Annotated in this window: 59 protein-coding genes, 1 tRNA gene and 1 other RNA gene; 26 read left to right on the top strand and 35 right to left on the bottom strand. The window is 51.6% G+C overall.

The window, feature by feature from the left end; genetic code table 11:
- Positions 1–165: 165 nt before the first annotated feature.
- Positions 166–654 carry a hypothetical protein gene (locus GDA54_06180; GenBank protein MBC6497886.1) on the top strand — a complete coding sequence of 163 codons (489 nt, stop codon included), beginning with the start codon at positions 166–168 and terminating at the stop codon, positions 652–654.
- Between the two features lie 15 nt (positions 655–669).
- On the opposite strand, the gene GDA54_06175 is transcribed toward GDA54_06180, so the two are convergent.
- Positions 670–1,176 (bottom strand): hypothetical protein, encoded by a 507-nt coding sequence (locus GDA54_06175; GenBank protein MBC6497885.1) that lies wholly within the window; start codon positions 1,174–1,176, stop codon positions 670–672.
- A 130-nt stretch (positions 1,177–1,306) separates the two neighbouring features.
- Here GDA54_06175 and GDA54_06170 point away from each other — a divergent pair, with 130 nt between their 5' ends.
- The 3 genes from GDA54_06170 (at position 1,307) to GDA54_06160 (ending at position 2,781) form a co-directional block, all read left to right on the top strand.
- On the top strand, positions 1,307–1,552 hold the full coding sequence (locus tag GDA54_06170) for a hypothetical protein (GenBank protein MBC6497884.1): 246 nt from the start codon (positions 1,307–1,309) through the stop codon (positions 1,550–1,552).
- Positions 1,553–1,556: 4 nt separating this feature from the next.
- A complete protein-coding gene (locus GDA54_06165; protein MBC6497883.1) occupies positions 1,557–2,033 on the top strand; it encodes a hypothetical protein in 477 nt (158 codons plus the stop codon).
- Positions 2,034–2,169: 136 nt separating this feature from the next.
- Positions 2,170–2,781 (top strand): sel1 repeat family protein, encoded by a 612-nt coding sequence (locus GDA54_06160; GenBank protein MBC6497882.1) that lies wholly within the window; start codon positions 2,170–2,172, stop codon positions 2,779–2,781.
- Between the two features lie 4 nt (positions 2,782–2,785).
- Here GDA54_06160 and GDA54_06155 read toward each other — a convergent pair whose 3' ends face one another.
- From GDA54_06155 to GDA54_06145, 3 genes are read right to left on the bottom strand one after another with little or no spacing between them, the layout of a single operon-like run.
- A complete protein-coding gene (locus tag GDA54_06155) occupies positions 2,786–3,586 on the bottom strand; it encodes a hypothetical protein (GenBank protein MBC6497881.1) in 801 nt (266 codons plus the stop codon).
- A gap of 11 nt (positions 3,587–3,597) precedes the next feature.
- Positions 3,598–4,440: a hypothetical protein gene (locus GDA54_06150; GenBank protein MBC6497880.1), complete on the bottom strand. Its 843-nt coding sequence runs from the start codon at positions 4,438–4,440 to the stop codon at positions 3,598–3,600.
- Positions 4,437–6,644, bottom strand: coding sequence for a hypothetical protein (locus tag GDA54_06145; GenBank protein MBC6497879.1), 2,208 nt, complete (start codon positions 6,642–6,644; stop codon positions 4,437–4,439). Before GDA54_06145 ends, GDA54_06150 begins: the two co-directional genes overlap by 4 nt.
- A gap of 123 nt (positions 6,645–6,767) precedes the next feature.
- Between GDA54_06145 and GDA54_06140 the strand changes: the two genes are divergently transcribed.
- Entirely contained in the window at positions 6,768–7,493 is a 726-nt protein-coding gene (locus GDA54_06140; protein MBC6497878.1) for a lipid-binding SYLF domain-containing protein, read from the top strand.
- Here GDA54_06140 and GDA54_06135 read toward each other — a convergent pair.
- The 11 genes from GDA54_06135 to GDA54_06085 all read right to left on the bottom strand — a co-directional run bounded on the left by GDA54_06135 (position 7,490) and on the right by GDA54_06085 (position 22,615).
- Positions 7,490–8,278 carry a cobalamin biosynthesis protein gene (locus tag GDA54_06135; protein MBC6497877.1) on the bottom strand — a complete coding sequence of 263 codons (789 nt, stop codon included), beginning with the start codon at positions 8,276–8,278 and terminating at the stop codon, positions 7,490–7,492. The two genes, GDA54_06140 and GDA54_06135, sit on opposite strands and share 4 nt — an antisense overlap.
- Positions 8,194–8,496: a hypothetical protein gene (locus GDA54_06130; GenBank protein MBC6497876.1), complete on the bottom strand. Its 303-nt coding sequence runs from the start codon at positions 8,494–8,496 to the stop codon at positions 8,194–8,196. Before GDA54_06130 ends, GDA54_06135 begins: the two co-directional genes overlap by 85 nt.
- A gap of 40 nt (positions 8,497–8,536) precedes the next feature.
- Positions 8,537–9,400, bottom strand: coding sequence for a hypothetical protein (locus tag GDA54_06125; protein MBC6497875.1), 864 nt, complete (start codon positions 9,398–9,400; stop codon positions 8,537–8,539).
- Between the two features lie 80 nt (positions 9,401–9,480).
- A complete protein-coding gene (gene efp / locus GDA54_06120) occupies positions 9,481–10,047 on the bottom strand; it encodes an elongation factor P (GenBank protein ID MBC6497874.1) in 567 nt (188 codons plus the stop codon).
- 79 nt (positions 10,048–10,126) lie between these two features.
- On the bottom strand, positions 10,127–10,543 hold the full coding sequence (locus GDA54_06115; GenBank protein ID MBC6497873.1) for a DUF2335 domain-containing protein: 417 nt from the start codon (positions 10,541–10,543) through the stop codon (positions 10,127–10,129).
- Positions 10,521–10,859: a hypothetical protein gene (locus GDA54_06110; protein ID MBC6497872.1), complete on the bottom strand. Its 339-nt coding sequence runs from the start codon at positions 10,857–10,859 to the stop codon at positions 10,521–10,523. Before GDA54_06110 ends, GDA54_06115 begins: the two co-directional genes overlap by 23 nt.
- 136 nt (positions 10,860–10,995) lie before the next feature.
- The gene (locus GDA54_06105; protein ID MBC6497871.1) at positions 10,996–12,456 is read right to left on the bottom strand and encodes a site-specific DNA-methyltransferase; all 1,461 of its coding nucleotides are present in this window, start codon (positions 12,454–12,456) and stop codon (positions 10,996–10,998) included.
- 377 nt (positions 12,457–12,833) lie between these two features.
- Positions 12,834–15,863 carry a DEAD/DEAH box helicase family protein gene (locus GDA54_06100; GenBank protein ID MBC6497870.1) on the bottom strand — a complete coding sequence of 1,010 codons (3,030 nt, stop codon included), beginning with the start codon at positions 15,861–15,863 and terminating at the stop codon, positions 12,834–12,836.
- 9 nt (positions 15,864–15,872) lie between these two features.
- Complete coding sequence (locus tag GDA54_06095) at positions 15,873–18,923, bottom strand: DEAD/DEAH box helicase family protein (GenBank protein ID MBC6497869.1); 3,051 nt, start codon at positions 18,921–18,923, stop codon at positions 15,873–15,875.
- The gene (locus tag GDA54_06090) at positions 18,902–21,415 is read right to left on the bottom strand and encodes a site-specific DNA-methyltransferase (protein ID MBC6497868.1); all 2,514 of its coding nucleotides are present in this window, start codon (positions 21,413–21,415) and stop codon (positions 18,902–18,904) included. Before GDA54_06090 ends, GDA54_06095 begins: the two co-directional genes overlap by 22 nt.
- A gap of 54 nt (positions 21,416–21,469) precedes the next feature.
- Complete coding sequence (locus GDA54_06085) at positions 21,470–22,615, bottom strand: type III PLP-dependent enzyme (GenBank protein ID MBC6497867.1); 1,146 nt, start codon at positions 22,613–22,615, stop codon at positions 21,470–21,472.
- 213 nt (positions 22,616–22,828) lie between these two features.
- Here GDA54_06085 and GDA54_06080 point away from each other — a divergent pair, with 213 nt between their 5' ends.
- The 4 genes from GDA54_06080 to GDA54_06065 all read left to right on the top strand — a co-directional run bounded on the left by GDA54_06080 (position 22,829) and on the right by GDA54_06065 (position 25,959).
- Positions 22,829–23,275, top strand: coding sequence for a 3-dehydroquinate dehydratase (locus GDA54_06080; GenBank protein MBC6497866.1), 447 nt, complete (start codon positions 22,829–22,831; stop codon positions 23,273–23,275).
- A 7-nt stretch (positions 23,276–23,282) separates the two neighbouring features.
- Complete coding sequence (locus tag GDA54_06075) at positions 23,283–23,756, top strand: acetyl-CoA carboxylase, biotin carboxyl carrier protein (protein MBC6497865.1); 474 nt, start codon at positions 23,283–23,285, stop codon at positions 23,754–23,756.
- 6 nt (positions 23,757–23,762) lie between these two features.
- A complete protein-coding gene (gene accC, locus GDA54_06070; protein MBC6497864.1) occupies positions 23,763–25,256 on the top strand; it encodes an acetyl-CoA carboxylase biotin carboxylase subunit in 1,494 nt (497 codons plus the stop codon).
- A gap of 73 nt (positions 25,257–25,329) precedes the next feature.
- Complete coding sequence (locus GDA54_06065; GenBank protein MBC6497863.1) at positions 25,330–25,959, top strand: leucyl/phenylalanyl-tRNA--protein transferase; 630 nt, start codon at positions 25,330–25,332, stop codon at positions 25,957–25,959.
- Positions 25,960–25,973: 14 nt separating this feature from the next.
- Here the strand turns inward: GDA54_06065 and GDA54_06060 are convergent, their stop codons facing one another.
- The 5 genes from GDA54_06060 to GDA54_06040 form a co-directional block, all read right to left on the bottom strand.
- Positions 25,974–26,351: a DUF2155 domain-containing protein gene (locus GDA54_06060; protein MBC6497862.1), complete on the bottom strand. Its 378-nt coding sequence runs from the start codon at positions 26,349–26,351 to the stop codon at positions 25,974–25,976.
- 5 nt (positions 26,352–26,356) lie between these two features.
- The gene (locus GDA54_06055) at positions 26,357–26,632 is read right to left on the bottom strand and encodes a hypothetical protein (GenBank protein MBC6497861.1); all 276 of its coding nucleotides are present in this window, start codon (positions 26,630–26,632) and stop codon (positions 26,357–26,359) included.
- A 13-nt stretch (positions 26,633–26,645) separates the two neighbouring features.
- Positions 26,646–27,101 carry an MCE family protein gene (locus GDA54_06050; GenBank protein ID MBC6497860.1) on the bottom strand — a complete coding sequence of 152 codons (456 nt, stop codon included), beginning with the start codon at positions 27,099–27,101 and terminating at the stop codon, positions 26,646–26,648.
- 31 nt (positions 27,102–27,132) lie between these two features.
- A complete protein-coding gene (locus GDA54_06045) occupies positions 27,133–27,723 on the bottom strand; it encodes an MCE family protein (protein MBC6497859.1) in 591 nt (196 codons plus the stop codon).
- Positions 27,724–27,798: 75 nt separating this feature from the next.
- The gene (locus tag GDA54_06040) at positions 27,799–28,017 is read right to left on the bottom strand and encodes a hypothetical protein (protein MBC6497858.1); all 219 of its coding nucleotides are present in this window, start codon (positions 28,015–28,017) and stop codon (positions 27,799–27,801) included.
- 207 nt (positions 28,018–28,224) lie between these two features.
- On the opposite strand from GDA54_06040, the gene ccmA reads away from it, so the two are divergent.
- From ccmA to GDA54_05990, 10 genes are all read left to right on the top strand, one after another.
- Positions 28,225–28,875, top strand: a complete 651-nt coding sequence (ccmA, locus tag GDA54_06035; protein ID MBC6497857.1) for a heme ABC exporter ATP-binding protein CcmA — start codon at positions 28,225–28,227, stop codon at positions 28,873–28,875.
- 1 nt (position 28,876) lies between these two features.
- Positions 28,877–29,587: a heme exporter protein CcmB gene (locus GDA54_06030; protein ID MBC6497856.1), complete on the top strand. Its 711-nt coding sequence runs from the start codon at positions 28,877–28,879 to the stop codon at positions 29,585–29,587.
- A 116-nt stretch (positions 29,588–29,703) separates the two neighbouring features.
- The gene (gene ccsA / locus GDA54_06025) at positions 29,704–30,447 is read left to right on the top strand and encodes a cytochrome c biogenesis protein CcsA (protein ID MBC6497855.1); all 744 of its coding nucleotides are present in this window, start codon (positions 29,704–29,706) and stop codon (positions 30,445–30,447) included.
- A gap of 49 nt (positions 30,448–30,496) precedes the next feature.
- On the top strand, positions 30,497–30,673 hold the full coding sequence (gene ccmD, locus GDA54_06020) for a heme exporter protein CcmD (GenBank protein ID MBC6497854.1): 177 nt from the start codon (positions 30,497–30,499) through the stop codon (positions 30,671–30,673).
- Positions 30,670–31,110, top strand: a complete 441-nt coding sequence (ccmE, locus tag GDA54_06015) for a cytochrome c maturation protein CcmE (protein MBC6497853.1) — start codon at positions 30,670–30,672, stop codon at positions 31,108–31,110. The genes ccmD and ccmE overlap by 4 nt, the downstream gene beginning before the upstream one ends.
- Positions 31,111–31,118: 8 nt before the next feature.
- Positions 31,119–33,110: a heme lyase CcmF/NrfE family subunit gene (locus GDA54_06010; protein MBC6497852.1), complete on the top strand. Its 1,992-nt coding sequence runs from the start codon at positions 31,119–31,121 to the stop codon at positions 33,108–33,110.
- A gap of 32 nt (positions 33,111–33,142) precedes the next feature.
- Positions 33,143–33,706, top strand: coding sequence for a DsbE family thiol:disulfide interchange protein (locus tag GDA54_06005; GenBank protein MBC6497851.1), 564 nt, complete (start codon positions 33,143–33,145; stop codon positions 33,704–33,706).
- Positions 33,707–33,737: 31 nt separating this feature from the next.
- On the top strand, positions 33,738–33,914 hold the full coding sequence (locus tag GDA54_06000) for a cytochrome c-type biogenesis protein CcmH (protein MBC6497850.1): 177 nt from the start codon (positions 33,738–33,740) through the stop codon (positions 33,912–33,914).
- A 35-nt stretch (positions 33,915–33,949) separates the two neighbouring features.
- Complete coding sequence (locus GDA54_05995) at positions 33,950–34,153, top strand: cytochrome c-type biogenesis protein CcmH (protein ID MBC6497849.1); 204 nt, start codon at positions 33,950–33,952, stop codon at positions 34,151–34,153.
- Positions 34,150–34,851: a hypothetical protein gene (locus tag GDA54_05990; GenBank protein ID MBC6497848.1), complete on the top strand. Its 702-nt coding sequence runs from the start codon at positions 34,150–34,152 to the stop codon at positions 34,849–34,851. Before GDA54_05995 ends, GDA54_05990 begins: the two co-directional genes overlap by 4 nt.
- An 18-nt stretch (positions 34,852–34,869) precedes the next feature.
- Here GDA54_05990 and GDA54_05985 read toward each other — a convergent pair whose 3' ends face one another.
- Positions 34,870–35,961, bottom strand: coding sequence for a KamA family radical SAM protein (locus GDA54_05985; protein MBC6497847.1), 1,092 nt, complete (start codon positions 35,959–35,961; stop codon positions 34,870–34,872).
- On the opposite strand from GDA54_05985, the gene GDA54_05980 reads away from it, so the two are divergent.
- The gene (locus GDA54_05980; GenBank protein MBC6497846.1) at positions 35,950–36,978 is read left to right on the top strand and encodes a hypothetical protein; all 1,029 of its coding nucleotides are present in this window, start codon (positions 35,950–35,952) and stop codon (positions 36,976–36,978) included. The two genes, GDA54_05985 and GDA54_05980, sit on opposite strands and share 12 nt — an antisense overlap.
- A gap of 80 nt (positions 36,979–37,058) precedes the next feature.
- On the opposite strand, the gene GDA54_05975 is transcribed toward GDA54_05980, so the two are convergent.
- The 4 genes from GDA54_05975 to GDA54_05960 are packed head-to-tail and all read right to left on the bottom strand — an operon-like array spanning position 37,059 to position 40,051.
- Positions 37,059–37,766, bottom strand: coding sequence for a thiamine phosphate synthase (locus tag GDA54_05975; protein ID MBC6497845.1), 708 nt, complete (start codon positions 37,764–37,766; stop codon positions 37,059–37,061).
- A complete protein-coding gene (locus GDA54_05970; GenBank protein MBC6497844.1) occupies positions 37,763–38,215 on the bottom strand; it encodes a hypothetical protein in 453 nt (150 codons plus the stop codon). The genes GDA54_05975 and GDA54_05970 overlap by 4 nt, the downstream gene beginning before the upstream one ends.
- Before the next feature lie 24 nt (positions 38,216–38,239).
- Complete coding sequence (gap, locus tag GDA54_05965) at positions 38,240–39,259, bottom strand: type I glyceraldehyde-3-phosphate dehydrogenase (GenBank protein MBC6497843.1); 1,020 nt, start codon at positions 39,257–39,259, stop codon at positions 38,240–38,242.
- Positions 39,260–39,271: 12 nt separating this feature from the next.
- Positions 39,272–40,051 (bottom strand): competence/damage-inducible protein A, encoded by a 780-nt coding sequence (locus GDA54_05960; protein MBC6497842.1) that lies wholly within the window; start codon positions 40,049–40,051, stop codon positions 39,272–39,274.
- A gap of 10 nt (positions 40,052–40,061) precedes the next feature.
- Here GDA54_05960 and sfsA point away from each other — a divergent pair, with 10 nt between their 5' ends.
- The 3 genes from sfsA to GDA54_05945 are packed head-to-tail and all read left to right on the top strand — an operon-like array spanning position 40,062 to position 42,489.
- Complete coding sequence (gene sfsA, locus GDA54_05955) at positions 40,062–40,778, top strand: DNA/RNA nuclease SfsA (GenBank protein MBC6497841.1); 717 nt, start codon at positions 40,062–40,064, stop codon at positions 40,776–40,778.
- A 39-nt stretch (positions 40,779–40,817) separates the two neighbouring features.
- Complete coding sequence (map, locus tag GDA54_05950; protein ID MBC6497840.1) at positions 40,818–41,612, top strand: type I methionyl aminopeptidase; 795 nt, start codon at positions 40,818–40,820, stop codon at positions 41,610–41,612.
- Positions 41,613–41,649: 37 nt separating this feature from the next.
- Entirely contained in the window at positions 41,650–42,489 is an 840-nt protein-coding gene (locus tag GDA54_05945) for a hypothetical protein (GenBank protein MBC6497839.1), read from the top strand.
- A 10-nt stretch (positions 42,490–42,499) separates the two neighbouring features.
- On the opposite strand, the gene pyk is transcribed toward GDA54_05945, so the two are convergent.
- On the bottom strand, positions 42,500–43,939 hold the full coding sequence (gene pyk, locus GDA54_05940; protein MBC6497838.1) for a pyruvate kinase: 1,440 nt from the start codon (positions 43,937–43,939) through the stop codon (positions 42,500–42,502).
- Positions 43,940–44,040: 101 nt separating this feature from the next.
- Between pyk and GDA54_05935 the strand changes: the two genes are divergently transcribed.
- Complete coding sequence (locus tag GDA54_05935) at positions 44,041–45,354, top strand: sodium:proton antiporter (protein MBC6497837.1); 1,314 nt, start codon at positions 44,041–44,043, stop codon at positions 45,352–45,354.
- Between the two features lie 23 nt (positions 45,355–45,377).
- Here the strand turns inward: GDA54_05935 and GDA54_05930 are convergent, their stop codons facing one another.
- From GDA54_05930 to rnpB, 4 genes are all read right to left on the bottom strand, one after another.
- On the bottom strand, positions 45,378–46,772 hold the full coding sequence (locus GDA54_05930) for a PQQ-dependent sugar dehydrogenase (protein ID MBC6497836.1): 1,395 nt from the start codon (positions 46,770–46,772) through the stop codon (positions 45,378–45,380).
- An 82-nt stretch (positions 46,773–46,854) separates the two neighbouring features.
- Positions 46,855–47,730 (bottom strand): DNA recombination protein RmuC, encoded by an 876-nt coding sequence (gene rmuC / locus GDA54_05925; GenBank protein MBC6497835.1) that lies wholly within the window; start codon positions 47,728–47,730, stop codon positions 46,855–46,857.
- Between the two features lie 6 nt (positions 47,731–47,736).
- Positions 47,737–48,597 (bottom strand): squalene synthase HpnC, encoded by an 861-nt coding sequence (gene hpnC, locus GDA54_05920; GenBank protein ID MBC6497834.1) that lies wholly within the window; start codon positions 48,595–48,597, stop codon positions 47,737–47,739.
- Between the two features lie 77 nt (positions 48,598–48,674).
- An RNA gene (gene rnpB / locus GDA54_05915) (RNase P RNA component class A) lies at positions 48,675–49,091 on the bottom strand.
- A gap of 100 nt (positions 49,092–49,191) precedes the next feature.
- On the opposite strand from rnpB, the gene GDA54_05910 reads away from it, so the two are divergent.
- Both GDA54_05910 and GDA54_05905 read left to right on the top strand, forming a co-directional pair.
- On the top strand, positions 49,192–49,809 hold the full coding sequence (locus GDA54_05910; GenBank protein MBC6497833.1) for an orotate phosphoribosyltransferase: 618 nt from the start codon (positions 49,192–49,194) through the stop codon (positions 49,807–49,809).
- Positions 49,810–49,911: 102 nt separating this feature from the next.
- Positions 49,912–49,987: transfer RNA gene (locus GDA54_05905), tRNA-Glu, on the top strand.
- A 201-nt stretch (positions 49,988–50,188) separates the two neighbouring features.
- On the opposite strand, the gene GDA54_05900 is transcribed toward GDA54_05905, so the two are convergent.
- From GDA54_05900 to GDA54_05880, 5 genes are all read right to left on the bottom strand, one after another.
- Positions 50,189–51,091 (bottom strand): SHOCT domain-containing protein, encoded by a 903-nt coding sequence (locus tag GDA54_05900; protein MBC6497832.1) that lies wholly within the window; start codon positions 51,089–51,091, stop codon positions 50,189–50,191.
- Positions 51,092–51,210: 119 nt separating this feature from the next.
- Positions 51,211–52,716 carry a hypothetical protein gene (locus GDA54_05895; protein ID MBC6497831.1) on the bottom strand — a complete coding sequence of 502 codons (1,506 nt, stop codon included), beginning with the start codon at positions 52,714–52,716 and terminating at the stop codon, positions 51,211–51,213.
- A gap of 200 nt (positions 52,717–52,916) precedes the next feature.
- Positions 52,917–53,789 carry a hypothetical protein gene (locus tag GDA54_05890; protein MBC6497830.1) on the bottom strand — a complete coding sequence of 291 codons (873 nt, stop codon included), beginning with the start codon at positions 53,787–53,789 and terminating at the stop codon, positions 52,917–52,919.
- 1 nt (position 53,790) lies between these two features.
- Positions 53,791–54,168: a hypothetical protein gene (locus GDA54_05885; GenBank protein MBC6497829.1), complete on the bottom strand. Its 378-nt coding sequence runs from the start codon at positions 54,166–54,168 to the stop codon at positions 53,791–53,793.
- A gap of 231 nt (positions 54,169–54,399) precedes the next feature.
- The coding region (locus GDA54_05880) for a hypothetical protein (GenBank protein MBC6497828.1) at positions 54,400–55,345 on the bottom strand (946 nt) is incomplete at its 5' end.

Here is a 55,345-nt window from a genome sequence, read left to right as displayed (position 1 = left end):
CATGTACTCAGAGCGTGTGACGTTCGTGCGCGCCTAGCACGCGCACAAGAGGTATGGTCAGATGAGGTGTCGTGGGCGGGACACTCTATGGAATCAAAAAGGGCGCTATGAGTCACTGATAGGGAAAAGGCGCATGAGGCATAGCGTTTCACCAGACAGCAAGACATGACTGAACCTACAATATCGGGAGGCAAAGGGAATAAGGGGGTTGCGGTTGTCGCGTGCTTGACGCTCGTGGGCGGCGTCATAGGATGGGTGATAAACGAGCACCCTGTGGAAGTGTTGTGGGGAACGATTGTCGGGATTGTTCTCGGGGCTATCGTCGGAGGCGTCATCAAAAAGGCGATGGATGACAAAGGGAACATACCAACCGTTATCATCGTCTTGGCAGGAATCGGAGCTGGCGTCGGCATCAGTATGGGGGGTGTCGATAGCACCATTCTGGGCGCTGTCATTGGCACAATGATGGGCGCCGTCATATCCATCGGCGCGCAGAAAAAGACCATGCTGAAAGCGCTCAGCTGGGCCATCATCATGGCAACAATCACGGGGTTGATGGGGGGCGCTATCAACGACCCGATGGGGGCTATCGTGGGAGCAGTGATGGGAGGGTTAGGCGGATGGCTTATGGGTATACAACGCCCACCCGCTTGACGTCATGTTGATGGCTCACAGCACACGGCTATCATACGCCCAATGAAGAAGGGCTTGACGCTGACGAGGACGACAAGACCAATCACCTGTCTTGCAATGGCGCGTGAGTTGTGCCACATGACGCCTCACTAAACGCCAACGCATGATCTGACGCCTGTCATCCTCATGGCGACGACCATAATAATAACGACAATACCACTGAAACCACCCTCGAGGGTCGTCCTCACATATCCACCCCTTGGCACGCCATACCGATAAAGGCTGGGACGCCAAAACACCAAAGAAATTATAAGAGGCTTGGGGCGATACAACACTAAAACGCACCCCATCGAACCAAGAGGCAGGGAATTCATCACGGCAATCCGTCATGTATTTCCCACCAAAAACACCTAGACGCAATAGCGCTGGCGGCGTGAGGTGAGGCGTGAAGTCGGAGGCAAAATCCTCACCCATCGGTGACGTCAACCAATAGCCATAGCCCCGCTGCATCCTGTCATTGACAATGATCCTACGTCTCTCCATACATCCTCTCTCCTCCCACTCCCCGTCACCTTGACATAAAACAAACCCTTGCTTTTTATCAGTGAGTCGCTAGATAATGGGTGACATGTTTTTTATCACACAACGGTCATGAGAGAAGACGATGAATGACATGAAAACAAGTGAACAAGAGCTCGATGACGAGATTGCCTATGTCAATCAACACCAGAAAGAGTTGCTGAAAACATATAAGGGGAAAGTCATTGTCGTGAAGAATCACGAAGTTGTCAAGGCATGCGACTCTTTCAATGATGCAGCCATTTTTGCTATGGAAAAATACGGGGACGGCGTCTACCTGATACGCGAAATGACGGAGATAGCGCCTAAACTTCCCAGCTCTTATCTCTACGGCATTTGAGCACATGCCTATCGTTAAATTTGATTTTAAAGGCAATGGGGCAGACGGTGAAATACATGGAAGAGACATTTTAGAGCATTGGGGCCCGACGGCTTACGTCTCTATTGGGAAGCCAATCGACGTATACCACCAATTCCAACAACAGGGTAATACGGGTGTTCGTATGTCTCGTGAGCCGTTTTATGCCCTCATGGATACAGGGGCAACTTGTTCCTCCATCAGAATTGATGTGGCGCAGAACCTTGGCTTGAAGGTGGTTGATAAACAACCTTTGCGAGGTGTTACGGGCGTAGAACAACACCCGATATATTTGGGGTTTATCATGATTAAAAATGTTCCAGCCATGAATGTTTATGGACGCCTGTTCGGCATTCACGCCGATAATCTAGCACCCCATCGTGTGATATTGGGGCGCGATTTTATGCGGGGAGGGCTCTTTATCTATGATTCTTTCTCAGGCCATTTCAGCTTTGCCAAGTAAGGCGTTACCAGGCCTTCCCTCGTTTTATCCCTGTGACATGGGGGCGGGCTCTTGTGTGGGGGTGGGGGATGTGCTAGGCTGAGCTCGCGCCATGGAGGGCATAGGATAACAACCTATGATGACAGGGTGAAACATCATGATGACAAGAAGAGCATGGGGCATGAAACAATGGGTGATGGCCGTGGGCGTGTTCCTGTGTGTTATGCAGCTTCATGCCTGTAGTGATGAGTGGCTAGTGGAACGCTACCAAACGGCATGTGACTCGGGTGATGGCAAGGGGTGTGCTCGCCTCGGGGTGAGGTATGCCGAGGGACGGGGTGTCAGACAGGATGATTCTAAAGCCGTGACGCTCTATGAAAAGGCATGTGGTTTGGATGAGGGCTTGGGGTGTTTTAACCTCGGGGTGAGGTATGGCTCGGGACGGGTTGTCAGACAGGATGATGGGCGGGCAGTGGCACTCTATGAAAAGGCATGCGACTTGGATGTTGGCGGGGGGTGTTTCAACCTCGGGCTGATGTATGCGACAGGAGAGGGCGTCAGGCAAGATGATTTTAAGGCCGTGGAACTCTATGAAAAGGCATGCGCTTTGGATGATGGAGATGGGTGTAATAACCTCGGGGTGATGTATGCGAAAGGACAGGGCGTCAGGCAGAGCCATCAAAAGGCGTTAGAGTCTTTTGGCAAGGCATGCGACCTCAAGGACCAAACGGGCTGTAAAAATTATGCCAGATTGAAAAAGGAGCAATGATGGCTCACATGAGGGAGTCGGTGGCAAGGGATGAAAGGCGTTGGTAGAGCTCTTTTGCGGGGAGGGCGTTGAGCATGGTACGTCCACCGATGATGTCCACTCTTGTGAGGAAAGAGGAAAACGTTGCCTCTTGAAAGAGGGCTCTGTCGCCATGATAGGAGTCCGCCATGACGCGCATGAGCGCTGTGAAGATCTCAGCGCTCATGCCATAGGCCAGCAGACGCTCACCGATGGGCGGCGATAAGAACAAGAGGAATAGGCCTTCCTCTAATGAAGGCATGGCGCACCGCGACAGCATATGCCCTATCCACCATAGGCGCGCAATGCCATGCGTCCATAGGGGCCTGCTTTTGTCATGGATGAAATAGCGCGCCTTGATGATGGACTCCTTGTGGGACGCCTTCATGGTCGTATCGCTCAACCAACGGCGCGCCATGTAGGCACGCAAACTATGATGGGCAAGATACACCCACAAACCCGCACGGCATGCCTCTAGGGGGGGGAGCTGTTGCATGGCATCATACAGCACTATGACGGCGCGTTTATCGTCATGGCTGTCGTTGTCATTGTCATTGCCTGTCGCTGAGAGGGTTGCCAGCAATGACTCTTGTAATCCCTCTATGCGCCAATCGCCATCAAGGGGATAGGCATGGCGCATGTTGTCGCCTTGTGTGAGGCATGGCCATGTCACGGCGTATGTCATAGCCTCGTCATCCCGTTCATAGAGGGCGCTGTTGCCTGTGATATGCTGTTCCAGCATGCGCACGCTCTCCTCGTCATACCATCGCATCGGGGTTATGGTCATGGGCGTTGCCTTCATGGCGTATGACGGCTGAGGGCGCATCCTAGGGGGGGCTGTCCAGAAGGCTCTGTCAAGAGCTGTTGCGCGATGTCTAACAGCGACTCGTTGTTCGCTAGGGTGAGTTTTTTGCGTGTCATGGCATGGTGGATGATGTGATACCACCATTTATGGCGATGGGTCGCACCTGTATGGCGCATATGGTAGAGGGTCTCTACAACCGCGCTGAGATACAGCGATGATAACAGCCATGCTGTGTGTTTTCCCTGTCGCATGAGGGTGTGGCATGCTGTGATGTCATCCTCGTGGAGCTTGATGGCGATGGAGTCACCCGTAACGTCTATGTGAAACATGCCTGCTGTTACATCGTCGCTCGCAACCATATGAAACAGAGAGGGTTTCTGTGTTTGTCGCCTGTGGGTGATGATGGCGCGCACAGGCTGTCCCCATGCCAAGATGTCGCCTTTTTTGCGGGTGAAGGCGCGGTCGGCAAACTCCTCGTGCGTGTGGGGGTAGGTGATGGCGCGTCCATCACGCAAGGATATGATGAAGGGGTGGGCTTCTATTGCGCCTGTGATATGCCATGGCGGGCATACGCATGTGGCGGGGGATTGAAAGAGGCGAAAGAGAGAGCGAGTCCATGTGGCTTCACAGAAGAGCTCGAGTCCGTAGCATGCCTCTTTTTTATCTATCATCGCTCGCAGCTGGTCGGGGACACCATGAACATCAAGGGTGATGTCAACCTCGCCAGAGGGCTTGACGATAGGCTCGATGGTTGCCTCCATTGTCGCATGGGGATAGTCCCGTGGGGTCGGCGATAGCACGGGATAGGGGTAGGTCTTGTGGTGTATGCTCTTCATGGCTTGTCCTCGTCCTTTTTTTGCGCTATGATGGCAAGGCAATCACCTGCCTCGCTGTCAGCAAAGGCGCTAGAAAAGGTGACAGTAAGACGCACCCGCTGAGACGCATGCACGGCGCATTCTATGGCATTGACATGGTCTTTTGTGTCTGGCGTATCGTCGCTATGGTGGCTGTTACGAAGCGCGCACGCACTCGCGCCTGAGACAGAACGCACCTCTTGCACAGAGCGCCATGTCTCTGCGCTATCGCCACATGCCACAAAGCGCAACGTCATTGTTCCGTCCTCTCGGGGTGTAAAAAAGACGACTCTCTGCGCGGGGTCGTCCTTCTCTATGAGGATACGCACATCGTCTATAAGGACATGAGGCGGGGGCGTTTTCCCTCCTCGCGATTCTTGTGCTGTCGATGTCTTGCCACTGGCCATCACCTTTGACACAAACTGTCCTACATTTTTGAGCGCGCCATGGATGGGTGATGTCCCCTTGTGAGAGAGTCTGTCGCCTCCGCCTTGTCCTTGCTGGGGCGCATGGGCTCTGCCTATCACACCCCCCATAACGCCAGAGGTAAGCCCCGTGAGACGGGGAATACTCGCCAAAACGGCATGAGGACTCTGTCTCGCCATATCCGTGGGGGAATGGTCATGATGGTTATGGGTGGTCGCACGTTCCTTTTTTTTCTGTCGTTTCTCGCCTTTTTTCCCCTGAGGCCCCTGAGGCCCCTGAGGCCCATGAGGCGATGTGTCTTGGTTTAAGAAGAAGGCATCTAACGCCTCGACGCCAAAGGAACGCATCGTCGGCAATCCTCCATGGCTCTCTATGGTCTCCCTTATCCATGCGGCCATCTCGTCCAACGCCTCGATACATGCGCGGCGTTGCGCCCCTTGCGGCACACGTTTTGGCTCTAAGGCATTATGCTGGGGGTTCTCCATCCTCCGCAAGAGGCGGTTACCCTCCTTATCTTCACAAAGAAACACACCCGCAAAGGGGGGATAGCCCGTCCACTGCCTATTCCTCACCTGACGCTGTTTATCGGTTATCACCATGCCTGAGCGACGCAACAAGGCAACGGCACGTGGCGCTCTCGCCCCTATGCCTCCCTCACCGACAGCGCTCTTGCCTATCCATAGACGACAACGCCCCAAACCCTGCAAAGACGCACGCACGCATTGTCCCTCCCGCACGGCCATCATGTAGTGACGCGCTGCCTCCACCATGTCATCGTCATCATGCGCACCATGGGCATGGGCGCGGTGACGGGCGAAAACATCGGCTAATGTCTCATGCGTGATGTCGCACCTTTCGTGAGAGGACTCGCCTCCCTCGAGCGTCACAGATAAAAAACCCGCATGAATGGCATAGAAAAAATTGGCCAGCACGGTCGCAATGACATGGCGCTGCCAATCATCCTCATGGCGAAGAGCAAGAATAAACGTCGTTGCCCCTGTTTCCGTTCTCCGTAAAAAAGGCGGGATGTCTTGATGGCGTAGAGGTTCACAACCCTCATAGAAGCCATAAAATCCTGTTCCTTGCGTCTTTCCCCCACCATCGGCATGGTCAGCTTTGTGGGACATGAGGACGGACTTTCCTTGAGCAAGGGAAACGGGTGTCCCATCCAGACGCATGTAACGTGTGGCATAAAACACGGTGCGTATATCAGAGAGGACAAAGGACGCATTTTTCCCTATGCCGAAAGAGCCTCCCGCATGGCCATGGCGCTTGATACTGATGCCTTCACCCTTCGTCAGGGCATCCCATTCCTTCCCTTCACGCAAGCCCGTCGTGCCAAAATCCTCTACCTTGAGGCATGGCACATGCTCTTTCGATAATGTCGCTAACGCATGGGCGATGGCGGTTTGCGCTTGGTCGTCATGATGTCCGTTATCCTGTAAGGCTTGCTTTTCTTGCTGGCAAAGGCGCAACGCCCTATGGAGCGAGTCACACCCCGGAATATCCTGTCTCTTCATCATACAATGGGACAAAACGACACGCACGCCACCCTTGCCCTCTACCCCCGCATCGAGAGCATTTTGCAACAATTCACGCACGACATGGTGGTAAGGATGTCCCTGAAACATCTCGATACCCGCATCATGCCACCCATGATAGCGCCCGCCACCACTGGGAGGGAAATGCCAATCAATTTTTTCTGTCAATGGTCTGTTCTTTTCTTGTCTATCGTTATAATAAGCGTATACTCTGCGCATGAGCTGTCATTCTTTGTTTGACTTCGAAGGCGTTGTCCTATACATTCATGGTGTTGTTGTTCCTGTGATCTCTCCATCCACCCTCGCTTACGCGCATACTTCTTCGAATAAAGGACACACCAGATGAAGGCACTACTCCACCCTGCTCGATATACCACGATATGTCCTGCCTTATTGTGCTTCTTTTGCACTGGGCTTGCGTTTTCGCCTGCCACTGCCAATGCGACAGTGGATAGGCTCAATCCAAGTTATATGCAAGCAGAGGAGATTCTGCAAGAATGCGTTATCTCCGTCAAGCGTCTCTTGGCGGACGCGGAAAATACGCGCTTGCGCCAAAGGCTGAGGAACGCAAAAGGCATTATGATTTTTCCTAGTATCCTCAAGGCGGGCTTCCTCATTGGCGTCGAGGGGGGACGGGGCGTGATGGTCGTCAAACGTAAAAATGGCAATTTCAGTCATCCCGCCTTTTTCGAAATCGGCGCCGTGAGTTTAGGAGCGCAAGCGGGACTGTCGGATAACGAAGCGCTCTTTGCTATCATGAGCGAGCGAGGCGTGATCTCTATCATACAGCAACGGGTTAAGTTGGGCGCTGAATTGAGCGTTGCCATTGGGACGTTCGGCGCGGGTGAAGAAACAGCAACAACAGCCAGCCTTGCCGATGTGTATTCCTTCTCTCAATCTAATGGAATCTTCTTTGGTATCAGTATCGAAGGCGCCTATATCGACGCCGATACCGAACTCAATCAGGCGTTTTATGGACGAGGCGCTTCCGTTGCCGCCATTCTTGGCTCGGATAAATATAGCAACACCATGGCGGGGCAATTGTTACGCCTCCTCTCATCCATCTAACATAAGAAAAAAACCGCCAGACAGGCGACCCCGCAAGCACAGGCACAACTCCAGCGATAAAGCGCCATAGCGGATGTCAAATCATCGCCATGCAATACGTCTCTGCCATCGCCTATCGGCGCTCCATCCACCACATGCGTCCCATAAACACGCCTTCCCCCTAAACGCACGCCCAACACGACAGCGGACGCCGCCTCAGGCCAGCCAGCATTAACCGATACATGGTTTGAGGCATCACGCCATCCAACCCGTAAGCCTTTCAACAACGAAAAATCTCCCACAGAACCCCATAAGCGCCCACATACCCCACCGCATAAAATCACCCCATAACTGAGACGCGCCGATACATACCCCATGCCATCATCCAAACGCGCCGCCCCTAAACCAAAATCACCATAACGCCCCCAGCGATACCCTATCATCGAGTCCAACGTGTTGACGCACTTCATGGCAAGCATCCCCGATAGTCCACCTAAGACATACCACATGAGCGGCGCTACAATGCCATCATGGAAATTCTCGAACAGACTCTCGATGGTGGCCTTCGTCATGCCACTGGCGTCTAAATCATCGGTGCGTCTTCCCACAATGGACGATAAGGCATGACGGGCTTGCTCATGGGTCTCATGGCCATATAATCCCGCCATCACACGCATGCCATAGGCATGCAATTCGCGCATACAGAGAATGACCGATAGGGTTAAAACCTCAAGCCCAACACCAAGCCATCCCCCAACCCCCTCAAGCCATTGCCCAAACCACACGGCACAGGCAACGACACACAAGACAAAAAAAAACCTCTCAGACGCAATCCTATGCCACGCGCCCCTTGATTTAAACATCTCTCACCATAAGAGAAGACATGCCCCACAAGACGCACAGGATGATAAGAACGCCCAAACACCCGATAAAGGCCCAAAACATCACCAAGACACGCCAGCAGGAGCATGACGACACAGAGCATATCACCAGCGATGACGCCATAGCCCACGCCATGGCTCATGTGTTGCGCACCTATGACATCCTCTCTCATGGCCTTAGCCTTAGTCCATTGTCGCCATCATATCCATCACGCGCCGATAACACTCAGGCGTGCCAGCAACGATGGTGCAATAAGCCCCACGCTCTCGAAGGTGAGAGGAACGATGGCGCGCATACTGAGACGATGACACAGGCGACATATGAACAAGCCCGCCAGCCTCACGCACTAATAACATCCCGCTTGCCACAGAGGCAAAAGGAACACACACACCCACATAGCCATCATACCTGCCACATGCGCTCCACGCCATATCAATGGCGTCCGCACCCGTATGGCGTAGATGAGGCATGACGGGGGATGGGGCGGTCGATGGCGTCTGTTGAGAAAGACGCGCCATAGAGAGCATGCTCGCCCCTCCCATGGCCAGCATGCTCTCAGGCCATGGGCGTCCTCGCTCCATGCGTATGCGCTTGCTCTCACAGAAACTGCCTCGCCCCTTCACTGCGCGGAAAAGCTCGCCTCGCACCACATCATATAACACACATGCGACAATATCCTCGCCATGACGACATGCCACAGACAAAGCGCAATGGGCAACCCCGCGACAAAAATTGGTAAAGCCATTGATAGGGTCAATAATCCATTCATCCTGCGCCTCTCCTTTGCGATAGGGTTGCCCTCTGATGACAAGGCCAAAGGCTGGACGCGCACGCGACAGAGCCTCAACAAGAGACTTGGCAACACGTTGCCACGCATGGGTCGTGTAAGAGCGAAGCCCCTTGTGACGACGCTGAATGTTCTCTATTTCGCCAATGTCCCGCAAGACGCCATGGGCGGCGTCGCGCACCGCATGCATCATGACGTTAGAAAGAGCATTATAATCTACCTCGCGCATAAAACACCAGCCCATAAAGCGCATGCCCATACAGCACATTTATGACGGACGCCACGCACAAACACACAGACATAGCGACAGGCACAGCGACAGGCACAGCGCATGAGCGGCTAAGATTTTGCCTTTTCTACATAGCTGCCATCAAGGGTATTGATGACAACACCATCACCAACACTGATATGAGGCGGCACCATCGTTTTCACACCATTATCCAACAGGGCGGATTTATAGGATGATGTGGCGGTCTGCCCTTTGATGACGGGGTCTGCCTCTCGCACCGTCAATGTGACGGTCGGGGGAAGGCGCACGCTGACAGCCTCACCATCGATGAAGTCGACAGCAACCTCCATGCCATCTTGTAAAAAACGTTGCGCTTTTCCTAACATCTCTTGAGAAAGGCTATATTGTTCATAACTCTCTTTGTCCATGAGGGTGATGTTTGTCCCCTCCATATAGAGAAATTGGCACAGATGTTCCTCGACATGAAGGCGTTCAACACTCTCTTGGGTGCGCCATCGTTGATTGACTTTTGTGCCAGTGGCAATGTCGCGCATTTCAACTTGCACGAAAGCACTGCCCTTGCCCGGCTGAAGGATGGTGTTAGAGAGCACCGTATAACGCTTGCCCTGATGCTCTAAGACGTGGCCGGCGCGTATCTGTATGGCGTTGATTTTCACGGGTTATTTGCTCTTGAGAACGCGCATAGCAATGAAGGTGAGCATGGCACACCCAGTCATTGCAAGGGCAGGTATACCTTCAAAAAAAAGCATAGGACACGGCACCAGCAAGCACGCCAACAATAATGAAGACAATAACGAGAAGCCCTTGGCCCATGCCCCTTCTATGACGAGCATTATCCTCCGCCATGGCGACAATGCGGTTAGCCGCCCCTTTTAACGTTTCCTCATAGCCTGTCATCTCTTTGGATGGAGGAAGAGACGTCCTCCACGTAGAGTGCTCCTCCGACAGCACGAACGACACGCGTTTCAACACTTCCCCCCCCTCCACCACCATTCCGCCTTCCTTCTTCACAAGAGAAGAGGACTTACCTTTAGCAGGAAGAGTGTTTGTGTCTTCCTTCTCTGCTCCCTTCTTCACAAGAGAAGAGGACTTGCCCTCAGCGGGAAGAGCGTTTGCGTCTTCCTGTGTCTTATCTTTCTTCTGTGCCATCATCAAAAAGGACGGCGGGAACGAGCACCTTGTAGTGGACGGCGCTCTCTTGTGTGGTAGGGTTCGCCTCTAAAATCTCTAGAAGTTGCGCCCGCTGGCTGTCGTCCATGTGATGTGTATAAAACGAGTCCATCGCCCGACGCATGTCTTGGCCTACCTGCTCCCAATCACTGGCAAGAGCCCGCGCGTCGCGCTCCATGTCCCTTCGCAACGCTTCGTCAAAATCCTCATCCACAGGGAAAGACGGAAACCCAAAGGGAACGTTCAACCCGCTAAAGATATGGGATAGTTTACCTAAGACAGATGTAAGAGTCGCCATGAGTGAGTGTCTCCTGTTGTTGCCAAACCCGTCTACGATAGTAACGTATGTCGTTGCCCTATGTCAAAAAGAAATCTACCGAAGGACGCCACCTTAACAATATAATATCTTTTTTGGTGTTTGCACGCCTGTGACATCAATAATGGACGACGACGTTGCGGCCTTCTTGCTCGAGGCCAATGCTGTTGAGCCATTGCTCTAAATCAATGTCGGCAAAACCATCAATATGGATGTCCCCTTTGTCGCCAAGAGGGGTATCGCACTTGCCAATGACGTAATAGGTGTCGCCTTGACGATACAAAGCGTCTTTCTCTATGGTCTCGAAAGGCTCGTGAAGGTCTTTATTACTTTTCATGATAAGGTTGTAGAGGACATCGAGGGAAGAAGGCGGGTCACTACTGGGGGCATGGACGATAGGCAACGCCCCCTCCGAGATGGCAAGACGCCGCTGCTTAGCAAGGGAAAAGACTTTATAACCCGTGTCAAGGGCAACACCCGTCATCCCTAACGCCCCCTTGAGCTTGTCACCCGCCCTCTTGATACGCTCGATGGTGATGGAAGAAATGACGGGTTTGAGACGATGCTCCGCGCAAAATTGATGGGCGTCAGGAAATTTCCTTTTGTCTATCTTCTCGTTCCATTCCACCATGATGAAAGAACGTTCGCCACCATCCTTGGCATTCACCTTCATGACGGCATGCGCCGTCGTGCCAGAGCCCGCAAAGAAATCTAAGATAATGTCATGATGGGACGTGGTATAGAAAATGATTTTCTCAAGGTATGACACAGGCTTAGGGTAGCTGGCGAAAATATCCCCCATCAACGCCACGCCTTCCTTTGTCGCCACCTGATTCATAAAGGCATTGTCGGTAGCGAATAGGCTATTGACATAATCGCGTTTGCTTTTCACCTCATGGAGATAGCGCTTAAAAATAAAACCCCGTTCGTTCTCTTTGTGAGCCTTCTTAAAAACGATTTTTCCAGATTTTATATGCTCACGGAATGACGATTCAGAAAAACGCCAGCTCGCCCCCTTGGGGGGATAATCAACCTTGCCTGTATAAGGATTTTTGATGGGAAAACGCGTATCACTCCTCTTGGCACAGATCCCGCTACTCACCCATAGGCCATTGGGGTCATTGTCGGGGTTTTTATAGTTGTGAAAATCTTTCTCTTCCCCCGCTAAAATGAGGGCTTCTTTTTTGCGGGCATAGAGGCAACAATACTCATGTTGGATATTAAAGCCATTCTTTGGGTCATTGGTCGTCGATTTTGTCTTACGAATCAACTCGCCTAAGTGATTTTCCTCGCCAAAAATCTCGTCACACATCAGCTTAAGGTTTGCTTGCTCATGTTCATCGATGGAGATATATATGACGCCATCATCGCGCAAGAGGTCGCGGGCAAGGCGCAGGCGAGGATACATGAAGGCCAGCCACCCCGAATGGGTGCGACTGCCATAGATCGTGTGAAATGAATCGATGGTGTCATTGTCTAAATCATAATGCGCTTCCCAATATGGCTTGCTCTCAACGAAGTTGTCCTTATAGATGAATTCATCGCTACGGGTATTATAGGGCGGGTCAATGTAAATCATCTTGACTTTGCCATAATAGTTGCGCTTGAGCAATTTCAAGACGTCCAGATTATCACCGCGGATGATCATGTTGCGCGTCTTGTTCCAGACTTTTGATTGCTCTTGCTCACAGCGCAATTCTTGCTCTGGGTCCCTATCCGCCTCAGCGTTGGCGAGCGCCTTGCCAACAAAATGAAGGCCATAGCCTTGCCTATCGGTCGTCAGACGTTCTTCGCCAAAGGCATCGCATAGGGCATCCACATTCACCATGCCTTCACTATTCACAAGGTGCGGGATAAGGGCTTTGAGTTGGTCTCTCTTGCGCGCCTGCTCTAACGCCAATGCTTGTCACGAGTCCTTTATATGAAGTCCACAGGCGCGCGCCTTATCCTGAGCAATCATGTCTTTGCTTCCTCTTGGTATAGGCTTTGAAGCATGTCGATAAGCTTATCTTTTGGCAAACGCTCACAAAAGCGCACCTCCACGTTATCATGTTCCTTTTTGATATGCTCGTTGAGGGCGTGAAAGAATTTCCTGCCATACTTTATCTTCATGGTTTCCTCGTCCTTTAGGTCTGCCATCTTATCATAGCCTTTGGTCTCGACAATAAAGAAGAGGGTTGTGTCAGGGTTTTTGTCATGATTTTTGTCATGCGCTTTCTTTTTGATGAGATAGGCAAAGTCGGGATTATAGTGCTTGTAGGGCGTGGGAATGTTGATACGCGGCAATTTGCCAAAAACGACAAGCTCGTATTGCTTTTTGTCGGGCGGGGTTTCGGTGATGGTCTTATGCTCTATGTCAGAGTCATAGTATATTTTGTCATAGAGATAGGGGGGCGGGGATGATTCGAGGTTGTGAGACGGCGACGACGATTCAGAGCTGGGGCAGCGCCCTAAGAGGCCTGCCTTGATATGTTCTTTAGGAGTGCCATCCTTGTCATACAGGGGGTCTTCCCCTGTGATACGGGTCGTACTATCGAATTTATAGTTGACGCTGTTGACGCTGTTGATAATGTGGCGATGGATGGCCTTTTGCACGAGCTGTTTGAGCATGGTATAGGCCCGTGAGGGATGGTTCTTTATCTTGTCCTTTGGCAAGGCGTGAAAGAGGCGACAGACAAAAGGGAGGGGAAGTTTCTCTTTTTCAGCGAATCGGTATAGGAATCGTTCATATCCCCCAACCTGCCAGAAGTCGCGTATGCCTAAGGTTTTTGTGTCTTCAGGGATAATTTTATCTTGCATGTGGTCGTAACGTTTTGTTTTGACATGGATGTAGACGGGGTCGATGGTCTCGTTGGCGAAGTCGTCGCGAACGCTGTTGATAATATCCTCGTCCTTGATATTTTCATAGACGATACGGGCTTCGCGTGTGATGGCATGCCATAGGTCTTTGAGTTCTTGCGCCTTATTGTGACGAATGGGTACTTTAACATCGTCCTTGTTACTGGAGCCGATGGCGGGTTCATGGCGCGCATCCTTGGCGTTTTTGAAATCCTTATAGAGCGTGTCATAGCGCTCTTTCAGGAAGGCTTGGAATTCTTGTTTATGTTGGTCCATGCATGCTGTCAAGGAGGCTGTGATACGATAGCATGAGCCATCTTCCGCTGGCGTGATCGCGCCATGCTTAAGCAAGAGATTGATGGTTTCCCTCGCTTGCATTTCGTTCAAGGCATAATTTTGTTTCAAGGTGGCATGGTCCAGTGTCTCACCGCCAAGAACGTAGCTGTTGTCTTGGATTTCCCTTTGGATGTCATCGATAAAGCCACGTTCTTGGTTCGAGACGATGACGTCTAAGCGATTGATGTCGTAGAAGGCGTTGTCATCCTCTCGACAATAGGCATGGGTGATACGCTGTCCCTTATTGTTGACGGCAAGGCGCAAGCCACGTCCTACTTGCTGACGCCTTGATGTGTCCTTGCTGGTGGGCGCAATTTTACAGAGGGTGAAGATATTGGGGTTGTCCCATCCCTCTTGCAACGCCCATACAGAAAAGACAAAGCGCAATGGCTCTTGCAAAGAGAGGAGGCGCACCTTGTCCCTGAGGATAATGTCGCATATAGAGGCCTCTTTTGCTTCTTGCGAGCTTCCTTTTGTGCCTTTATCGCCTGAGAAATAGCCCTCATGCACCTTGAGCGTCCCTTGTTCATCATAGTCGCGTTTTAGATATGCCCCGTAGGCATGGTCGTCGGCTGTCAAGCCGCGCACGATGTCCTTTTGTTGTTTCTTGTATTCCTCTTCAAAGATACGTTTGATACGTGGTTCTTGCCCGCGAAAGTCATCGATGCGCGGAATGAAGAAAAGAGAGAGCGCCTTGATGTGTTGCGCGAAGAGTGTTTTTTCTTTCTCAAAGTGGCGTTCTATGGCGTCGCGCACCATCACCCGAATTTCTTCATCAGAGAGTTCATAGTGGCTACGTAGAGGGATGGGGTCGCGTCCATCGGAAAAATGCACTTTGTCCTTTGCAACCCTGACAATCCAGACGCCGTCATAGTTCTTATCCCCCGTCTTGACGCCAATATCCTCGCCATAGGAGAGCGTCGCCCTGTGGGCGTTACCTTCCCTTTCATAGGCGATCTTCACCTCGTTTTTGTTTGCGCCTTTCTCCATAAAGGATATGGCATGGCCTGTCCCTGCTACATTGCTGACATGGATTTGCTTCACCAGATATTGGCGAAAGGCTGATAGACTATCCAAGCAATAGACAACATTGGATAAGGCATGGCGGGAGTCTTGAGAGGTCGATGTATTGGGAAAGGTTGCGCCAAAGCGTAGACAGAGAGCGCGTGAGAAATGTTTATCATAGGTCTCCTTGAAGACATCACCCTTCAATAGATGGGGTTCATCGATGATAATGACGGGGTTGCGCTGAGCAATGTTCTCAAGTAGACTTTTCCTGCCATACCTCTCATGTTCTTGCACGCGGTGTAAAACCCGCGTAGCCTTATTTTTTGCGGCGATGGATTGGCTGGTGAGGATAAGAACAGATAAATCTTTGCCTCTCCCGTAGAGAAAGCGCGCTGCCTCACCCACATCGCCTGCGCCACTATAACAATGGGACGTGATACGCCTGCCACCATACATCTGGGCGAAATAAGAAGAGGTTAAGGCAATGTTCTGTAAGATGCCTTCGCGTATGGCTAAACGCGGCACGAAAATAAGGAAGTGATTGACGTGATAATGGGCGTTTAATTCGAACATGGCTTTGAGATAGGTGAAGGTCTTGCCTGTTCCCGTCTCCATCACAATATCAAGACGCCTGTCATCGCTGGTTGTCCTAATCCCTAGGGGTATGTTGTTCTTTGCCTGAATCTTCTGGAGCGATTGCCTGAGGGGAGAGAATGTCGTGAGATTCTCGCTTGTGCCTAAAGCCTCTATGATGGAGTCAACACAATCATCTTGGTAGCCTTGCTTTTCGAAGAGAAGTGACATGCGCGTTCCTCACGATAACCCGCTCATCGCACGGAATATAGGCTCTGGGTCATCTATCCAATAGTCCTTATAGCGCTCGCCCCTCACGTTCGCTAGGTCGTCCGTGAACATGTAAAGGAACAACTGAACGTTCTTGCCATCATGGTGAAAGGTCCGCACCTTGCCATCGCGCTCGAAGAGCACCCTGTAGCCGTCTATTTTGACATAAGAGTCGGCATGTGTCGTGCCTTTTGGGTCAACAAAGACGATCTTATAGTTGTCACCTTTACAAAGCCAAAAAATAAAGTCAGGGTAGAATTTACGCCCCATATTATGACGCCCATCATGATAGGGAATAGATACCTTGTCTAAATTCGGCCCGCCATCAATCCTGCTAAACATCCATGCGTCCCATCCCCGCTCTTCATCCTTCCCTACATAGGCCTCAAGGCAACCGATAAAACGCCTCTCACTCTCTGCCTTGATGATATGCTGGATATAGTCCACCTTCTCGTTCCCTAATATGACAGGAACATAATAATGCCCCATAATGTTCTTAATGGTGAGATCCCCGTACACGCCCTCCTGTCTTCCCTCTACCCGTTTATCAAATTCGCGCTCTGTTATCTTGTCTTCAGCATAAAGACGCGCCAATTTTTTTCTGTCTTGCTCCTTACCCTGCTTCACATTGGCGATGGTGGACTCCAACTGCGCCTTATCAGGATATAGTGTCCCGTTACGATATTCGTAACGCACGCATATATGGCGAAAATGAACGATGTCATCCTTATCATCCCCGTTTTCCACCAAAGGACGCATGCCCTCCACAATCTCGGCCTTGCCCTTAAGATATTCTATCACACGTTTTTGTAAGAAAGATAATCTATCATAGGTCTTGTTAGCGTCACGCCGATAATCACATGACTCGATGAATTGACGCAACGCCCCTACTTGTCCAAGAGACAAACCATCCCTCACAATCAAGACGGAATCCGATGTCTGCGCTAAATACGCCTTGAAACGCTCGAATGTCTCATCCGCCAACGTAAATTGCCTATCACGCCTCTTCTCACCCCTCTTCTCCTTCTTATAGGTCGGGATAAGAAGAGGCATGGGAATGTTGTCGGGAGGAATGGTAGGAACAGGCGCTCTGATGATACCCTGAAGACGCTCAACGCTGCCCTCTTTCGTCGATGCCAAGCCTTTCAACACCATCCCCATGGCGCGCCTATTGGTCGCGAATAAAAAGACGGTCTCGGCAAGAGGCGCTGGCGACGCCTCGCCCGCCCCTATGGTCTCCCTCTCTTGGCGGTTAAGAAACGCATAGCGCAGACGATAGCCCGACACAGGCTCTATCCTGACACCCCGCCCCACCGATTGAACAACGAATTTTTTCGCATCAACACCGCCAATGTTGATATAGTTAATGACATTGGGACGATTGGAATCCCAACTCTCAACAAAAGAACGCGACCCCATAAGAAGCGTGATACTGCTGTCCTTGTGATTGAGTTGCTCGAAAAAGGCCTGTTCATTGACTCTTTGCGTCTTCTCATAGCCATATAAAAGCGGTAACGCCTGTTTCCATTTACCCGTATCGCCAATACGGATAAGAGCAAACGGCTTTTCGCTGTTCTTGACTTGAAAGGCTATCTCCTTTGACGACTCTCCCACAATATATTGTAGAGTGCCTTTGTCGGGACTGAGAAACACAGAGCGGCGCACCTCCTCCATCGTTACCCTATCAAGGATGGAAGAGGCCTCCCTTATATGTGATAATGGCGTATCATGACAGGAAAAGAGGAATGTCCCGCCACGCCAATCTCGTTTCAGGCTCTCGCGCGCCCTGTGAAAAAGCCTCTCGTCAGTCTCGCCAGCGATAATCTCCCTGAGAGTCTGAAAGAACACCCATAAATCGTTCTTGTTGCCTTCCCTGTCGGTATTCACAGAATGGACAAGGGTCATCATAAGAGGAACATGATAGAGGTCTGCCAACCCTGTCGTCCGACGCGCACCCTCTACCTGTTGTGTGATAGCCGTCAATGTTATCAATGACTTTAAGACAATGGCTTTCCTCTCGTTCGTATTAATTTCATCCTTGGCATTGCTGAAAGCCCTATATTCTTGCTCGTTGAGATAGACATGCTTGCCATGCCCCTTTTTTGTGAAGTCCTCAAGGTTATATTTTTTGACACTGGTGAGAATATCCGCACGCTCGGTAAAGGATGCGGAAAAATTAAACAAGAAGCCTTGACGCGCCATGACATGATAGTACGCCTGCCTCTTGGAATCGTCTTTTGCACCCCTATGCGCCTCATCGAGAATGACGAACCATTTGCCATCATGGGCATACGCGCGATAATCCGTGCGCGCATTCGTCTGCTCGTCCGCGATATTGTCGCTAAGATGATAATAGACATTGTTGCCTAAAAGATTGGCCTCGCCAAAGGCGCGCAAATGCACAAGGTCGATGGGGTTATCAACACCCGTTATATTGAATTCATGGATGGTCGCACGAATTTGAGCAAGGAGATAGTCTTTGTGCGCTAAAATTAAAATGGGATGGGGAGGAATAAGGCCATGACGCCTTAAAGAAAAAAGATACTCTATCAATTTGACGATGATGAGGGTCTTGCCACTGCCTGTCGCCATCCAAAAACACATGCGGTTGATGAGCTGGGTATAGTCTATGGACTCTTCGTCATGGGGCGCGAAGAAAGGCGATAGAATCGAAAAAGGGTCACCCTCGATTTTGCTCTTCACAACAGCCACATCACTTAAGGCTGAGGGAGGATAGTATCTGGCAAACGCCTGCTTAAGAAGAGAGGGCTCTGTGTCCTTCCCCCCTCCCCCATCATAATACAAAAACAAGGCGCATGCCGCATTCCTCAAGGCTTGGATTTGATAGTCATAGAGCTTCTTGAGCTGATGTTTTTTCTTGTCCACAATCCTTGCGCCAGCAAAATAAGGGAGAGAGGGAAGATGCCACGCCTCTGGCAACGCTTCATAGAGCCTTTCTTTCTTGATGATGTCCTCAAGGGTATCCATGACATCACACCCTAAAAATCCTGTCCCCACCATAGATATGGCTTGATAGCGGTGATGAAGTCGCGCTTCTCTGCCTCTGTCATGCTGGCGGGATTAATGGGCCGCGTGCTTCCATCGGTAAAGGTCACATGCTCTTTGGTGCGGCGACGAATGGTCTTGCCTAGAATGTTCGCAAGGGACTCGCCAATGTCTATGTCGGGATAGAGGTCATGGAGATTGATGGTGATTGTGTCGCCTTGCGCCTCGATAGAGCGCGTGAATTTGTCGTCCGCGCAAAAGACATACTGCTGGAAAGGCGGCAAGGTCTCATCAAGAGAGAGTTGCTTGCTGTCGCGGTAGCAGTAAGCGATTTTTTGTAAGGCGTCCTCATATTGCTCTAGACGATAGTATTTGAACGCGCCGCCGCCTTGATAGTCCTTGATGTCCTTTGATATGCCAGAGGTGTCATAGCATAGCACCTTTTTCATACGAGGAAGGATGACGTCATAAAAATGCGCCCCCATCTCTACGCCTAGCCACCGCCGGCCTAATTTGTGCGCCACCGCCGTCGTCGTCCCTGAACCAAGAAAAAAATCGAGAATTAATTCTTTCTTTTTAAGAGAAGACGTCTCAATTGACCTTTCAATAACTATTTCACTATTTTCTGTTGGAAACCCCCAATGTGACGAATATCCCAGCTTGTCAGTCCAGTTATCTGTGTATTTTTGGAATTCGCTTTCCTTCGCAAGAGGATTCCCTGATTTCTTGTCTAGCCTTATCCACCCTTTTTTCTCATAATCGAAAATCGATTCCTGAGATAATGCCCAGTGACGTCCTTCTGGAGGCAAGCGTTCTTCGCCTAAAATTATTCTCGCTCTTGTCACTAATTTTCCACCCTTTTCTGCGATATTGTCCTTCGAGAACAGCTGGGCATAGTCATTGATGGGAGACCATCTTACCCCAGGCAGGTGCATTGCTCTCCAAGCAACATCCCCCCTTTTTTTCTCAGCCGCCTTAAAAGCATACTCTTTTGAGTTTCTGTAGAACATTAATGAGTCGTAATCGTGATGATACTTTTTTATCTTTTCAGTCAGCTTTGCCGATTTACTGACGATAATTTCATTGTTAAAATTTTCCGCAGTGAAAATGTTGTCCATGATACACCGCACAATCCAATTGCCGTTATAGTCGCAACGAACAAAGATACTCCCTTTGTCGCTGAGCCATGCTTTGGCGAGCGCCAGACGATTATCGAGGATGGTCGCCCAATTGGCGTCCTTGTAGTTGGAGCGATAAAGAAATTGGGTGGATGTGTCTAAGTTAAAAGGCGGGTCAATATAGATACATTGTACCTTGTTGGCATAGCGTCGGCGTAAGCTGTTGAGCGCCTGCCAGTTTTCGCTATGCACCAATTCGCCATTCAAGGCTTTGTCGAGGTCGCCTAAGGCGTCTAGAATATCCAACTCCTTATCCTTAAAGTGCTTCGTGTCAATGGGAAGGTGGGGGCGGACGCGAGAGGCAAGGTCCTCACTCTGCCAATCATCGTCAATGAGCGTGAGGGCGCGCCATTCGTCCCGTTGCGCCGCCATGCCATCATGGCGGGCAAGGGTGTCAAGCATGCTGTCGGGGAGTTTATCCAACGTCACCACATAGTGGACATCACGCACGAATTTAGGCTTTTCCCATATGTGACGCACCTCGTCCTCGAACTGCGCGATAAAGTCGATGATGGCATAGGCGCTCTCCTTGAGGGCTTGGAGTTGGCGTAGGCGTTGTTCGTCAAAGCGCGTCACACCCTGAAAGATATAGCGATACATCCATAAGTCATATTGTTCTCTGAGGAAGGCGCGTGCGTCCTTGTGAATGAAGTAATCGACTTCTGCCTGCCGTCTAAAGAGGGCGATGGCTTGTTCTACATGCTCTTCGGTGACTCCATAGGCGCCAGCCTGTTTTGCTTCTTTGACGATGTCCTTGATATGGGTATCTTTTCTTGTCTTTGTGAGCGCCTTGAGGCGTATGCGTTGTTGTTGCCTGCCTTGCTCGTCTTGGATGTCCTCGCATGCCTCAAAGACACATACGAATTCCGCTCGTTTTGTATTATTCTGCTTATGTTGGATGGCGGAGGCATCGATATAAAAGAGGCGTCCATCACCCAGTTCAATAGACATGGAGGTATAAAGGATGTCAGATTTCACGTAGTAGAGCTCTCGTGTTTTCCATGCCAACGTGATGTCTTTGCCATTTTGGTAGACGCGTTCGTAAATCCTCTCGTGAGCGGGAAGATGGCGAAAATAGAGAGAGCCACTCTCGCAAAAATAGCGATGAAAGAAGGTATAGAGTTTGTCAAAGAGTTCTTCGCGGAATGGCGCGCTGTCGACATGGTCGATATGCTTGTCGATGTCGTCGAGCAAGCTGCCACGAAGGTCGCAAAAATAAGCGCGTTTTTTCGCCATGAGGTTGACGAAGCCTGATGTTCCTTCGACTTTTGCCCCAATAAAGAGGGATTCGAAGGCGTTCATAAAGCGTTTTTCCTTTGGTCCCATCATGGCCTATCCTTCTATTCTCTAAGACAAGAGCGCCCTTACCCACAGAGCTTAACGCTAAATATAGTATGATGTCAAAGGCGGGAAGCCATTAAAGCCTACGGAACAGCATGTGGATGTATAAGCGCCTGTATTGCCAAAAAAGAGGTGGTCGCCACTTCGTAGATGTTTTGGCACAGCGCGCACAATCCCCTCGTTCAGTATATCCGACCAATCGCATGTGGGGCCTGCAAGGATGGCCTCCATCGTCTCAGACGTCTCAGACGCCTCTTCCGTTGCTGATAACAGCGGATAGATAATGTCCTTGCTGACGGTTTCGACCAAGCCTCCCGAACGTCCGCTATCCACATAGACCCATGGCGCACCATTCCCTATATCGTCGCGCAACGCCACCAATAACACTTCTGTCTTGATGACACCCGATGTCGCCACCATCGCGCGCCCCGGTTCGATACACATGGTGGGAAGACGATTGCCAAAGTGATGCGCCACGCACGCACGCACATGCCCGCCATAGGCGCTATAACTGGGCACAGCACAGCCATAGCGCACAGGAAAACCACCCCCTAAATTCAACAAACGCAACCCTATGCCCTTCGACTCCAAGCGCCTAAAAAGAGAGGCACAGCACCCTATGGCATCGTCCCAATGCTCCATGCTCGTCTGTTGCGACCCTAAATGAAAAGACACGCCATACGGCTCTAACCCCCTCTCATGCGCCATGTGCAACAGATATTCCGCCCTCTCCTCTAAACAACCGAATTTCGCGCTCACAGGACATGCGGACTCTCCCGTTCCCATATGCACCCGACAATAGACACGCGCCCCTGAGGCGACGCGACTGAGCTTCGCCAGCTCCTCCTCACAATCAAAGGCAAAAAGACGAATGCCACGCTCATAGGCGCGCGCAATGTCAGACTCGCGCTTGATCGTATTGCCCCAAGAGATTTTAGACGGACAGACGCCTAAACGCAAACAGAGCTCTATCTCAGGTAAAGACGCCGCATCAAAGCACGACCCCAGAGCGCGCAAACGCCCGATAATCTCAGGCGCCGGATTCGCCTTCACCGCATAATAAATGGAACAGCCAGCAAAAGACTGGCATAACATGCGGTAATTCGACTCCACAATGTCTAAGTCAATGACAAGGCATGGTGTCGACACCGCATGGGACGCAAAAAAATCCCGCAGTTTCATCGTCATGGATAGCCCACGCTCGCCTCTTTGCGCCCTTCCTTGCGTCATGTCCCCTGCTCCATCGAGGTGAAAAAATATCACCATATATACACGAAAACGCAAAAAAAAGAACATTTCTCTTTTATGGCGATTGCCTTTACAATGGCATGAAGAGTATCGCCATAGCACCCCATCCCTAGACGCGCCCAACCCCATCACGCCCGCCACGAATCACGCCTCATGCCCTCTATCCTTATCCTCAATGGCCCTAATATGACGATGCTCGGCACAAGAGAACCCCATCTCTATGGACATGACACCCTCGCCCAACTGGAAAAGACATGGACAGACTACGGAAAAAGCAAAGGAATACAGGTGGACTGCATGCACTCAAACCATGAGGGACAGCTCATCGACCATATAGAGGACAGCACCCATGACGCCATCATTCTTAACGCCGCCGCCCTGAGCCATAGCTCCATCGCCATCCATGACGCCCTTATCAGCTATACAGGTGTCATCGTTGAAGTGCATATATCGAACATCTACAAAAGAGAGCCGTTTCGACAGCATTCATACATCAGTCGTCAAGCCCATGCGGTTATTTGTGGCGCTGGCACGTATGGCTATATCCTCGCTATGGACGCCATCACCCATAAGCTCGCCCAACAAGACGCCCACACATAAAAACACGATGCCTAAAGACACCAAGACTCCAGACTATGCGCACCATATACGCACCCTCGCCCAATTGCTCCAAGAAACGCAATTAGGCGAGATCGAGTATGAAACGGAGACATGGCGCATACGAGTCGCCCTGCCACCCGCTATCCCTATCACCTCAACAGTCGCGCCAACAAGCCACCCCGTCAGCGCGCCCGCACCACACACCCAAGATGATAACAGCGCCACAGAGGAAGAGACTCACCTCTCTGTCGTCACATCACCCCTTGTCGGCACCGTCTATCGCGCACCAGAACCCAACGCGCCCCCCTTCATCCAACAAGGAGGGAACGTCAAAGAAGGCGATACCCTCTTTATCATCGAAGCCATGAAAACGATGAACCCCGTCAAAGCGCCATGCGCTGGTGTCATCGAGAAAATCCTCGTCACAGACGCATCCCCCGTAGAATATGGCGAAAAACTTGTCCTCATTGACCCACGCTAACGTCTTATGTTCGAAAAAATTCTTATCGCTAACAGAGGAGAAACGGCCTTACGTATCCACAGGGCATGCCGTGAAATGGGAATCCATACCGTCGCCGTCCACTCCGAAGCTGACGCCAATGCTATGCATGTGCGCCTTGCTGATGAAAGTGTCTGTATAGGCCCGGCGCCAGCGCACAAAAGCTACCTCAATATCCCCGCCATTATTAGCGCCGCCATCGTCACCCACGCCGATGCTATCCACCCAGGCATCGGCTTCCTCGCCGAAAATGCTGACTTCGCGCACATGGTGCAAGAGCACGGACTCGTCTTCATAGGACCACAACCAGACCATATCCAACTCATGGGCGATAAAGCACAGGCGCGACAAGCAGCCATCGATGCGGGACTCGCCGTGATACCCGGCACAGGCATTCTCCCCACAGACCCAAGCCAATGCCAACAATTGGCACAAAACATAGGATACCCCGTTATCATTAAAGCAAGCGGTGGTGGCGGCGGAAAAGGCATGAAAATCGCCCACAACGCCAAAGACCTCACAGAACTCTTACCCCTCGCCCGTCGCGAAGCGGAAAAATTCTTTAAAAATCCAGACCTCTACATAGAAAAATACCTCAAACCAACGCGCCATATCGAAGTCCAAATCTTGTGCGATACATTAGGCCACGTCGTCCATTTGGGAGAAAGAGACTGCTCCATACAACGACAGCACCAAAAAATTATCGAAGAAGCGCCCTCTCAAGCCCTCAATAGCACAACACGCCAGCATATATGCGCTGCTGCCACCCAACTGGCAGAAAAAATTGGCTATGTGAGCCTCGGTACCGTCGAATTCCTCTATAGCAACGACACATTCTACTTCATAGAAATGAACACGCGCCTACAGGTGGAACATACCATCACCGAAATGATTACAGGCATCGACCTCGTTCGCGAACAAATCCTTATCGCCGCTGGCAAACCCTTCGCAAAAAAACAAGAAGATATTACCTTCCAAGGACACGCCATCGAATGCCGTATCAATGCTGAAGACCCCGAAACCATGACGCCTTTCCCCGGCACCATTCAAGATTATCACGCCCCCGGCGGCTTAGATGTGCGCGTCGACTCCGCCCTCTATGCTGGCTACACCATGCCGCCATGGTATGATAGCCTTATCGCTAAACTTATCGTCCATGGGAAAACACGCAACGAATGCCTCATGCGTTTGCGAAGAGCCCTCGAAGAATTCGTCATCCATGGCATTAAATCAACCATCCCCCTTCACCAAAAACTTACCACCGAAAGAGACTTCCTCAACGGGACATACCATACCGATTGGCTTGAACATAAACTCCAAACGCCCCATTATCTCTCTAGTGCGTCATCACCCGTATCCCGCTCGCCACAACCCGTCCCCCCTGTTTTGCGCGACAAAAGCCAACCCACAATGACAAAAAACGCACAAGGACAGCATGCGGGACACGTAAACGAAAAGGGCATGACAAAGAAAAGAGCATGACGCACCCATAAGAGATGATACCACACCGCTATGGGGACAATATCACCCGCATCATATCCCTCGAACGTCAGCGATGAAGCACGACAGCACACATAATACAAGAGAAAACCATTTTCTCACACCATCCCTCAGCATGCGCGCCTATGCGCGCGGGCTCTTCCCCATGGCTCAATCCCGCCATGACCCCATCATTTTCTGGCTCGACCCGCCAACCCGCGGTATCATCACCCCTCAATCCTTCCACGTCCCTAAACGCATGAGACGCACCATACGCAATACACCCCACGTCGTCGCCTATAACACATGCTTTCAACGCGTCCTCCAAGAATGCGCAACCCCCACAACAACACGCACCGACACATGGCTCAACCCCCATATCATGCGCCTGCACGAACATCTCCACACATTAGGAAGAGCACACAGCGTCGAAATCTTTATGGACGATACCCTCGTCGGCGGACTCTATGGCATTACCCTCGGCGCCGCCTTCTTTGGTGAAAGCATGTTCTCGCGGAAAAGAGACGCCAGTAAAATCGCCCTCATTGCCCTCATGGAAAAACTGGTCTCACAGGGCTTTCAACTCCTCGATACCCAATTTATCACCGACCACCTACGCCAATTTGGCGCCTATGAAGTGGAACGCACCGCCTATCGCTCCATGCTCCAAGAAGCCGTCGCCCACCCATGCGCCTTCCTCACCTAAAGCACAGACGAACGTCATGGTTTCTTCTCGAAGCAATCCACAACCCAGACATCATAAACAGCATGGTCTATCCCCGATAAAGAACGAGAACTGGCAAACATCCAACCGCGAAAAATAAGCGGCGGCGACTCCTTCACATCCAAGATTTCCAACCATACACCCACATCGGGAACTTCCTCAGGAGGCTTCTTGTAACAGACCCTGGGACGAATACGCAATGCCCCAAAAGAGGCTTCCTCTTGCATAGAAAGGTCAAACATATGCACGCGCGCCGCCACCTTGTCTAAAAGACGCAAACGCACCCACGCACCCTTGATGTCCTCGCCATAAGCATCCGCATCGCCACAAAACACAACGGCACAGGCACAGACGGCACACAACACACGTATCATCGCCACTATAGCGCCTGTTTCCTTCCTCGCCCCCTTTTGCTCGGCATGTCATAGGGTGATGTTAGGGACTCCACGATGCCTCGAGCGACAGTGCGAAATTGCTGTCCGTCACATCCCATCATGACAGCCTCATCCATAGCATCCTGAAGGGCGCGCCGCACATCATCGATATTTTGGTTTAAAACAGCGCGCTTTTCATCACACGCCAAGACATCCCCCTCTGGTGTCCGCCATCGCACAACGTCCCGTCCTACCACCCCTCGCGTCGTATCCCACACCATACGCTCGTCCTGTCTATTCATCGCTCCCCGCCGCTAAAAAGATAATCTTGCTGACTTTATCCTCTATGGACTCAAAATCATGGGTGCGGCGCACCAACTCCCCCGAACGCAAAACGCCATCCTCGTTCCCACGCACGATCGTCAGGAACTTAGAGCCAGACAACCCCTCGCTGGCAACGTAAATTTGACTATCCTTAGGCAACGTCAAATCCCGACGAACGCTAAAACGCACCACAGCCTCGTACGTATCCCTATCCAAAGACACACTCCGCACAGCCCCTACCTTGACACCACGCATACGAACATCACCGCCCTCGCGCAAGCCACCAACGCGGCCAAAACGCGCCTCATACTCCGCACCACCCTCAGAGCCAATATGAACAATGCTGAACGCATAAATGCCAAAAGCAAGCGCCGAAAGCACGACAAATAACCCCATAATATGTTCTAAGATATTCCTTCCGTCCATGACTGGTCACCTCTTCTTGTTACATGCTGTCCTATTGCACGGCATTTGTCGGCGTGTCGACACCCCCCAATGGGCCCCCTGATGGCTCGACGTCGGGCGATACCCCCGTCGGCACAGGGGCACTCAGCGGAATCCCCTCTACAACCTCCTCACCCTGCTGTTCCTCTATACGTTTCTCCCCCTGCTGAATAATCTGGTCCAACAATGTGCTGAGATCTAAGGAACTCTCCGTATACGTGAACGCATCACCCTCAACAAGAGCAACAGAATCCGCCCCCGGCTCAACAGAAAGAAACTTCGAACCAAATAAACCATCCGTCTGTATCGAGATAGAACTATCAGTGGGAATGACAATGCTCGCATCAACAATATAGAGCGATATGGTCGTGCGCGACGCACCCTCCATAATCGATTTCTCTGTGACTCTGCCAATAAGAATGCCCGCCATATACACATGCGCACCCACATTCAAACCCGATGTGTCCTGAAAAGACGCCTTGAGCGTATACCCCGTAAAATCACCCTCAATGCTGTGGTCAGAACTCAAACGCACAAACGCCCCTGTCACAGCAAGCAATATCACACCAAAAAGAATGTTCCTCACATAGTCGCTCATCATCATCTCCCATCGCCATCACCGCCCCCCTTTATTGTGGCACGTCTACGCACGAAAGTCTATCATGATTGTCATGAAAAATCAAGGTGAAGGCGACCAAGAACGATAATGCCCCATAGCCCGCACTGCTGTCCCCGTATATAACGCCGAACCCCGTGGCAACCACGCATCATCAGTGCCCGTCATATTAGGCTTGTGCTTCTTCATAAAATGCGGTTTCTTGTCACGCGCCTCAGGCACGACATCATGCATGTGGTGCAACCATCCATGCCAATCCACAGGAACGGCACTCGCCTCCACATGGTCTTCAACGGATAAAGGACGACCCGTGAGCCTTTACCCCCCTGACCCACATCCAGACTGACGCGATAATAGCGGTTGCCAAAATCGTCACAACCAACATAATATCCCCTGCGCGCCCATAGGCTCTCTTGTAGCCTCTGCCACCAACGCCGCATCTCGCCTCCTGCTCTTATCATCTCACCACCCCCCCTATACATAGCACCCATGCAACAAAAAGCAAGCTTCCCCTTTCTACGCTATGGCGGGAAAAAACTCTGTCGCATACGCGGCATGCGCACACTCTGGCATAATGTGACATTCTCGCTCCAACAAGGTGAATGTCTCTGTATCGAAGGACGCAACGGAAGTGGTAAAACAAGCCTCCTCAATGTTCTCGCCGGACTCCATACGCCAGACACGGGAACACTCACATGGCAAGATGACGCTATGTCCCATACCACCCACAAACCACCCCCCCACCATGTGAGCTATGTAGGACATAGGTCAGGCATGAGCGATAGCCTCACCTTGTTCGATAATCTCGCCTTCTGGGCGCACGCGCGCCATATCGCTCACCCACAAGAAAAAATCCACCATGCCCTCGTGCTGTTCCAACTGGACGCCCTATGCCATGCCCCGACTATCTTGCTCTCGGCTGGACAGCAAAAACGCGCAAGCCTCGCACGCCTCCTCTTAGGCGATACACCCCTATGGCTCTTGGATGAGCCTTGCGCACACCTTGACGACAAAGGACAACAAACCCTCCTCAACGCCATCACCCACGCCCAACAACAAGGAACAATCATCGTCTATACACGCCATCACCCTATCGACCATTTCCCCCTCCATCATCATCACATGATGACACTGCCATAACATGTTTCAAGCATTCTCCTCCCTGTTCCTACGCGACTTAAAGCGCTGTCTCCTCAATACGGGACAGAGCATCGTCAGCTTGCTCTTTTTCATGACCATCATGGTGTTTTTTCCCCTCTCCCTCGATATGACAACCATCAATCCCATCGATGTGAGTCCCGCCGTCATATGGGTTGGCATGTTCTTTGCGTCCCAACTGCCCCTCGAACGTCTCTTCCATGATGACTATAAAGATGGAAGCCTCGCCCTGTGGACGCTGACATATGCCCCGATAGAACTCATCGCCCTCGCCAAGTGCCTCGCCGCATGGTGTTCCGTCCATGTCCCCATGCTCATAGCATCTGTGGCGTGTGGCTACCTCCTCTATCATTGGCATGCCCTGCCACCACGCATCATGGTCATTCCCCTCGCTGGCATGGTCATAGGAAGCATGCTCATGTCCCTCGTCAGCTGTCTCGCCTCGAGCCTGACATTAGGAAGCACCCATATCGGTAAGGCTCTCCCCGCCTTTATCGCCTTCCCCCTCTCCCTCCCCATCATGATTCTTGGCGCTGGCGCGCTGACGCCTTACCTCTCAGACGGCACTTCCCACGATATGGCGTCCTTGTGGACGCCACTCTGGGCGCTCCTCGCCATATTCTTAGCAAGCGCCATTCCTCTCCTCTGGGCTATCACGGCATCCCTCCACGGCGCCCTGACACACCAATCTTGACACACCAATAACGTCTCGACACAATATGCCTCAAAGACATATAATGGGCGGGGTGGACCATGATGCCATGACGATATGATAGGCACTTCGCCCGCACGCCATAATCCCATCAAGACATGATGATACCTGCCATACGCCATCTTTTCACGCATAAAGGCTTCCATCACACCAGCCGATGGGTGATGTCCCTCGCCCTTATCACCCTATCGCTGACATTGCCCTTTGGCCTCGTCTATGCGTTCATCCTGTCGCCAGAGGATTACCTCCAGGGACAAACGGTGCGTATCATGTATATCCATGTGCCATCGGCATGGCTGTCCCTCGCCCTCTATACCTCTATGGCCGTTGCCAGTGGCTTTTTCCTTATCACGCGCCTGCCTATGGCAACCCATTTCGCCACCGCCACATCGCCTGTAGGCGCCATGTTCGCCCTTATCGCCCTCGTGAGCGGCGCCCTCTGGGGAAAACCCACATGGGGCGTCTATTGGGTATGGGACGCACGATTGACATCAATGCTCGTCCTGTTCTTCTTCTACCTCGCCCATATCGCCATCAGCCACGCCTTCCTCCATAGCCAACAAGGACAAATCAATAGCTGTATCCTCGCCCTCACAGGCACGCTCACCATCCCCATCATCAAATGGTCGGTGGACTGGTGGAATACCCTCCATCAACCCGCTAGTATCTCCTTCTTTCAAGCATCCTCGACAATCAATCACGCCATGCTTGTCCCCCTCGCCTTCATGACCATCGCCCTCACAGCATACGCCGTCATCATGATTATCTTGCGCATGCGACTCGTCATGAAACAACGTATCCTCCATAATCTACAACGCCAAACCATCTTCCAACGTCCCTGACATGACCCCTGAATGGGAAGCGTCATAGACTCCTCTCTCCTCTCTCTTTATGTGGCACAACGTTAGCAATTTTTTTTCTATGGAAGGATATGCGCCCTTTATCTGGCCCGCATGGGGATGCGCCGTCCTGTGCCTCGTGAGCTTCGTCATCATCACCCACAGACAAATACGCCACACAGACGCAGAGATACAAAAACTCTCAACACGCAAAAAAATAAGGGCATGACACCACGCCAACTACGCTCATCGATGCTCGTCCTCTCTATGCTCACCATGGGAGGCGCTGTCGCTATCGCCTTGACGCTCCTGCAAGATGATATTGTCTATTATCACATCCCCTCCCATATCGATACACAAGCACCACCCTCAGACACCATACGCATCGGCGGCGTCATAGAAAAAGACTCCTTACAGCGCCATGACAACCAGCTCTCCTTCCGTATCACAGATTATACCGCTACCATCCCCGTCACCTATCAAGGTGTCCCGCCATCTCTCTTTCGAGAAGAAAGTGGCGCTATCGTCGAAGGCACATTTCGCCATGATGGTGTCTTTCACGCACAGAGTATCCTCGCCAAGCATGATGAAAACTACATGCCCCCCGCCATTAACGCAACAGAACCCGCTCTCACACATTCCCCCTCTATGCCATCGCCATACTAAGACCCCCCATGATCGCTGAACTCGGACATTTTGCTCTCATCCTTGCCCTCATGGCAAGCATCATGCAAATTATCTACCCCCTCATGACATCCCTCGAGGAACGCGCAACATTTCTTGTGACCCGCCGCCTCTCATTGCTCACGTTCTGTGCCATTCTTTTCTCCTTTCTGATGCTCATCATCAGTTTTGTCCAATTAGACCTCTCCCACGCCCTCGTTGTCCAACATGCCCACAGCACAACGCCCCTCTTTTATAAAATCACAGCGACATGGGGCAATCACGAAGGCTCCATGCTCCTATGGGTTCTCATGCTGTCTCTCTTTGCCACAGGCATGGGGTATCACATCCCCGCCACATTCCTCACCCGCCACGACTCCTACCCTCTCTATTCTCTGCTCCATCGCGCCCTCATCGCCCAAGCCCTTCTCCTGCTAGGCTTCATCGCCTTCGTCTTATTGACGTCGAATCCTTTTCAGCGTCTTGACCCACCGCCTCTGGACGGACAAGAATTGAACCCTCTTCTCCAAGATATTGCCCTCGCCTTCCATCCGCCTATGCTCTACCTAGGCTATGTCGGCTTCTCCGCTATCTTTTCCTATGCCGTTGCAGCACTCTGGCTCGGACGCATAGACGCCCTATGGGCTCAGCTCATACGCACACCCGCCCTTATCGCATGGTGTAGCCTCACCCTAGGGATTGCCTTAGGCAGCTTCTGGGCTTATTACGAATTGGGATGGGGAGGATTCTGGTTTTGGGATCCCGTAGAAAATCTTTCCCTCACACCATGGGTCACAGCCACAGCCCTCATCCATGCCCTCCTCGTCTTCGAAAAACGACATCATTTCCCTCTATGGACGCTCTTCCTCGCCCTTATCACCTTCTCCATGAGCATGGTCGGCACATTCCTCGTACGCTCAGGCATTCTCGTCTCCGTCCATAGTTTTGCCAATGACCCCGAAAGAGGACTCTTCATTCTCGCCCTTATCAGCATCTATGCCTTCACCGCTTTTAGCCTCTTCGCTTACCGATTCCTGCACGCCCCACGCCCCATACCGCTCTATCCTCTATCGAGAGAAACAGCCCTCATAGGAAATAACGTCCTCACCCTCGTCCTCGCCTTCTTCATCCTGACAGGAACATTGTATCCCCTTATCCTCGATGTCCTCACCCAAACACGCCTCTCTGTCGGCGCCCCCTTCTTCAACCATGTGGGAAGTCTTATCATCCTCCCCATGCTTGTCCTCATGGCCTACATGCCGTTCCTCCAATGGCATAACACAGACATCACAACAATCGCTAAACCTTGTCTCATGGTAACAGCGCTCTTTGTCCTCGCCATCAGTGCCGCCATTCAACAAAATGATCCACGCCTTATCCTCCCCCTCTGTGTCCTCTTCGCATGTATCGTCATGATGACAACAACCTTGTCCCGATATGCATACCAACTATGGCGCGCTGTCAAAACACACCGCATGCCCCCCATACAACAGCACGCCATGCCTATCGCCCATTGTGGCTTCGCATGCTGTCTCGCCGCCGCCGTCTCGGCATCCCTCTTCCAACAAGAATCAATCCAATTCCAACGTATCGATGAAACAATCACCATGGGCCCATGGACGATGACCCTCCTCGATGTCCACAAAACCCACAAAGATAACTATATAAGCCAACAAGCCTCCATGCGGGTCTCCCGAGAAGGCTACGACGATATAACCATGACGCCTGAAAAACGATTCTATCCCGCCTCACAAGATACAACCACCGAAGCCGCCATCCATACGACATGGCAAGGCGATCTCTATATCGCCTTCGATACGCCACCAGAGACGTCCCAAGATACCGCTCAAGAGAGGGAAGAAGGCGACATATGGATCACCAATATATGGTTCAAACCCTTTGTCTTGTGGATATGGCTCGGAGCACTCCTCATGGCAGGGGCGTCCCTCCTCGCCATGATGGGACGTATCACCATATCACAGCACCCCCCTAAAACATCATAACAACCAACAGCACCCCGTCTCCTCCAAGTGCCATGATGTCCCTGACTCTCCGACTCTTGCCCCTGCTTGTCGTGAGCGCCCTCATGGTCGGCTTATATCAAGGCTTTAAGACAGACCCCCATCGTATCCCATCCCCCCTCATGGAGACGCAACAAAAAGCCCCGTCCCTCAATGGCACGCCCAGCCTCACACCAGAAAACCCATTTCCCCAAAACACACAAACACAACCCTATATCGTCAACGTCTTCGCCTCGTGGTGTCTCCCATGCCGTTATGAACATCCCCTTATTACCGCCCTATCACAACAATTCCCCCATATGCCTATCTACGCCATCAACTATAAAGATAAAAAAGAAGACGCCCTCTCTTGGCTTCGCCGTTATGGCAACCCCTACACAGCCATTGCGCCAGACCATGATGGCACGCTCAGTATCACATGGGGTGTGGGAGGCGTGCCCGAAACCTTCATCGTTGATGGTGAGGGAATCATACGCTATCATCTGCGCGGACCCATCACCCAGAGGACAATGGAACATCATGTGCTTCCTCTCCTTGCGTCTTTTGCTCTCCCAGCAACAGCGATAGCCCCCCGATAATCCCGCACCGACAATGCACGTGAGACACGCCATGACGTATCGACTCCTCGCCTTCGTGATGACGTTCCTATGCCTCTCTGACATAAGTCATGCCGTTCTGCCTGACGAAATGCTCGATGACCCCCATCTAGAACGACAAGCACGCGCCCTCAGCGCACAGATTCGATGTCTCGTCTGCCAAAGTGAAAATATAGACGAGNNNATATAGACGAGTCACAATCACCCATCGCCAGAGACCTCCGCATGGTGATACGCTCGCGCCTCAAAGACGGCGATAGCCCTGACGATATTGTCATATGGCTACAACAACGCTACGGGCATTTTATTTTCCTCGCCCCGCCATGGCAACCATCAACCTATTTCCTGTGGCTCTCCCCCTTTGCTCTTCTCCTCGTCGCCGTCCTCTGGGTTGTGCTCTATATGAGACGCCAACGCCCCGTCCCATGACAACGCTTCTCCCTCTCGTCATGCTGGGCGGTATGGCCGCCCTCTATATCACCGCTATCATCTATCGCCAAACACCCCAAGAACAACGGCTCTTATTGTTTATCCTCACCCCCCTCTTTGGGTGCTGTGTGCTCCTCTACAGCGTCATAGGACGCCCTTTCCTCCCTGCATCCCCCCATGCACAGCACATGCTCGAAGAACACACAAAGACGACAGCGCCCACCGAACGCATAGAAGACACGATGACCGTCGAGGCGTTTCGAGAACTTTTGCGTCAAGCCACGCAAGGCCTGCCCGAACAAACAGAAGACCCGACAGCATGGATCGTTGTCGCCAGCGAATGGATGGCGCTAGAGGAAACAGCGCAAGCCCGTTCGATTCTCGCCCAAGGCATAGAATACTTTCCAGACAATATCGACCTCTTGTCCCGCTATGCCTTGCTCCAACAGAACGCCCAACCACATCATGCCCTGCCCTTGTGGCAACGTATCCATGCCATCGACCCTACCCATGCCCAAGCCTTATGGTTTCTCGCACTCCATGCCCAAGCAAAAGAACAATGGACTGAGGCCCGCGCCTTTCTCACCCAACTCTTACAACAATTAGACACCAACAACGACACCCACCAAGAACTCCGTGACACCATCCAGCAACGCCTCGCTCACTATCCTCCTCCCCCCGACACCATGACGCCATGAAGGACATGAGAAGCGAGGCTACCCCCGATAATCATGCCACTGCCCACGATAATCACGCAAGCGATAGGGCGCAACATTATCCTCCATGTCATCATCAGAAGGCAACCCCGCACAGCGATGACAAGGCTCACAGAGCGGCACTTTGCCATAGCCACCAGCAATCTCAACCATGTGATGGGGCTGACACAGACCCGATATCCAGCCACGCAATGACGATACAAGGCGAAGACCCTTCTTGAGAGGCACGCGGAAATGTCCCGTCCCCTGCGCATAATCCAATTGGTGAAGGTAATAGGGCTTGATGTGATGACACAGCATGGCGCGAAATAATGCCGTCAAGGCTTGTGGCGTGTCATTGATACCACGCAATAAGACACTCTGCCCTAAGAGGACAACGCCAGCACGTAAGAGACGTTTGCATACGGCTCGATGCGTCTGTGTGAATTCTTGCGCATGATTGCAATGGACAACCATATAGAGAGGCTTGTCCAGAGACGCAAAAAGCGCCATATGGTCATCCGATAGACGCGCCATATCGGACAATAAGACACGACTATGAATACGCATAATCCCCACATGAGATATGGCGTGCACCCGCCTTAAAAGAGAGCCTAAACGCCTCACCGATAGCATAAGAGGGTCGCCACCACTGAGAATGACTTCGAAAATGCGCTTGTCGCCCTCAATATAGGCGTAGGCGCGACGCAAGTCCTCTATGGTCATGCCACCATCTTGGCCACCTCCCCCAACCCACGCCTTCCTAAAACAAAAACGGCAATAAACAGCACATGCCGACGTGGGCATCAAGAGGACTCTGTCTGGATAACGATGAATGACACCCTTGACCGGGCTATGTGCCTTATCCCCTATGGGGTCACAGGATTCTCCCTCTTGCTCTTGTCTTTCCGCTATATCAGGAACATACTGGCGACGTAGGGCGGCGACACCCTCCTTGATTCTCGATGCCACGTCAGACGTCAGCCTTAAGGCATAACGTTGAGAGAGGGCATGCATATCCTTATGGCACGCCTCGTCCCGCCGCAAAACACCCGAATCATACAGAGCATCGAGACTCGTCAATGCCTCCCCTTGCTTTTTATGCTCTGCCATCTCTATTCTGCTCACACTATGGAGACTCTCAAAGATACCATCCGCCTACGCCATCATATTCTGCGTGGCATACGCCTTTATTTCGAGGAACAAGGCTTCTACCACGTAGATACCCCACATCTTCAACATTATCCACCCTTCGAGCCTCATATAAAGCCCTTGACGACTGTCATACGCCATCCAAACGGCACAAGCGACACGCGCACCCTCCACGCCTCTCCTGAACTCGCCATGAAATACCTGCTCCCGCACATAGACCATCCTATTTTTCAAATTGCTCACGTCTACCGCAATGACGACCATTCACCCCTCCATCGCCATGAATTTACCCTCCTAGAATGGTACCGACTAGGCCAATCCAGTGCGACCCTCATCAACGATTGCCACCATATCATGGAGCTCGCCCGCCACTACGCCCCCCACCAACGTTTTTCCCATCCCAACCGCACCTCATGCGCACAGACAAAGGCACAAGCCATGACCATCCAAGAATGTCTCCACCGCCATAGCGATATCGATATCGCCACATGCCTCACGCCACAAGCCCCCTATGGCGACCTCAACGCCATCAGAGACCATGCCTTACGACTCAATATCCATTGCGCCCACGATGATACATGGGACGATGTCTTTCATCGTCTCTTTCTCGCCACCGTCCAACCCCACCTCAATCAAAGCACAACACCCATCTTGCTGACACGCTACCCCCGCCCTCTCGGCATGCTCGCCCGTCCGTGCGATGATGACCCGCGATTCTGCCAACGGTTCGAACTCTTTGTCTGTGGTATCGAGCTCGCCCATGGCTATGTGGAGTGTCGCTCTGCCGATGAAAATCTCGACGCCTTACGCACCATGGGAACGCCCCACCATCATATCCATCAAGATTTCATCACAGCCCTGCACCATCACCCCCTCCCTCCATGCTGTGGCATGGCGCTAGGAGTCGAACGCCTCCTTATGCTGACAAGCCATCGCCCAACCCTCCATACATCTCAACACGCCCTCGCACCGCTGTGAGCCATGTGATAGTGTGATACACCCCATACCAACAACACATAGCCCCCCCAGTGAGACATCAGTGGGGCATCAGTGAGGCATCAGTGGGTAAGAAGGGAAAATTTCTCTACAGCGGCCACAGCCCCCTGAGGATACGCCCAAATACCCGAAATCATGGCCACGTAATCGACACCCGCCTGCTGTAAAACCCGCACATGCTGTATGCCAATACCACCAATAGCAATGGTCGCCACCTGATGCGTCCGCCTACGCCAACGATATAGAACAGAGAGAGAAGCGCGCATCGTCATGGCTTTGCTCCTTGTCGCAAAAAAAGCGCCAAAGGCAACACTCTCAGCACCCCGCATGGACGCCGCCAACGCCCTGCCATATGACCCATAACAGCTCACCCCTAAACGCATCGCCCTGTGATGGCTGTCACGAATGCCCCGCCCATATCGTCTCCCTCCCCTTACATGGCGATAAAAATGACGATACCCGCCATGGCCATAATCATGACGCCCTAAATGCACGCCATCGCCATAGGCGCTATGTCGCCCATCATTGAGCACCAAGGCAACGCCATGACGCATACATAACGCCCTGACACGCTCTATATCCTCACGCTCCCTATCATAACCATTCTTACAACGCCATTGCACACAGGCAATGCTCCTCCCCCCTCTGGATGTGAGCATAGCGCTCAGGCTGGAATAATCCTTATCACACCAATGGGAAGGCGTAATGACATAGAGAAACATCTTGCGCCAACAAGAGCCTTTCCCTAATCGCCCACGACATGCCCTCATGAAACCGCCAACCCCTCACGCCTCAGCCACGCCACAAAATCCTCCCGCACAGAGTCATCAAAGCCATCTCGAAAATGATACCTCCTCCCCACCCCCTCCACAGAAAAAACCGCACCGCCATACGACTCAATGAACGAACGCATGGAGTCTGCCCGACTCTCGATGAAAAAATCGCGCACCCCTAAACGCAACGCATGGTGTACCCAACCGTTATAGCCACCACAATCACATAACAACAGAAAAGAACCCGCCTTATCATACGCCCTGAACCATAACGCCAACTGGGCAAACCACCCCACGCCATAAGCACGCAACGCATAGATGTCATTGACAAGCATGGCGCGCCCCTTCATCCCCTCCACAACCCACATGAGATGACATTTGTGAGACACCCTCATGAGAGGCACTGACGAACCACGCCACATAGACGCCATCTTACGCCCATCCATGTCCCCTTCTCTTATCCCCTTCTCCTATCCATGTCTTGAGAGATGGCGCGCTAAACATTGGGCGCTATCCAACATCCTATTGGAAAAGCCCCATTCATTATCATACCACGCCACAACCCGCACAAAACGCTTCCCCATGACGTGCGTCTGCGTTTCATCAAAAATAGAGCTGGCGGGATGTCCTATGAAGTCAGAAGAGACTAAAGGCGCATCATTGAGCGCTAAAATTCCCTGCAACGGCCCTTGAGCATGGCGACGCATGGCATCGTGCAACGCCTCCTTAGACACATCCTTGCTGGCAACAAAGGTGAGGTCGGCAAGGGAGACATTAGGTGTCGGCACACGCACAGCACAACCATCAATACGCCCCTCTAAATGAGGAAGAACAAGACAGACAGCGCGCGCCGCGCCGCTCGTCGTCGGAATCATAGACAGAGATGCCGCCCGCGCCCGCCGCATATCCTTATGCACCATATCGACAACCTTCTGGTCACCCGTGTAAGAATGCACCGTCGTCATATAGCCATAGTCCAACCCACAGAGCTTATCCACCACATGGACAACAGGAACAAGGCAATTGGTCGTGCAAGAGGCATTGGACACCACGTCATGCTCTTTGCCTAACGCATGGTGATTCACGCCATAGACGAGGGTCATGTCAGCATCAGCACATGGCGCGGAGACTAAAACCTTCTGAGCGCCCGCCTCGAGATGCGCCGCCGCCGCCTTGCGCGTGGTAAAACGCCCACTGCACTCTAAGACAATATCCACCCCCACCTCAGACCAAGGCAGGCGCTGAGGGTCTGGCTCGCACACGAAACGGATAGCCCCCTTCTCCGTCACAAGAGTCTCGCCTTGCCATTTTGTCGCGCCTTCATAACGCCCATGGACGCTGTCATAGTGAAGCAAATGCCTCAGCACAGAGACATCCCCTAAATCATTCACAGCAACAATCTGTAGAGACGTATCCACGCGCCCCAACCATGCGCGCAAGACAAGACGACCAATGCGCCCAAACCCATTAATAGCGACCTTTATCGGCATGTTTCTCTCCTTCTACACCATCTGGATGTCAATCCCCACAGCCTCCAACGCCCCCTTTATCTTATCAGAGGCATGACGCACGCGCACAGCATCATCGCCACGCAAGACGATATTAACACCAAGACCCTTCGATGAAAACCATGGGTAACTGCCAATATCAATGTCTTCATACAGAGATTGCACATGAGCCAACGCCTCAGCAATGTCCCCCTCAGCACGACGACAAAGTAACGATAAAGAACATAGAGGCTTCCCTCTACGCAAACGCATCATCGCCCCTTTCAACATCGCCTGCATAATCTCAGGCACGCCCGCAAGCACCATGACATTCCCTATATGGTAGCCCGGCGCATGACTTATGGGATTATCAATGAGAACACCGCCACGAGGGATGAACGCCATTTTCTTCCTCGCATCATTGAGCGCCTCTCCATAATGCTTCTTGAGACGCGCCAGCGCCTCCTCGTGGCAACATAATGGCACCAAAAATGCCTTCGCCACCGCACAAGACGTCCTGTCGTCATGCGTCGGCCCAATCCCCCCCGTCGTGATGACATAATCATACACAAAGCGAAGACTATTGATATGCTGGATGATGGCGCGCTCGTCATCGGCAATGACGCGCACCTCACGCAATAAAATGCCATAGTCATCCAGCATTGTTGCTATAAAAGCAATGTTCTTATCTGACGTTCGTCCCGATAAAATCTCGTTGCCAATAATCACAAGGGCTGCCGTCACATGCTGTGCCTTGTCCTGTCCCTCTTCTTTTACGCGATGCTCTTGCTCCATGTCCTGACCCATGCGGTTCGATTCTCCTCTTGTCCAAGCGACCCTTAAGAAACGCTATAAGCGCTTTCTCGCCGAAGCACAGCTCCATAATGGCGACCATGTCATCGCACACTGCCCTAACCCCGGACGCATGCAAGGACTCTGTTCTGAACATACACCCATTTGGTTAGAAAAAAAAGCACCTCGCAAAACGAGGCAATTGGCATGGCAATGGCAACTCACTGAGACGCCCCTCTCCCTTGTCGGCATTAATACCATGCATGCCAACCATATCGTCTTAGAAGCCCTGCAAGAGAGAAAACTCCACCCCTTTCAATCCATCACACATATCAAAAGAGAAGTGACGCTCGATGCCATGCGTGTCGATTTTGCCCTGACAACACACCATGGGCAAACACTCTATTTAGAAGTGAAAAGTGTCACCATGCGCCACACAACCCCCCATCAGGATGCCACCGCCCTCTTTCCCGATAGTGTCAGCCTCAGAGCGCAAAAACATATGAAGACCCTCGCCAGCTATGCTCAACGCTCTGTCCCAACGGCTGTCGTCTTCCTCATACAGAGGGAAGATTGCAACGCCTTGCGTCCCAACGATACCATCGACCCAGCCTATGGTCTGGCGCTACGACATGCACAACAGAAAGGCGTGCGACTCTATGCCTATGATTGTGCTATAACACCACAGAGCATTACGCTCAATCGTTCCATTCCTGTTGTCCTTACGTGAAACAGACGAGAAAGCCATTACGCCATTGATACCCCTGTCATGATCTCTCCTACCAGCTCCATTCCCCGTCATACAAAAAAAGATTTTGACGCTATGGCAAGAGCAGGACGCCTCTGTGCCCAGTGTCTTGACTATATCACGCCCTTCGTGACCGAAGGCACGACCACCGACCAACTAGACCAATTATGCCACCAATTCATTACCGACCATGACGCCCTTCCCGCCCCCCTCAACTATCAAGGCTACCCTAAATCCATTTGCACATCGATAAACCACGTCATCTGTCATGGCATTCCGAGCCAACGCCCCTTACGTTCAGGCGATATTCTCAATATCGATGTGACCGTCATCCTCGATGGATGGCATGGCGATAGTTCCCGTATGTTCCTCGTAGGGAAAACAAGCATGAAGGCGCGTAAACTCGTCCAAGCAACCTATGATGCCTTGATGAAGGGAATCGAACAAGCCCGCCCCGGCAATCACCTTGGCGATATTGGCTACGCCATCGCATGCCATGTGGAAGACCAGGGGTATTCTGTGGTGCGCGAATTCTGCGGACACGGGTTAGGACGAGTCTTTCACGACCAACCTCAAGTCCTCCACTATGGTGTCAAAGGAACAGGGCCTCAACTGGAAGCGGGATACTTCTTTACCATAGAACCTATGGTGAATATCGGCAAGCGACACGCCAAAATTCTTCAAGATGGATGGACGGCTGTCACACGGGATCGCTCGCTCTCGGCCCAATTCGAACACTCTATCGGTATCACAGACGATGGATGTATGATTTTCACCCTCTCACCCAAAAACTATACAGCGCCTCCCTACCTATAAACCCGTAGAACAGGCCATGAAAAACCGCCCCTATACCATGAAGGGAACAAACCAGAGAGGGAGTCGTGGTCTGTTGGTATCGTCTTCTATGAAGGCGGAGGAGGTATCGCCGCCTCACTATATAGGACACCGACAGAGGCAATATGAAAAGTTTTTAGGGGGCGAACCGTCCTCCCTGTATGATTATGAAATTCTCGAGCTGTTGCTCTTCTACCTCTATCCCCGAGGCGACGTCAAACCTCTGGCAAAGGCATTGCTGAAAGATGTCCCTTTAGGGCGTCTCATCCACGCCAAGACTGACCATTATGCGACATTGTCGGCACAAACAGGAAAGGCGACAACAGAGTCCTCTCACCCCGTCCGCCAATTCCTCGCCAATACACGAAGACGCACCCTCTTCGCTTTGGTTGCCGAAATCTCCCGCCGTCTCTCCATCGATACCCTCCAAAAACACCACGTCCCTATCGCCACCATAGACCAACTCATCCACTATCTACGCACCTCTATAGGACATAAAAAAGAGGAACATTTCACCATCCTCTATCTCAATAAAAATAACGACCTCATCGAACAAACAACCCAAAAAAAACACACGCCATCACGCCCCACACTGACACAAAACACCATCTCTCAAAACGACCCCCACGCCGTCAATATCAGCGCACACGCCCTCCTGCGACAAGCCATCCTCTACGACGCCTCTGCCGTCATCCTCGCCCACAATCACCCCAGCGGAAAAGCCTCGCCATCCACCCAAGACATCACCATGACAAAAAATATGTGCGAAAAACTTCACGCTATCAATGTCGTCCTCCACGACCATATCATTATCACACCCTATGACGCCTACTCCATGAAAGAACACGGATTGTTCTAAACGTCATCGTCTAACGACTCTTGATATTCTTAAGGCGCGCAATACGCATCATATTTGTCGAGCCAGCCTTGCCAAAAGGAATGCCCGCTGTGATGACGACAATATCCCCTATCTGTGCGACCTCCTCCTGTAGAGCAACCTGACACGCCTCCTCCACCATATGGTTGACGCTCTGTATGCCTTCAGCGACAACACAATAAACACCCCACGTCATAGAGAGCTGACGCGCTGTCGTCTTTGCTGTGCTGATGCCTAATATCCCCACATGAGAACGCTCACGAGACGCAAGGCGCGCCGTCGAGCCTGACTCCGTATAGGTTACGATGGACGCAGCGTTCAGTGTATCGGCAGCTTGTGCAGCTGCTGCGCTGATGGCATCGGACACCTTCGTGCGGGACGGAGGATGCCAATTCTCTATGATAGAACGATACACGCTATCACCCTCCACCGAACATATGACCTTATTCATCATGCACACAGACTCGCACGGATGCTTGCCCACCGCCGTCTCCGCAGAGAGTGTCACAGCATCAGCGCCATCATAGACAGCCGTCGCCACGTCCGACGCCTCAGCGCGCGTCGGCGCAGAAGAATGCACCATAGAATCTAACATATGAGTCGCTACAACCACGGGCTTGCCAATGCGCCGACACGCATTGATAATGCGCTTCTGTTGTATGGGAACAACCTCTGGCGGCAACTCAACACCAAGGTCGCCTCGCGCCACCATCACCGCATCCGATGCCTCGATGATACTCTCGAGATTGTTGATGGCCGCCTGATTCTCCATCTTTGTCAAAAGATGCACCGGACACTGGCGAGGAATCAACGAACGCACTTTCTCAATATCACCGACATCCCGCACAAAAGACAGAGCAATCCAATCAATATCCAACGTCATGGCAAAGTCAAAATCGGCCTTATCCTTAGCCGTCAATATGGCTTGGTCGGTCATGACGCTCCCAACGATGTTCATCCCTTTATGGGATGAAATCTCACCCCCCGTGATGACGTTGGCATCAATCCACGACGCTCCTTTCTCCACAACCTTGAGGCGCACCTTGCCGTCATCCAATAAAATATCTTGCCCGATACGGGCTATATCAAAAATTTCAGGGTGAGGGACATAAACGCCTCTTTCATCCCCCTCTCTCTTATCCCTGTCAAAACGAAATATCGTGCCAGAACGCAAAAAGACACATGGCTGAGCAAAATGCCCTAAACGCAATTTAGGGCCTTGCAAGTCGACAATGACACCAATGGAATGATTTTTTTCCTTCTCTAGCAGACGAATAGATGCTAAACGCTCCTGATGTTCCTTATGGGTCCCATGGCTAAAATTGAGGCGGAACACATCCACCCCCTCCTCAAAAAGTCTGCGTATGGTCGCATACGCCGATGTGGCAGGACCAAGGGTGGCAATAATCTTTGTTTTACGAGGACGTTTCATCTTACACCTTATACATTGTTGCTATTCTTTCTGTGCCTATGCTATCATGGCTCATCATCGTACAGACACACATCCATAACACTTCTTGATTATATCTCACTATGACAGAACCCTTTATCGTTGATACGTTACTGTGGGGGCTTCCTTTTGCGGGCCTCCTGTTATCCATTGCGCTGTTTCCGCTTTTTGCTCCTTCCTTTTGGCACGCCCATTACGGCAAGATTTCGGCGTTTTGGGCGATCGTTTTTGTTATTCCCTTCACAGTCGCTTTTGGCGTCAGCATAGCATTCCATGAGGTTTTTCACATCCTCCTTTTAGATTATTTCCCCTTTGTGGTCGTCTTAGCGACTCTCTACACGATAAGTGGCGGTATACGCTTACAAGGCGACTTTTTACCGACACCTGCTGTCAATACGATTTTCCTGACTCTCGGCACAGCCATCGCCAGCTGGATAGGGACGACAGGTGCTTCCATGCTCTTCATACGCCCGTTGCTCGCCATCAATGAAAAAAGACGATATAAAACCCATGTCATTGTCTTTTTTGTTTTTCTTGTTGCCAATATCGGTGGTTCTTTGACGCCATTGGGCGACCCTCCGCTTTTTCTAGGCTTCCTCAATGGCATCGATTTCTTCTGGACAACCCGCCATATGTTCGCGCCTATGCTCTTTCTCTCGGTGATTCTTCTCGCCATGTTCTGGGTGATGGACAGCTACTACTATCGCAAGGAACATCCCGATGTGGCAGAACCTCCCCCCCAAAGACAAAAACTCAGCATTTCGGGTCCACAAAATATCCTCTTGCTGTTCATGGTCATTATTGTCGTGCTGATGAGTGGCGTCGTCGATTTAGGCACATGGTCAATCCTTGGTATCGCTGTGAAAGGAGAACGTATCCTCAGTCCTCTCGTCATGCTTGCTCTCATAGGCATGTCACTCAAATGGACGGATAAAGAGATACGTGCGCATAATCACTTCAATTGGTTTCCCATGCAAGAGGTCGCCAAGCTCTTTTTCAGTATCTTTATCACCATTATCCCCGTCCTTGCCTATCTCAAGGGGAACACATCGGTGATGGCGCCCATTTTCGAGCGTGTCCCCGAAGCGTTGGCATATTTTTGGCTCACAGGTATCCTCTCGGCCTTCCTAGATAATGCCCCCACATATCTGGTGTTCTTTAATACGGCGGGCGGCGCTGAGATACTCCTTGCCAATCCCCAAATTCTGCTCGCCATATCGGCAGGCGCTGTCTTCATGGGCGCTCTCACACTGATAGGCAATGCGCCCAATTTCCTCGTCTTTGCTGTGGCAAGGGAACGCAAAGTCAGTGTGCCAAGTTTCTTAGGCTATATGGCGTGGTCCTTTACCATTTTGACTCCCCTGTTTGTCCTTGTCTCGTGGATATGGTTTCTCTAGGACGTATCCCCCGCGCGCCTTGCTCACTCCTCCCCATAGGTGATACGCCAAATGACGCCAGCCACATCGTCGGCGATGAGGAGACTCCCATCACGGGCAACGGCCACGTCCGCTGGTCGGCCAATAACATAGGGGCTCTTGTAACCTGTGATACGGGACAAGGCGCTCTGCCATAAGGGCGTATCGTAGGCGTCAGGGTCATCACCCAAAGGGGATGACGATGATGGTGGCGTATCCACGCGAAAACCGCTGGCAAAGACCTCATAAGAGCCTTGTGGTATGCCATCAGCAAAAGGCACGAATGCCACCATATATCCTTGAGGAACACGCGCATTCCACGAGCCATGCAAGGCAACGAAAGCGCCTCCGTGATACTCTTGGGGAAAGAGAGACGCATCGTCATAAAAGGCAAAGCCAAGGGGCGCTGAATGGGCGTGAAAGAGCATCTCTGGCACTTTTGCCTTTATGCCCTTGGGACGTTTCTCAAACCAATCAGGCTGAGGTATATCCCCTAAATAACTATAGGGCCATCCAAAGAAATCGCCTTGTTCGACTTTCGCCATGTAATCTGGCACAAGGCGGTCGCCTAAGCCATCGCGCTCATTGACGACAGTCCATAGCGTGCGATCATGCTCCCTCATGACAAGGCCGACGGGATTGCGTAGGCCTGTTGCGTAACTCTCATAAGCCCCCGTCTTGAGATCAAAACGCCTGATGGTGGCACGAGGTTCTGGTTCGATGCCGATATTGCCTCTCGACCCCACAGCAACATAGAGCTCTCTCCCATCACGACTCAAGGCGATATTGCGCGTTGAATGCCCGCTGGCAGAGCCTAGAGCGGAGTCAGGCGTCACAGGGATACGTTGCTCTTCTCCTTCTGTCCTACCGCCATCACACACATCCCCCGCCAACCGCCACACATGGTCCACATCGGCAACATAGAAGGCGCCATGGGAGAGTGCCATACCATAAGGCACACGAAACCCATCGGCACACAGATGTATCGTCTCGGCAACACCATCACCATCATCATCTTGTAGATAATGGATCGTCCCCTCACTGCTCTGGGCGAGATACACACCGCCCGTCTCATCCACCAAGAGACGCCTTGGGTCCTCTAACCCTTGGGCAAAGATATTGACGCTAAAGCCTTCCTTCACCTGCAAGAGATGTCCCTCCTTACGGGTGGCTGGTGCGGCAATGTTGGCGACGCTGGGTTCGTCATAGGGTTCGGGAAGCATATCCTTATGGATAACAATACGCGTCCCGACTGGCTCAAAGCCCGTGAGCACAGAGACCTCTTCCGCCACACTGGCGGCGGGAATGCCACAGCACAATGCCCATGCCATCAGCACAGGACATACGCCCATGCGTCTCGGTCTCTCGTGATATTGTAACGTCATGTGTCTCCGATACATAGTGTCTCTCTCCTCATCTCTGCATGAATACCCCATGTCCAGTATAGCACTCACGATAGGCGGGTGTGATACTCTGTGGCTTTTATTTATCTGGGTCCAAGCTTGATATATCATCACGTTTTTTAAGAATTTCATCGATAATTGCCTCGATAGAGCGCAACTCTTTCACAGCAAGATTAAAATACTTCAAGAGGTTTTTAACGTGCTCTGCTAAGCGATCGACATCATTATCGACTAGCTCTATGAGCTTTTTCAGAATGAAGGGAAGTTGCTCTCTCATTTTTGCATCGCGCAACACGGCGCGCATCGTGTTGAGGATAACCCATAATGTTTCGGGGGAAACCATAAAGACGTTCTTTCTCCGTGCATAGCCTACTACATCTCCAAACTCCTTATGAATGAAGTTAAAGACACATTCGTTGGGGATAAACATAAGAGCCATGTCGCTCGTCTCACCCCGAATAATATATTTTTTTGCTATGTCATCTATGCCTTTACGCACAGCTCTCTCGAACTCCTTTTTAGCTTGCGCTTTTTGCGTTTTATCTTGTGCCTCCATGATGGCACGATAGCCGCTGAGAGGAAATTTAGAGTCGATGGCAAGGGGTCCCAACGGAGGGTCAAATTTTAGGAGGCAGTCCACGCGCATCCCATTGCTGAGGGTATACTGAAAGGCATAATAGTGGGAACTGAGTTGGTCGCGCACCATTTCTTCTAGAGTCACCTCACCAAAGGCACCTCGAGTCTGTGAATTATCCATGAATTGTCGCAATTTATACACTGCCTCAAATAAATCAGAGAAGCTTGCTTTCATGAACTGCATAACCGATTCCATGAAAGCAACATGAGGGTCTCTCTGTCCCAGCAGCTGCAAATTCGCCTTTATCATGGCAAGTTGATAGCCTAGGAAGGCAAGAGCAATGACGACGACAATGAGAAGAATCAGTGTGATATCCATGGTTTTTCACCTTTTAGAGAAAAAGAGGGTGTCGCGAATGCCTTTCCTAAAGCATGCGATATATGTTGGTGTGTGTAGGCGCACACGCCTATAGAGAGGATGATATTTGCGCAAGGCGCGGCTCAGGGCTTGGGCAATATGGAAAATGGTGGCTACCTCCATCGCTAGCCGTTTTGACGAGACTTTTGAAGAGAGGCTTTCCGACTGATTAATCCATGGTTCTGCCTTGTCAAGAATAGAGTGAAAAACGCGACGCCACGCCACATCAGACGTACGCGATGCCAATGTCTCTACCTTCGCATCGTAGCGCTTGCATACATCTTGCGGCATATAAACACGGTCTAGCGTGCGGTAATCTTTCGCGCAATCTTGTAGATGATTGAGAATCTGTAAGGCATTGCACAGAGGGTCAGACAAAGCAAACAGAGCCTTATCCTCACCATGGAGGGACAGCAGAAAACGCCCCACAGGCGATGCCGAATGCATGCAATAATCCTCCAACTCTTCCCAATTGGCATAGCGCTTTTTTGTGGCATCTTGAGAAAATGCCTTGAGCAAGTCCCGTGCGTGAGCAATATCGATGCCGTGCTTATCCATCAAGGCTGCAACATCAAGAGCACATTGACAATCAGGATGGGTGTCTCGCCCCAATAAGGCATCGTCCAGACGTTTGAGACGCCTCAATTTCTCGTTCTCGTCAAGGCTAGGATTGTCAGCAATATCATCGCTAAAGCGCGCAAAACGATAATAGCACATCACAAGAGGACGTTTATCTTTAGCAATAAGCCATGATGCCACCGGGAAATTCTCATCGGAACGTCCCTTCCCAGAAGAGGCATCGAGAGAAGAGAGATATTTTCTTGCCATATGATACATCACCATGTTTCTAAAAGAGACCATAAGATTGGTTGCCCTCACCAACATACCCTATCGGGCCTCCCATGTCTATCGGCGAGCCTATAAGCCGGGTTCTGTCACACATCATGCAGACAGCATGGACGTGCGGATAAGTATTTATCTCAGACGTCCCATAAGGGCATACGTCTTGAAGCGTCTCACCTGAGCATAAAGGCACCGAGACAAAGCCGCCTGATGGCTATGCTCCATTTAGACTTGCTCCGAGTGGGGTTTACCTTGTCCGCTCAGTGTTGCCACGAGCGCGGTGTGCTCTTACCACACCTTTTCACCCTTACCCTAGGGACAGACGCCCCTCAGGCGGTTATTTTCTGTGGCACTTTCCCTGAAGTTGCCTTCGCCACATGTTATATGGCACCCTGTCTCGTGGAGCCCGGACTTTCCTCATCCGCCTATCGATGGGGTATTCCCAACAATAAGCAAGATGCACTTATCCAGCCCGCCGACATGTCCTTGTATCCTCAATTTTTCTCCATTGCAAATGCTATTCTCCATCATGTATGGTGCGACACAGAGTGCAATGTTGCCAACACACCCTAGAATATCATGGCCCATCAGCAATCTGTTGCTCACTATTTACTGACATGCGGTGCTGTGCAAATTACAAGCATGGACACGCCTTTCCTTTGGTCTTCTGGGCGCAAGAGTCCCATTTATGTGGATTGTCGACGTATCCTCTCCTATCCAGGAGCGCGCCATGCCATCATGCAAGAAGCAACAGCATGCCTTAAGAACAAAATCGGCAGGGACGTTCTTCTCGCTGGCGGCGAAAGCGCTGGCATTCCCTACGCAGCGATATTGGCGGAGTCACTGGGCAATCCTATGATTTACATACGAAAGCAAAGCAAAAGACATGGCTTGAACAAACGCATCGAAGGACACTTTGAAAAGGGCATGCATGCCATTCTTATCGAGGACCAGACAACAGATGGACAAAGCAAGGAAGACTTCATCCGCGCCATGCGCCATGAAGGGATAACATGCGCCTATGCCTTCGTGCTTTTTAGCTATGAAACAAAGAAACTCAAAGAAACAATGGACGCTTTAGGGGTCACGCTCTACCATCTTTGTTCCTATGGAGACGTTATCGATTATGCCCTAAAACATAACAAATGCACAGAGGAACAGGCAAAAATGGTGAATGCCTTTATTGATACCCTCTGAAACACATCGCCGCACAACACAGACACCAAAGCGACTTGCATTGCGCGTATGAATAGGATAGAGAGGTGATAAGGCTCTTCGCACACGTCGTCGATGTTCAACGACCCCATCGTCTAGAGGCCTAGGACACCGCCCTTTCACGGCGGCAACGCGGGTTCGAATCCCGCTGGGGTCGCCATACCCACAGAACACAAGGGAGCCCCCCACATAGGATAGGGTGGTTAGCGTTGGGGGTGGTTGGCGTTGGCTGGGGTGTCCAACGCACCCCCACGCCTTCTATGGCATGGCTCACGCCCACGCATATGCCCCGTTGCCCCCCTCGCCCATGAGAGATTGAGAGAGATTGAGAGAGATTGAGAGAGATTGAGAGAGACGGCTATCACAAGCCCTGAACAGCCTCTTTGCGCTTTTGCTCGTATTCGTCCTCACTGATAAGGCCACGTTTGCGCATGCGTTCCAATGCCTCTAGGCGTTGTTCGGCAGCACGCGACCGCCCTTCTGGCGAATCACTATCATCCTTAAGGCGAGACACCTCGTCCCGTAAACGTTGCACCTCCTCTTGAGAGGAGTCGCGTCCACGAACGGGTATGGGGACATTCTTCCTTTGCCTGACAAGCTCCTCAGCGCGCTCACCAGTGAGTTCACGTAAAGGACGCCTGAGGGTCGCATAGCTCTGAGGAGAGAATATCAGCCACTCTTGAGCACGCCCAGGCGCGGTATAAATCCCCTCCTCTCCGCCAAGAACAGAGAGAGTCAAAGGCATAGAACGTCGTTGAAAACGCTTACCCGGTATATAGGGATAAAGGCGTATGTCCCGATTTAGAGCAGAAAGTTCAGCATGGGAACGCGACATCCTATTGGGCGTGCGTATCTCGCCAAGAATGAGATTCAGCTGACCTTCACGCATAAAGACACGCCCCGTAAGCACAACGGGCGAACTAAAGGTAAGAATCTTCTCGTGCCATGACTTAACGGCAAAGGTTACATCCTGACGAGGAGTCGCCTCCTCTAGCCCTTCCACAAGATAGGTGGCAAGGACATCCAATGCGCGCTGAGAAAACAGCAACTGAGGCACATCATCGCGATTCTTCTGAACAACAATTTTCGAGAAGGCATGAACGATGCCCTCCGCTGTTATCTGTTTGAAGGGATGATCATTGGGCGGAGGCGTTTTTCCGCCAGCTCCTCTATCCTGAGGCTCTAGGCGCACAAAGAAATCATCTTTCGTCCATAACACCTGACTCCCTTGCGGGGATGTGGCGGCGGCCACATCCGTCGGCAAGAACACCCCCCCGCACAGCACCCACAAAGGCGCGCACACCCAAAGAGAAAGATAGACGCAAAGACGACGATGCCCGACGGGGTTGTTGAACATTGTCATAACCTTCCAGCGCTTCGATATTAGAAGAAGAAGAAGCCGCCAGCGGAGAAGATACGCGTGTCGACTTCAGAGCCAGAACGATCACTCGTCCGTTGGTCACCATACTCGATACCAACACGCAAGTGGTCATTCACATTGTACCACAACATCAAGTCGAAAAGACGATTGAAGCGATGGATTCTGTCCAAATACCCCACGTCATCATCGATGGTGATGTCATTATCAGTATTCAATGTCGAACTGAGGGTGCCACTCACGGCTTTCTCCAATTTCGATGCCGATGTGAAGTTGATACCCAGGCTAGCACCCACATTGAAACCCTTGAACTGCGGGAGTTCCTGTCCCAAATCGTAGGTCGCCTGAGCAATAAAGCCATAGTGGCGTCTTGCTCCACCAGTGATGTCAAGGGCATCGGTATCAAGCATGAGAACAGAGCCCAGACCCCTTCCCCAATAGCCACTCCCTGTCAGGACAACACCACGATAATTTGCCTGCGCTCCACCAGCAATCCCCCACGAGTCGACTGTCGTGCCATTGTCCGTCTCAGCTGATTGGAACATACCGCTCAGCCACGAATCGACCATAACACCATAGCGCCTATTGTGATAGCTATGCGTTAATTCACCCTCGAGGCGCGGCGTAGGAGTCTCGGTATATGCCTGCATGAATCCCCCAGCCGCCGTGGAGTAGAACTCGCCAGCAACAGGCACGACCTGCCCTTGGATGGTTTCGCTCGCCGCTTGATAGGCCGTCAGTTGGGCATCCGTTAGGATGACATTGTGACCCGCATCTATCGTCCGACCACCCACCGTCACGTCAGCAGTATGCACGTTGCGATAAAGACCATTGCCAGTATCTTGCCTCGTCACCCTTGTCGTATTATTGCCCCTAATGGCGGAAGGATCATACAAACCCACTGTCAGGTTGAAGTTTTTCCATTCAGGGAAACGATAGCGTATGGCCGCATTGAAGTTAGGATAAACATAGCCATAGCCAATGCGCCCTAAAGAGGTGCTTCCTGATAGGGTGTTGCCAATATCAACAGCGCCAACACCAAACAGAGTCATATCGGTCAAGATATTCTTACCTTGATACAGACTGAGGGTCTTACCCACCAACAATGACCCCTTGTCTCCACTCACGCTGAAGAAAATCTCACGCAAGTCAAGGGAACTCCCGATATTGTTCTCGCCGAGCTTATTTTTTTGACGATTATAGTTGTGGATGTGGGGATACAAACCGATACGGGCAAGACTATCCAAACCACCTACACGTGGCGCCTTAACATTGAAGCCAAACACCGCTGGCAACAAACCACTTTGCACACGAAAGACCTGATTTGCCGAGTCCTCGCTATCTGCGTAGACAGCAAAGGCATTGACAGAGCCATCCATGCTCACTTCCCATCCTTCATTCCCCATAAGCACGACCTCCGCACGCCCATGGGACGCATACGCCACAATGGCGAGCGTGACAGCCCACGCACACATCATAGCACGAAACGTTTTCTGCCTTATCTTTGTCATCTTCCTATCTCCTCAAGATTCATATAAACTTAATCAAACGAACGAAGCACAACACTCCACCCTTAGCGGATATGCACCTTTCTGTTCTTTTATAACACGATAACGCCTTTTCATGTCAACGTAATTTGTGAAAAAAAGAGAAAGAAGCCCACCACACATCATTGATACCGTCCGTCTCTCTCCGTTTCGTCCTCTCATCCCTAGAAGAAGTAGAAACCACCCACAGAGAAGATGTTGACATCGCTATCATCGCCACGACGATTGCGCGTGCGTTGATTGCCATACTCCACACCCACACGAAGATTGGCATTCACATTGTGCCACACCATGACATCAAACAGACGATTGAAACGATGGATAGCCCCCGCTGTCCCCACACTCAACTCAGCAGCCGTGGCAGACGTGTAATTCGCCCCCCAACTCACACCAAGATGGGTGTCGTTACCAACGTCATAGGTCGCTTGCGCAATAAAGCCATAGTGACGCCTCTCATTGCCTAACGGGTCTAAAGCATCCGTATCCAGCATTAAAATAGAGCCCAAACCCTTACCCCAATAGCCACTCCCTGTGATGGTGAGCCCCTTGTACGCCACTTGCGTGCCACCCCCTAATCCCCACGAAGACACGTCGTCACCATCAGACTGCTCTGCTGTTTGGTGCATGGCACTCCCCCAACTATCGAGGGTGACGTTGAAATTCGGCAACGCCAATTGGTGCGTCAGTTCCGCCTCCCATCTCGGCAAGGGCGTGTCGCCATAGGTCGCACGCTCACCAGCAGAAGCATTGGCAATGCGCGAAGGATCATAGACACCAACCTTCAGTTTAAAGCCCTTCACATCAGGCAAGGTATAGCGCAACGACGCATTGAAGTTGGGGGCGACATAGCCATGGCCAATACGCCCAAAGGACATGCTCGCCCCTAGAGCATTCGCCGTGCCGACACCCCGCACAGCACCAACACCAAATAACGTCATATCCTTTAGCATATTCCTGCCTAAAAACAAACTGAGAGTCTTGCCCGCTAACACAGAGCCATACGCGCTACTCGTGACGCTGAAAAAGACTTCACGCAAATCAAGAGTGCTCCCGAGTGACGCTGAAAAAGACTTCACGCAAATCAAGAGTGCTCCCGATATTGTCCTCGCCTAACTTGTTCTTCTCGCGGTTATAGTTGTGAATGTGCGGATATAACCCTAAACGGGCAAACATGTCTAAACCACCAATGCGGGGCGCTTTCACATTGAAGCCAAACACCGCCGGCAATAAACCACTCTGAAAACGGAATGTGCCAGCACCCTCAATATCCTCGCTATCGGCATACACCGCAAAACCATTGACAGAGCCATCCATGCTCACCTCCCACCCATCATTGCCCATGAGCACAACCTCCGCTAGCCCTTCTCGTTCATAAGCGACCAACAACGCGCAAGCCCACGTCCAGGCCCATGCCATAGAACGCGCGAAGCGCGCAGTGTAGCCGTATGTCTTTTCTATTATCGTCATCATGGTCTCCTTCATCATATCAAATCTTACGCCTCTTTCTGGACGACCCCCCACCTTGTCCCTATCAGTCATACATATCCTATGAGGCATTGTCAAGGTGCAACTCGACAAAAAAGGGACGCACGGATAAACTATCCATGCGTCCCTTAACCTGTCCCCCTCGCTTGCCCCTTCTCGCCCCTAGAAGAAGAAGAAGCCGCCCGCAGAGAAGACGTTGACATCGCTGTCATCGCCACGACGATTGCGCGTGCGTTGATTGCCATACTCCACACCCACACGGAGATTGGCATTCACATTGTGCCACACCATGACATCAAACAGACGATTGAAACGATGGATAGCACCCGGTGTCCCCGTCGTCAGCTCAGCAGTCGTGGCAGACGTGTAATTCGTCCCCCAACTCACACCAAGATGGGTGTCGTTGCCAAAGTCATAGGTCGCTTGCGCAATAAAGCCATAGTGACGCCTCTCATTGCCTAACGGGTCTAGAGCATCCACATCCAGCATCAGGACAGAGCCCAAGCCCTTACCCCAATAGCCACTCCCTGTGATGGTGAGCCCCTTGTACGCCACTTGCGTGCCGCCCCCTAACCCCCACGAAGACACGTCGTCACCATCAGACTGCTCTGCTGTTTGATACATGGCACTCCCCCAACTATCGAGGGTGACGTTAAAACGCGGCAACGCCAATTGATGCGTCAGCTCCGCCTCCCATCTCGGCAAGGGCGTGTCGCGATAGGTCGCACTCTCACCAGCGGCAGCATTAGCAATGCGTGAAGGGTCATAGACACCAGCCGTCAGCTTAAAGCCCTGCACATCAGGCGAGGTATAGCGCAACGCCGCATTGAAGTTAGGATAGACATAACCATAGCCAATACGCCCTAAAGACGTGCTCCCACTGAGAGCATTTGACGTGCCGACACCACCCACAGCACCAACACCAAATAACGTCATGTCCGTCAAGATGTTCTTGCCCAGAAACAAACTGAGGGTCTTGCCCGCTAACACAGAGCCATACTCGCTACTGGTGACGCTGAAAAAGACTTCACGCAAATCAAGAGTGCTCCCGATATTGTCCTCGCCTAACTTGTTCTTCTCGCGGTTATAGTTGTGAATGTGCGGATAT

Source organism: Alphaproteobacteria bacterium GM7ARS4 (assembly GCA_014332745.1).
Lineage (GTDB): Bacteria > Pseudomonadota > Alphaproteobacteria > GM7ARS4 > GM7ARS4 > GM7ARS4.
This window is presented reverse-complemented; position numbering and strand designations above follow the sequence as displayed.

What these genes read in the sequence shown, in the direction of transcription:
- GDA54_06180 (MBC6497886.1), top strand. Translation starts at nt 166, where the DNA reads ATGACTGAACCTACAATATCGGGAGGCAAAGGGAATAAGGGGGTTGCG.
- GDA54_06175 (MBC6497885.1), bottom strand. Translation starts at nt 1,176, where the DNA reads ATGGAGAGACGTAGGATCATTGTCAATGACAGGATGCAGCGGGGCTAT.
- GDA54_06170 (MBC6497884.1), top strand. Translation starts at nt 1,307, where the DNA reads ATGAAAACAAGTGAACAAGAGCTCGATGACGAGATTGCCTATGTCAAT.
- GDA54_06165 (MBC6497883.1), top strand. Translation starts at nt 1,557, where the DNA reads ATGCCTATCGTTAAATTTGATTTTAAAGGCAATGGGGCAGACGGTGAA.
- GDA54_06160 (MBC6497882.1), top strand. Translation starts at nt 2,170, where the DNA reads ATGATGACAAGAAGAGCATGGGGCATGAAACAATGGGTGATGGCCGTG.
- GDA54_06155 (MBC6497881.1), bottom strand. Translation starts at nt 3,586, where the DNA reads ATGACCATAACCCCGATGCGATGGTATGACGAGGAGAGCGTGCGCATG.
- GDA54_06150 (MBC6497880.1), bottom strand. Translation starts at nt 4,440, where the DNA reads ATGAAGAGCATACACCACAAGACCTACCCCTATCCCGTGCTATCGCCG.
- GDA54_06145 (MBC6497879.1), bottom strand. Translation starts at nt 6,644, where the DNA reads ATGCGCAGAGTATACGCTTATTATAACGATAGACAAGAAAAGAACAGA.
- GDA54_06140 (MBC6497878.1), top strand. Translation starts at nt 6,768, where the DNA reads ATGAAGGCACTACTCCACCCTGCTCGATATACCACGATATGTCCTGCC.
- GDA54_06130 (MBC6497876.1), bottom strand. Translation starts at nt 8,496, where the DNA reads ATGAGCCATGGCGTGGGCTATGGCGTCATCGCTGGTGATATGCTCTGT.
- GDA54_06125 (MBC6497875.1), bottom strand. Translation starts at nt 9,400, where the DNA reads ATGGGCATGCGCTTTATGGGCTGGTGTTTTATGCGCGAGGTAGATTAT.
- GDA54_06115 (MBC6497873.1), bottom strand. Translation starts at nt 10,543, where the DNA reads ATGATGGCACAGAAGAAAGATAAGACACAGGAAGACGCAAACGCTCTT.
- GDA54_06110 (MBC6497872.1), bottom strand. Translation starts at nt 10,859, where the DNA reads ATGGCGACTCTTACATCTGTCTTAGGTAAACTATCCCATATCTTTAGC.
- GDA54_06105 (MBC6497871.1), bottom strand. Translation starts at nt 12,456, where the DNA reads ATGATTTACATTGACCCGCCCTATAATACCCGTAGCGATGAATTCATC.
- GDA54_06100 (MBC6497870.1), bottom strand. Translation starts at nt 15,863, where the DNA reads ATGTCACTTCTCTTCGAAAAGCAAGGCTACCAAGATGATTGTGTTGAC.
- GDA54_06095 (MBC6497869.1), bottom strand. Translation starts at nt 18,923, where the DNA reads ATGGTGGGGACAGGATTTTTAGGGTGTGATGTCATGGATACCCTTGAG.
- GDA54_06090 (MBC6497868.1), bottom strand. Translation starts at nt 21,415, where the DNA reads ATGATGGGACCAAAGGAAAAACGCTTTATGAACGCCTTCGAATCCCTC.
- GDA54_06085 (MBC6497867.1), bottom strand. Translation starts at nt 22,615, where the DNA reads ATGACGATGAAACTGCGGGATTTTTTTGCGTCCCATGCGGTGTCGACA.
- GDA54_06080 (MBC6497866.1), top strand. Translation starts at nt 22,829, where the DNA reads ATGCCCTCTATCCTTATCCTCAATGGCCCTAATATGACGATGCTCGGC.
- GDA54_06075 (MBC6497865.1), top strand. Translation starts at nt 23,283, where the DNA reads ATGCCTAAAGACACCAAGACTCCAGACTATGCGCACCATATACGCACC.
- accC (MBC6497864.1), top strand. Translation starts at nt 23,763, where the DNA reads ATGTTCGAAAAAATTCTTATCGCTAACAGAGGAGAAACGGCCTTACGT.
- GDA54_06065 (MBC6497863.1), top strand. Translation starts at nt 25,330, where the DNA reads ATGAAGCACGACAGCACACATAATACAAGAGAAAACCATTTTCTCACA.
- GDA54_06060 (MBC6497862.1), bottom strand. Translation starts at nt 26,351, where the DNA reads ATGATACGTGTGTTGTGTGCCGTCTGTGCCTGTGCCGTTGTGTTTTGT.
- GDA54_06055 (MBC6497861.1), bottom strand. Translation starts at nt 26,632, where the DNA reads ATGGTGTGGGATACGACGCGAGGGGTGGTAGGACGGGACGTTGTGCGA.
- GDA54_06050 (MBC6497860.1), bottom strand. Translation starts at nt 27,101, where the DNA reads ATGGACGGAAGGAATATCTTAGAACATATTATGGGGTTATTTGTCGTG.
- GDA54_06045 (MBC6497859.1), bottom strand. Translation starts at nt 27,723, where the DNA reads ATGATGATGAGCGACTATGTGAGGAACATTCTTTTTGGTGTGATATTG.
- ccmA (MBC6497857.1), top strand. Translation starts at nt 28,225, where the DNA reads ATGCAACAAAAAGCAAGCTTCCCCTTTCTACGCTATGGCGGGAAAAAA.
- GDA54_06030 (MBC6497856.1), top strand. Translation starts at nt 28,877, where the DNA reads ATGTTTCAAGCATTCTCCTCCCTGTTCCTACGCGACTTAAAGCGCTGT.
- ccsA (MBC6497855.1), top strand. Translation starts at nt 29,704, where the DNA reads ATGATGATACCTGCCATACGCCATCTTTTCACGCATAAAGGCTTCCAT.
- ccmD (MBC6497854.1), top strand. Translation starts at nt 30,497, where the DNA reads ATGTGGCACAACGTTAGCAATTTTTTTTCTATGGAAGGATATGCGCCC.
- ccmE (MBC6497853.1), top strand. Translation starts at nt 30,670, where the DNA reads ATGACACCACGCCAACTACGCTCATCGATGCTCGTCCTCTCTATGCTC.
- GDA54_06010 (MBC6497852.1), top strand. Translation starts at nt 31,119, where the DNA reads ATGATCGCTGAACTCGGACATTTTGCTCTCATCCTTGCCCTCATGGCA.
- GDA54_06005 (MBC6497851.1), top strand. Translation starts at nt 33,143, where the DNA reads ATGATGTCCCTGACTCTCCGACTCTTGCCCCTGCTTGTCGTGAGCGCC.
- GDA54_05995 (MBC6497849.1), top strand. Translation starts at nt 33,950, where the DNA reads ATGGTGATACGCTCGCGCCTCAAAGACGGCGATAGCCCTGACGATATT.
- GDA54_05990 (MBC6497848.1), top strand. Translation starts at nt 34,150, where the DNA reads ATGACAACGCTTCTCCCTCTCGTCATGCTGGGCGGTATGGCCGCCCTC.
- GDA54_05980 (MBC6497846.1), top strand. Translation starts at nt 35,950, where the DNA reads ATGCTCTGCCATCTCTATTCTGCTCACACTATGGAGACTCTCAAAGAT.
- GDA54_05985 (MBC6497847.1), bottom strand. Translation starts at nt 35,961, where the DNA reads ATGGCAGAGCATAAAAAGCAAGGGGAGGCATTGACGAGTCTCGATGCT.
- GDA54_05975 (MBC6497845.1), bottom strand. Translation starts at nt 37,766, where the DNA reads ATGAGGGCATGTCGTGGGCGATTAGGGAAAGGCTCTTGTTGGCGCAAG.
- GDA54_05970 (MBC6497844.1), bottom strand. Translation starts at nt 38,215, where the DNA reads ATGGATGGGCGTAAGATGGCGTCTATGTGGCGTGGTTCGTCAGTGCCT.
- gap (MBC6497843.1), bottom strand. Translation starts at nt 39,259, where the DNA reads ATGCCGATAAAGGTCGCTATTAATGGGTTTGGGCGCATTGGTCGTCTT.
- GDA54_05960 (MBC6497842.1), bottom strand. Translation starts at nt 40,051, where the DNA reads ATGGAGCAAGAGCATCGCGTAAAAGAAGAGGGACAGGACAAGGCACAG.
- sfsA (MBC6497841.1), top strand. Translation starts at nt 40,062, where the DNA reads ATGCGGTTCGATTCTCCTCTTGTCCAAGCGACCCTTAAGAAACGCTAT.
- map (MBC6497840.1), top strand. Translation starts at nt 40,818, where the DNA reads ATGATCTCTCCTACCAGCTCCATTCCCCGTCATACAAAAAAAGATTTT.
- GDA54_05945 (MBC6497839.1), top strand. Translation starts at nt 41,650, where the DNA reads ATGAAGGGAACAAACCAGAGAGGGAGTCGTGGTCTGTTGGTATCGTCT.
- pyk (MBC6497838.1), bottom strand. Translation starts at nt 43,939, where the DNA reads ATGAAACGTCCTCGTAAAACAAAGATTATTGCCACCCTTGGTCCTGCC.
- GDA54_05935 (MBC6497837.1), top strand. Translation starts at nt 44,041, where the DNA reads ATGACAGAACCCTTTATCGTTGATACGTTACTGTGGGGGCTTCCTTTT.
- GDA54_05930 (MBC6497836.1), bottom strand. Translation starts at nt 46,772, where the DNA reads ATGTATCGGAGACACATGACGTTACAATATCACGAGAGACCGAGACGC.
- rmuC (MBC6497835.1), bottom strand. Translation starts at nt 47,730, where the DNA reads ATGGATATCACACTGATTCTTCTCATTGTCGTCGTCATTGCTCTTGCC.
- hpnC (MBC6497834.1), bottom strand. Translation starts at nt 48,597, where the DNA reads ATGGCAAGAAAATATCTCTCTTCTCTCGATGCCTCTTCTGGGAAGGGA.
- GDA54_05910 (MBC6497833.1), top strand. Translation starts at nt 49,192, where the DNA reads ATGGCCCATCAGCAATCTGTTGCTCACTATTTACTGACATGCGGTGCT.
- GDA54_05895 (MBC6497831.1), bottom strand. Translation starts at nt 52,716, where the DNA reads ATGACAAAGATAAGGCAGAAAACGTTTCGTGCTATGATGTGTGCGTGG.
- GDA54_05885 (MBC6497829.1), bottom strand. Translation starts at nt 54,168, where the DNA reads ATGGCATGGGCCTGGACGTGGGCTTGCGCGTTGTTGGTCGCTTATGAA.